The organism is Streptococcus downii (assembly GCF_004353325.1).
GTDB classification, from domain to species: Bacteria; Bacillota; Bacilli; order Lactobacillales; family Streptococcaceae; genus Streptococcus; species Streptococcus downii.
On record NZ_MZNX01000008.1, the window covers coordinates 1,468 to 59,138 of the forward strand.

The 57,671-nt window shown below is 41.6% G+C and carries 55 protein-coding genes, 1 tRNA gene and 1 other RNA gene (1 of these 57 running past the window's edge); 45 read left to right on the forward strand and 12 right to left on the reverse strand.

What is annotated here, in order from left to right:
* From E2R31_RS09970 to E2R31_RS04390, 14 genes are all read left to right on the forward strand, one after another.
* Positions 1-358 (forward strand): SIALI-17 repeat-containing surface protein (locus E2R31_RS09970; RefSeq protein ID WP_243701290.1); only part of this gene is annotated, 358 nt, incomplete at its 5' end.
* A gap of 125 nt (positions 359-483) precedes the next feature.
* Positions 484-1,335 (forward strand): NAD(P)H-hydrate dehydratase, encoded by an 852-nt coding sequence (locus E2R31_RS04330; protein WP_132973003.1) that lies wholly within the window; start codon positions 484-486, stop codon positions 1,333-1,335.
* A 199-nt stretch (positions 1,336-1,534) separates the two neighbouring features.
* Positions 1,535-4,024: a bifunctional DnaQ family exonuclease/ATP-dependent helicase gene (locus E2R31_RS04335; protein ID WP_165941795.1), complete on the forward strand. Its 2,490-nt coding sequence runs from the start codon at positions 1,535-1,537 to the stop codon at positions 4,022-4,024.
* Positions 4,025-4,029: 5 nt separating this feature from the next.
* Positions 4,030-5,253, forward strand: a complete 1,224-nt coding sequence (locus E2R31_RS04340; RefSeq protein WP_084947573.1) for an FtsW/RodA/SpoVE family cell cycle protein — start codon at positions 4,030-4,032, stop codon at positions 5,251-5,253.
* A 10-nt stretch (positions 5,254-5,263) separates the two neighbouring features.
* Positions 5,264-5,818: a DJ-1 family glyoxalase III gene (locus tag E2R31_RS04345; RefSeq protein ID WP_084947576.1), complete on the forward strand. Its 555-nt coding sequence runs from the start codon at positions 5,264-5,266 to the stop codon at positions 5,816-5,818.
* Between the two features lie 83 nt (positions 5,819-5,901).
* Positions 5,902-6,465, forward strand: coding sequence for an HAD-IA family hydrolase (locus E2R31_RS04350; protein WP_162284865.1), 564 nt, complete (start codon positions 5,902-5,904; stop codon positions 6,463-6,465).
* 14 nt (positions 6,466-6,479) lie between these two features.
* On the forward strand, positions 6,480-8,426 hold the full coding sequence (gene gyrB / locus E2R31_RS04355) for a DNA topoisomerase (ATP-hydrolyzing) subunit B (RefSeq protein WP_000134069.1): 1,947 nt from the start codon (positions 6,480-6,482) through the stop codon (positions 8,424-8,426).
* An 80-nt stretch (positions 8,427-8,506) separates the two neighbouring features.
* A complete protein-coding gene (gene ezrA, locus E2R31_RS04360) occupies positions 8,507-10,234 on the forward strand; it encodes a septation ring formation regulator EzrA (protein WP_132973007.1) in 1,728 nt (575 codons plus the stop codon).
* Between the two features lie 105 nt (positions 10,235-10,339).
* Positions 10,340-11,731, forward strand: coding sequence for a peptidoglycan-N-acetylglucosamine deacetylase PgdA (gene pgdA, locus E2R31_RS04365; RefSeq protein ID WP_132973009.1), 1,392 nt, complete (start codon positions 10,340-10,342; stop codon positions 11,729-11,731).
* An 80-nt stretch (positions 11,732-11,811) separates the two neighbouring features.
* On the forward strand, positions 11,812-12,654 hold the full coding sequence (locus E2R31_RS04370) for an aldo/keto reductase (RefSeq protein ID WP_132973011.1): 843 nt from the start codon (positions 11,812-11,814) through the stop codon (positions 12,652-12,654).
* 245 nt (positions 12,655-12,899) lie between these two features.
* Positions 12,900-14,336 carry a P-loop ATPase, Sll1717 family gene (locus tag E2R31_RS04375; RefSeq protein ID WP_132973013.1) on the forward strand — a complete coding sequence of 479 codons (1,437 nt, stop codon included), beginning with the start codon at positions 12,900-12,902 and terminating at the stop codon, positions 14,334-14,336.
* Between the two features lie 352 nt (positions 14,337-14,688).
* Positions 14,689-15,606 carry a glycine--tRNA ligase subunit alpha gene (gene glyQ, locus E2R31_RS04380; RefSeq protein ID WP_000038733.1) on the forward strand — a complete coding sequence of 306 codons (918 nt, stop codon included), beginning with the start codon at positions 14,689-14,691 and terminating at the stop codon, positions 15,604-15,606.
* 263 nt (positions 15,607-15,869) lie between these two features.
* Entirely contained in the window at positions 15,870-17,906 is a 2,037-nt protein-coding gene (gene glyS, locus E2R31_RS04385) for a glycine--tRNA ligase subunit beta (protein ID WP_132973015.1), read from the forward strand.
* A 41-nt stretch (positions 17,907-17,947) separates the two neighbouring features.
* Positions 17,948-18,205 carry a DUF896 family protein gene (locus tag E2R31_RS04390; RefSeq protein WP_000371291.1) on the forward strand — a complete coding sequence of 86 codons (258 nt, stop codon included), beginning with the start codon at positions 17,948-17,950 and terminating at the stop codon, positions 18,203-18,205.
* A gap of 84 nt (positions 18,206-18,289) precedes the next feature.
* Here E2R31_RS04390 and E2R31_RS04395 read toward each other — a convergent pair whose 3' ends face one another.
* From E2R31_RS04395 to E2R31_RS04405, 3 genes are read right to left on the reverse strand one after another with little or no spacing between them, the layout of a single operon-like run.
* Entirely contained in the window at positions 18,290-19,534 is a 1,245-nt protein-coding gene (locus E2R31_RS04395) for an NAD(P)H-dependent oxidoreductase (protein ID WP_132973017.1), read from the reverse strand.
* Positions 19,535-19,551: 17 nt separating this feature from the next.
* A complete protein-coding gene (locus E2R31_RS04400; protein WP_000915929.1) occupies positions 19,552-20,157 on the reverse strand; it encodes an NADPH-dependent FMN reductase in 606 nt (201 codons plus the stop codon).
* 18 nt (positions 20,158-20,175) lie between these two features.
* Positions 20,176-21,105: an FAD:protein FMN transferase gene (locus tag E2R31_RS04405; protein WP_132973019.1), complete on the reverse strand. Its 930-nt coding sequence runs from the start codon at positions 21,103-21,105 to the stop codon at positions 20,176-20,178.
* Positions 21,106-21,412: 307 nt separating this feature from the next.
* Here E2R31_RS04405 and nox point away from each other — a divergent pair, with 307 nt between their 5' ends.
* From nox to pdxT, 3 genes are all read left to right on the forward strand, one after another.
* On the forward strand, positions 21,413-22,792 hold the full coding sequence (gene nox, locus E2R31_RS04410) for a H2O-forming NADH oxidase (RefSeq protein ID WP_132973021.1): 1,380 nt from the start codon (positions 21,413-21,415) through the stop codon (positions 22,790-22,792).
* A 151-nt stretch (positions 22,793-22,943) separates the two neighbouring features.
* Positions 22,944-23,819, forward strand: a complete 876-nt coding sequence (gene pdxS / locus E2R31_RS04415) for a pyridoxal 5'-phosphate synthase lyase subunit PdxS (protein WP_000138514.1) — start codon at positions 22,944-22,946, stop codon at positions 23,817-23,819.
* Positions 23,820-24,401, forward strand: coding sequence for a pyridoxal 5'-phosphate synthase glutaminase subunit PdxT (gene pdxT, locus E2R31_RS04420; RefSeq protein WP_132973023.1), 582 nt, complete (start codon positions 23,820-23,822; stop codon positions 24,399-24,401). It abuts the gene before it with no gap.
* Positions 24,402-24,420: 19 nt separating this feature from the next.
* On the opposite strand, the gene trhA is transcribed toward pdxT, so the two are convergent.
* Complete coding sequence (gene trhA, locus E2R31_RS04425) at positions 24,421-25,068, reverse strand: PAQR family membrane homeostasis protein TrhA (protein WP_001097971.1); 648 nt, start codon at positions 25,066-25,068, stop codon at positions 24,421-24,423.
* On the reverse strand, positions 25,065-25,511 hold the full coding sequence (locus E2R31_RS04430; protein ID WP_132973025.1) for a DUF1836 domain-containing protein: 447 nt from the start codon (positions 25,509-25,511) through the stop codon (positions 25,065-25,067). The genes trhA and E2R31_RS04430 overlap by 4 nt, the downstream gene beginning before the upstream one ends.
* 134 nt (positions 25,512-25,645) lie before the next feature.
* Between E2R31_RS04430 and E2R31_RS04435 the strand changes: the two genes are divergently transcribed.
* From E2R31_RS04435 to trxB, 7 genes are all read left to right on the forward strand, one after another.
* On the forward strand, positions 25,646-26,140 hold the full coding sequence (locus E2R31_RS04435; RefSeq protein ID WP_132973027.1) for a GNAT family N-acetyltransferase: 495 nt from the start codon (positions 25,646-25,648) through the stop codon (positions 26,138-26,140).
* Positions 26,137-26,649 carry a methylated-DNA--[protein]-cysteine S-methyltransferase gene (locus E2R31_RS04440; RefSeq protein ID WP_132973029.1) on the forward strand — a complete coding sequence of 171 codons (513 nt, stop codon included), beginning with the start codon at positions 26,137-26,139 and terminating at the stop codon, positions 26,647-26,649. The genes E2R31_RS04435 and E2R31_RS04440 overlap by 4 nt, the downstream gene beginning before the upstream one ends.
* A 12-nt stretch (positions 26,650-26,661) precedes the next feature.
* Entirely contained in the window at positions 26,662-27,018 is a 357-nt protein-coding gene (locus E2R31_RS04445) for an arsenate reductase family protein (protein ID WP_132973031.1), read from the forward strand.
* Between the two features lie 156 nt (positions 27,019-27,174).
* Positions 27,175-27,975: an amino acid ABC transporter permease gene (locus E2R31_RS04450; protein ID WP_132973033.1), complete on the forward strand. Its 801-nt coding sequence runs from the start codon at positions 27,175-27,177 to the stop codon at positions 27,973-27,975.
* The gene (locus E2R31_RS04455; protein WP_132973035.1) at positions 27,975-28,718 is read left to right on the forward strand and encodes an amino acid ABC transporter ATP-binding protein; all 744 of its coding nucleotides are present in this window, start codon (positions 27,975-27,977) and stop codon (positions 28,716-28,718) included. Before E2R31_RS04450 ends, E2R31_RS04455 begins: the two co-directional genes overlap by 1 nt.
* A 77-nt stretch (positions 28,719-28,795) precedes the next feature.
* Complete coding sequence (locus tag E2R31_RS04460) at positions 28,796-29,020, forward strand: DUF4059 family protein (protein WP_007521457.1); 225 nt, start codon at positions 28,796-28,798, stop codon at positions 29,018-29,020.
* 65 nt (positions 29,021-29,085) lie between these two features.
* Positions 29,086-29,997: a thioredoxin-disulfide reductase gene (gene trxB, locus E2R31_RS04465; protein ID WP_132973037.1), complete on the forward strand. Its 912-nt coding sequence runs from the start codon at positions 29,086-29,088 to the stop codon at positions 29,995-29,997.
* A gap of 36 nt (positions 29,998-30,033) precedes the next feature.
* On the opposite strand, the gene rlmB is transcribed toward trxB, so the two are convergent.
* Positions 30,034-30,762, reverse strand: coding sequence for a 23S rRNA (guanosine(2251)-2'-O)-methyltransferase RlmB (gene rlmB / locus E2R31_RS04470; protein WP_132973039.1), 729 nt, complete (start codon positions 30,760-30,762; stop codon positions 30,034-30,036).
* Between the two features lie 44 nt (positions 30,763-30,806).
* On the reverse strand, positions 30,807-31,418 hold the full coding sequence (gene def, locus E2R31_RS04475; protein ID WP_132973041.1) for a peptide deformylase: 612 nt from the start codon (positions 31,416-31,418) through the stop codon (positions 30,807-30,809).
* A gap of 155 nt (positions 31,419-31,573) precedes the next feature.
* Here def and E2R31_RS04480 point away from each other — a divergent pair, with 155 nt between their 5' ends.
* The 5 genes from E2R31_RS04480 to E2R31_RS04500 all read left to right on the forward strand — a co-directional run bounded on the left by E2R31_RS04480 (position 31,574) and on the right by E2R31_RS04500 (position 36,544).
* Complete coding sequence (locus E2R31_RS04480; RefSeq protein ID WP_132973043.1) at positions 31,574-32,893, forward strand: CapA family protein; 1,320 nt, start codon at positions 31,574-31,576, stop codon at positions 32,891-32,893.
* Between the two features lie 23 nt (positions 32,894-32,916).
* The gene (locus E2R31_RS04485; RefSeq protein ID WP_132973045.1) at positions 32,917-33,744 is read left to right on the forward strand and encodes a Cof-type HAD-IIB family hydrolase; all 828 of its coding nucleotides are present in this window, start codon (positions 32,917-32,919) and stop codon (positions 33,742-33,744) included.
* Between the two features lies 1 nt (position 33,745).
* The gene (locus E2R31_RS04490) at positions 33,746-34,381 is read left to right on the forward strand and encodes an SGNH/GDSL hydrolase family protein (protein ID WP_132973047.1); all 636 of its coding nucleotides are present in this window, start codon (positions 33,746-33,748) and stop codon (positions 34,379-34,381) included.
* A 60-nt stretch (positions 34,382-34,441) separates the two neighbouring features.
* Positions 34,442-34,789, forward strand: a transfer-messenger RNA (tmRNA) gene (gene ssrA, locus E2R31_RS04495).
* A gap of 420 nt (positions 34,790-35,209) precedes the next feature.
* Complete coding sequence (locus E2R31_RS04500) at positions 35,210-36,544, forward strand: Nramp family divalent metal transporter (protein WP_115904757.1); 1,335 nt, start codon at positions 35,210-35,212, stop codon at positions 36,542-36,544.
* A gap of 78 nt (positions 36,545-36,622) precedes the next feature.
* Here E2R31_RS04500 and E2R31_RS04505 read toward each other — a convergent pair.
* Positions 36,623-36,710 (reverse strand) — tRNA-Ser (locus E2R31_RS04505).
* Between the two features lie 161 nt (positions 36,711-36,871).
* On the opposite strand from E2R31_RS04505, the gene E2R31_RS04510 reads away from it, so the two are divergent.
* The 4 genes from E2R31_RS04510 to E2R31_RS04525 all read left to right on the forward strand — a co-directional run bounded on the left by E2R31_RS04510 (position 36,872) and on the right by E2R31_RS04525 (position 42,862).
* On the forward strand, positions 36,872-37,612 hold the full coding sequence (locus E2R31_RS04510; RefSeq protein WP_132973049.1) for a DeoR/GlpR family DNA-binding transcription regulator: 741 nt from the start codon (positions 36,872-36,874) through the stop codon (positions 37,610-37,612).
* On the forward strand, positions 37,609-38,520 hold the full coding sequence (pfkB, locus tag E2R31_RS04515) for a 1-phosphofructokinase (protein ID WP_132973051.1): 912 nt from the start codon (positions 37,609-37,611) through the stop codon (positions 38,518-38,520). The genes E2R31_RS04510 and pfkB overlap by 4 nt, the downstream gene beginning before the upstream one ends.
* Positions 38,517-40,469, forward strand: coding sequence for a PTS fructose transporter subunit IIABC (locus tag E2R31_RS04520; RefSeq protein ID WP_132973053.1), 1,953 nt, complete (start codon positions 38,517-38,519; stop codon positions 40,467-40,469). Before pfkB ends, E2R31_RS04520 begins: the two co-directional genes overlap by 4 nt.
* An 86-nt stretch (positions 40,470-40,555) precedes the next feature.
* Positions 40,556-42,862, forward strand: a complete 2,307-nt coding sequence (locus E2R31_RS04525; protein ID WP_132973055.1) for a DNA translocase FtsK — start codon at positions 40,556-40,558, stop codon at positions 42,860-42,862.
* Positions 42,863-42,902: 40 nt separating this feature from the next.
* Here the strand turns inward: E2R31_RS04525 and E2R31_RS04530 are convergent, their stop codons facing one another.
* Positions 42,903-43,337, reverse strand: coding sequence for a DUF6556 family protein (locus E2R31_RS04530; RefSeq protein WP_132973057.1), 435 nt, complete (start codon positions 43,335-43,337; stop codon positions 42,903-42,905).
* 137 nt (positions 43,338-43,474) lie between these two features.
* Between E2R31_RS04530 and E2R31_RS04535 the strand changes: the two genes are divergently transcribed.
* The 10 genes from E2R31_RS04535 (at position 43,475) to E2R31_RS04580 (ending at position 53,370) form a co-directional block, all read left to right on the forward strand.
* Entirely contained in the window at positions 43,475-44,617 is a 1,143-nt protein-coding gene (locus tag E2R31_RS04535) for a cysteine desulfurase family protein (protein WP_132973059.1), read from the forward strand.
* A gap of 8 nt (positions 44,618-44,625) precedes the next feature.
* Positions 44,626-45,840 carry a tRNA uracil 4-sulfurtransferase ThiI gene (gene thiI / locus E2R31_RS04540; protein ID WP_132973061.1) on the forward strand — a complete coding sequence of 405 codons (1,215 nt, stop codon included), beginning with the start codon at positions 44,626-44,628 and terminating at the stop codon, positions 45,838-45,840.
* 136 nt (positions 45,841-45,976) lie between these two features.
* Positions 45,977-46,801 carry an alpha/beta hydrolase gene (locus E2R31_RS04545; RefSeq protein ID WP_132973063.1) on the forward strand — a complete coding sequence of 275 codons (825 nt, stop codon included), beginning with the start codon at positions 45,977-45,979 and terminating at the stop codon, positions 46,799-46,801.
* A 20-nt stretch (positions 46,802-46,821) separates the two neighbouring features.
* Entirely contained in the window at positions 46,822-47,562 is a 741-nt protein-coding gene (locus tag E2R31_RS04550) for an esterase family protein (RefSeq protein ID WP_132973065.1), read from the forward strand.
* Between the two features lie 12 nt (positions 47,563-47,574).
* Entirely contained in the window at positions 47,575-48,741 is a 1,167-nt protein-coding gene (locus E2R31_RS04555; protein ID WP_132973067.1) for an ATP-grasp domain-containing protein, read from the forward strand.
* 156 nt (positions 48,742-48,897) lie between these two features.
* A complete protein-coding gene (gla, locus tag E2R31_RS04560) occupies positions 48,898-49,767 on the forward strand; it encodes an aquaglyceroporin Gla (RefSeq protein WP_132973069.1) in 870 nt (289 codons plus the stop codon).
* 122 nt (positions 49,768-49,889) lie between these two features.
* Complete coding sequence (locus E2R31_RS04565) at positions 49,890-50,615, forward strand: CppA N-terminal domain-containing protein (RefSeq protein WP_132973071.1); 726 nt, start codon at positions 49,890-49,892, stop codon at positions 50,613-50,615.
* Positions 50,612-51,547, forward strand: coding sequence for a serine hydrolase domain-containing protein (locus tag E2R31_RS04570; RefSeq protein WP_132973073.1), 936 nt, complete (start codon positions 50,612-50,614; stop codon positions 51,545-51,547). Before E2R31_RS04565 ends, E2R31_RS04570 begins: the two co-directional genes overlap by 4 nt.
* Positions 51,548-51,555: 8 nt before the next feature.
* Positions 51,556-52,467 (forward strand): DMT family transporter, encoded by a 912-nt coding sequence (locus E2R31_RS04575; protein ID WP_132973075.1) that lies wholly within the window; start codon positions 51,556-51,558, stop codon positions 52,465-52,467.
* Between the two features lie 144 nt (positions 52,468-52,611).
* A complete protein-coding gene (locus E2R31_RS04580; protein WP_132973077.1) occupies positions 52,612-53,370 on the forward strand; it encodes a CPBP family intramembrane glutamic endopeptidase in 759 nt (252 codons plus the stop codon).
* A gap of 48 nt (positions 53,371-53,418) precedes the next feature.
* Here E2R31_RS04580 and E2R31_RS04585 read toward each other — a convergent pair whose 3' ends face one another.
* Together E2R31_RS04585 and rsmG are read right to left on the reverse strand one after the other, a co-directional pair.
* The gene (locus tag E2R31_RS04585) at positions 53,419-54,702 is read right to left on the reverse strand and encodes a uracil-xanthine permease family protein (RefSeq protein ID WP_165941791.1); all 1,284 of its coding nucleotides are present in this window, start codon (positions 54,700-54,702) and stop codon (positions 53,419-53,421) included.
* Between the two features lie 383 nt (positions 54,703-55,085).
* Positions 55,086-55,799 (reverse strand): 16S rRNA (guanine(527)-N(7))-methyltransferase RsmG, encoded by a 714-nt coding sequence (gene rsmG / locus E2R31_RS04590; RefSeq protein ID WP_132973079.1) that lies wholly within the window; start codon positions 55,797-55,799, stop codon positions 55,086-55,088.
* 93 nt (positions 55,800-55,892) lie between these two features.
* On the opposite strand from rsmG, the gene E2R31_RS04595 reads away from it, so the two are divergent.
* The gene (locus E2R31_RS04595; RefSeq protein WP_000219838.1) at positions 55,893-56,453 is read left to right on the forward strand and encodes a LemA family protein; all 561 of its coding nucleotides are present in this window, start codon (positions 55,893-55,895) and stop codon (positions 56,451-56,453) included.
* 1 nt (position 56,454) lies between these two features.
* The gene (gene htpX, locus E2R31_RS04600; RefSeq protein ID WP_132973081.1) at positions 56,455-57,354 is read left to right on the forward strand and encodes a zinc metalloprotease HtpX; all 900 of its coding nucleotides are present in this window, start codon (positions 56,455-56,457) and stop codon (positions 57,352-57,354) included.
* Positions 57,355-57,399: 45 nt separating this feature from the next.
* On the opposite strand, the gene E2R31_RS04605 is transcribed toward htpX, so the two are convergent.
* Positions 57,400-57,671: the 3' end of an ATP-binding cassette domain-containing protein gene (locus tag E2R31_RS04605; protein WP_132973083.1), read on the reverse strand. The gene runs 1,288 nt beyond the window's last position; the window shows 272 of its 1,560 coding nt (coding positions 1,289-1,560); its start codon lies beyond the right edge, outside the window; the stop codon is at positions 57,400-57,402.

The following is a 57,671-nucleotide window of genomic DNA, read 5'->3' on the forward strand; positions in this document are numbered from 1 at the left end:
ACCAGAGTACACAGGTCCACTTGGTACAGCAGGAGACCAACCAGCACCGACAGTTGAAAAACTAGAGTTCCAGGGCGGAGTCAACTCCGTTATGGCCTTGAAACATGAGCTCCCAGCTTACACAGGTCCCTTATCAACAGTAGGCGACCAGGCAGCACCGACAGTAGAGAAACCAGAGTTCAAGCTAAGTTCGTTAGAAAAAACTCAGACTTCAGGAGCACCAGTTCAAATTGCCAAAGAAGACAAGAGATTGCCAGAAACTGGTGAGAAACAGTCAGAAACAGCTATTTTCTTGGCAAGTGTTGGACTAGCTCTATCTGCTATCTTTGTCGCAAAAAGTAAAAAAGAAATTAATTGACTTTGAAAAAAGAGATATTTCGTAGAGGGGCTTTGTCCCCTCTTTTTCTATATGAAGGAAGAGATTTATGTTTAAGATGCAAGGTCAATAAACTTTATAGTATAATGAATAGAGAGGAAAAAACGATGAAAGTGATTGATCAAGCCTTACTAGAAAAAGTCATTATTGAACGTTCTCGTACCAGTCATAAAGGAGACTATGGCCATCTGCTCTTGCTTGGTGGGACCTATCCTTATGGTGGAGCCATCATCATGGCTGCCTTGGCAGCTGTAAAAAGTGGTGCAGGATTGGTGACCGTTGGAACAGATAGGGAAAATATCCTTGCTCTACACAGTCATTTACCTGAGGCTATGGCTTTCTCTCTTCAAGATCAGCAATTGTTAAAAGAGCAATTGGAGAGGGCAGAAGTTGTCTTATTGGGACCTGGTTTACGAGACGATACTTTTGGAGAAGAACTAGTCAAACAGGTCTTTGCTAGCTTAAGACAGAATCAGATTTTGATTGTAGATGGCGGTGCTTTGGGCATCTTAGCAAAAGGTCATTTGCCATTCCCATCTAGTCAGCTCATCCTAACTCCCCACCAAAAGGAATGGGAAAGACTATCTGGTATAGCTCTTGACCATCAAAATACAGAGACGACTGCTAGGGCTCTGTCATCTTTTCCTCAAGGAACGATTCTAGTTGAGAAAGGTCCAGCAACTCGTATCTGGCAAGCTGGTCAGTCTGAATACTATCAACTGGAGGTTGGAGGCCCCTATCAAGCAACCGGTGGCATGGGAGATACTCTGACTGGGATGATTGCAGGTTTTGCAGGCCAGTTTCACCAAGTAAGCCTCTATGAGAGAGTGGTGGTAGCGACCTACCTTCATTCAGCTATTGCCCAAGAACTTGCTCAAGAACATTATGTGGTTTTACCAAGTCAGATTAGCTGTGAAATTCCGAAAACAATGAAAAAAATATCTCAAAAAGGCAGCTAATACCTTAGCTGTCTTTTTATGTCGATGTAGCTATGTTGTTAAGTTTTTCAAATATCTCAGAACTGGCAAGCAACAGCTGAACTTACGAAAAATTCTCACTTTTAAAGTATGGATGTTTACTCAAACTCACAAATAAAGCGAGATTGTTATCAAAGTTGAGGGGTGTCAAATCATGCTTTTTTTGATATAATTTTTAATGATGAATGCGAGAAATGATCGGTATGTGGTCGTTGATTTAGAGGCGACCAGCACCGGAAGCAAGGCAAAAATTATTCAAGTAGGCATTGTGGTGATTGAGAATGGCGAAATCGTCGATCAGTATGCGACTGATGTCAATCCGCATGAACCCTTGGATTCTCATATCAAAGAATTAACAGGTCTGACCGATCAGCGTTTGGCTGCGGCTCCAGAGTTTTCTCAGGTGGCTGGAAAAATTTTTGAATTGGTTAAGGACGGTATTTTTGTTGCGCACAATGTACAGTTTGATGCTAACCTTCTTGCAGAATTTCTCTTTTTTGAAGGATATGAATTGCGTACACCGCGGGTGGATACAGTTGAGCTTGCCCAAGTTTTGTATCCTCAGTTTGAAAAGTATAACTTAGGTATCCTTTGTCAAGAGTTGGGCATTGAACTGGAACAGGCTCATACTGCTCTGTCTGATGCTCAGGCAACAGCAGAACTCTTGCTTTACATGCGTCAAAAACTCTTCGAGTTACCTAAAGGGCTCTTAGAAAGCTTGTTAGACCTTGCAGATAACCTTCTCTATGAAAGTTATCTGGTGATTGAGGAGGTCTATCAGCAACAATCTCTCTTATCTTCGCCAGACTTGATGGAGCTTCATGGGCTTTTCCTGAGAAAGGAAAGCAAAGCCTTAGTCCCACGCAAATTATCCAAAGATTTTGCTAAAAACATTTCCTTATTGGGGCTGGAGGAGCGTCCGCAACAGTTGGAATTTGCGGAGAAGATTGAGCAATTATTGGAAGAACACCAGACTTCCTTTATCCAAGCTCAAACGGGACTGGGCAAGACTTACGGCTATCTCCTTCCAGCTTTGAACTTGGAGAGTCAAGCAGGTATCCTAGTGAGCGTTCCGACCAAAATTCTTCAAAATCAAATCATGCAAGAAGAAGGTCAACGCCTAAAAGAGGTCTTCCATCTGGAGATTCATAGTCTCAAGGGGCCTCAAAATTACTTGAAACTGGATACCTTTCACCAAGTCCTCCATCGATCTGAGTCCAATCGCCTTTTCACACGTTTTAAAATGCAACTGCTCATCTGGCTAACAGAGACAGAGACTGGTGACTTGGACGAAATCGGGCAACTTTATCGCTATCAGCACTTTCTGTCTGAGCTGGTCCACGATGGCAAGCTTTCAAAGAAAAGTTTATTTGCCACAGAGGATTTTTGGAAACGAGGGCAGGACAAGGCCAAGACAAGTCGTGTTCTCTTGACCAATCATGCTTATCTGGTTACTCGTTTGGAAGACAATCCCGAGTTTGTCGACAACCGTTTGGTGATATTGGATGAAGCTCAAAAAATGCTGCTAGCTCTTGAAAATCTAGCCCAGCAGGCTTATCGCCTTGAGGAACTTGTAATCCAAATTGAAAAGTCCTTGGAGACAGAGGAAGATTTGCTTCAGAAACGCTTGCTTGAGAGTATTGGCTTTGAATGTCGTTACTTGATGGAGCAGTATCAGTCAGGTCTGAAGAATGAGAAGTGGTTGGTTTCTCTCGAACACTTGCGCCAACATTTTTCGGAGCTAGTTCTCCCAGAGTATAGAGAGTTTGCAAACGTTTTCACGTCGGACCGTGAATTTTGGCTTGCTGCAACTGAGAAGTCTAGCAAGGATGTCTTGATTTGTTCAAGCAAAAAAGGCCGCTTTATACTAGCGGATTTATTGCCAGAAGATTGTAGGCTCCTAGGAGTATCGGCCACTCTTGAAATCAGCAATCGGGTTTTCCTAGCAGATTTATTGGGATTTCCTGATGCTCCACTTGTTAGGCTTGATGTATCAAAGCAGGAGCAACAAGAAGTCTTTCTAGTCAATGACTTTCCTCTTGTGACAGAAGTTCCACCTGTTGACTATGCTAGTGAAGTGGCTTCTGTCATTCGAAGCTTACAGGCCTTTCAAGAATCCTTATTGGTTTTGTTTACTTCAAAAGAAATGCTGCTGGCAGTTTCGGACCTGCTCGACCAACCGCATCTAGCTCAGTATAAAAATGGGGAACCAAGCCAACTGAAAAAACGTTTTGAAAAAGGCGAACGCCAAATCTTGCTTGGAACAGGTAGTTTCTGGGAAGGAGTTGACTTTTCAACCCATCCATTTGTAATCCAAGTGATTCCGAGATTGCCTTTCCAAAATCCCCAAGAACCTTTAACCAAAAAATTAAATCAGGAACTGCGCCAAGAAGGGAAAAATCCTTTCTATGATTATCAGTTGCCGATGGCTATCATTCGGCTAAAACAAGCCTTGGGCCGTACTGTCAGAAGACCCGACCAAGGTTCGGTTGCTGTGCTTTTAGACAGCCGTGTCGTCAGCAAGCGTTATGGCAAACAAATCGCCCAAACCTTGTCAAAAGAAAGGGATGTTCGGGTCCTTGCTAGAGAACAGCTAGAGCCTGCTGTAGCTGATTTTCTCCAAACTTGTCGCAATAGAATGAAAGAAAAATCCAAGAAAGAGAAAAGGTAAAAAATATGAAACGTTCCTTCGACTCTCGAGTCGATTATAGCCTCCTCCTACCAGTGTTTTGTCTACTGGTGATTGGAGTAGTGGCCATTTATATAGCAGTTAGCCATGACTATCCCAATAATGTACTTCCGATTCTAGGTCAGCAAATCGCTTGGATTGCCCTAGGGCTTGTTATTGGGTTTGTCGTCATGTTCTTCAATACCGAGTTTTTATGGAAGGTGACTCCCTACCTTTATGGCTTAGGTCTAGTCTTGATGATTCTACCTCTTGTTTTTTACAATCCGAGTTTGGTAGCTTCTACGGGTGCCAAGAACTGGGTGTCAATCGGGGGAACCACGCTCTTTCAACCATCTGAGTTCATGAAGATTTCCTATATCTTGATATTGGCTCGAGTCATTGTACAATTCACTCAAAAACACAAGGAATGGCGACGGACTATTCCCTTGGATTTCCTATTGATTGGTTGGATGATTGCCTTTACCATCCCAGTCTTGATCCTTCTAGCCCTACAAAGTGACTTGGGGACTGCCTTGGTCTTCGTAGCTATTTTTGCAGGCATGGTTCTCCTTTCAGGTGTTTCGTGGAAGATTATCATTCCAGTTTTTGTAACAGGAGTGACTGCAGTTGCAGGCTTCATGGTCATCTTTATAAGCAAGGATGGGCGTGCCTTCTTGCACCAGATTGGGATGCCGACATACCAGATAAATCGAATCTTGGCCTGGCTCAATCCCTTTGACTTTGCGCAAACAACGACTTATCAACAGGCACAGGGACAAATTGCTATTGGAAGTGGTGGCTTGTTTGGACAAGGTTTCAATGTGTCCAATCTCCTTATTCCAGTACGTGAAAGTGATATGATTTTCACAGTGATTGCTGAAGACTTTGGCTTCATTGGTTCAGTCTTTGTCATCGCTTTATACTTACTTCTCATCTATCGAATGTTGAAGATTACTCTCAGGTCAAATAACCAGTTCTACACCTACATTTCGACTGGCTTTATCATGATGTTACTCTTCCATATTTTTGAAAATATCGGCGCAGTGACAGGCTTACTTCCTTTGACAGGGATTCCTCTGCCTTTCATTTCTCAAGGGGGCTCCGCTATTATTAGTAACCTCATCGGTGTCGGTCTCCTCTTGTCTATGAGTTACCAGACCAACCTAGCAGAAGAGAAAAGTGGAAAAGTTCCATTCAAACGAAAAAAAGTCGTCTTAAAACAAATCAAATAAGGAGGCCACTATGGCAAAAGTTGCAGTTATCTTAGCAAATGGCTTTGAAGAAATTGAAGCCTTGACAGTAGTCGATGTCTTGCGTCGAGCAAACATTTCCTGTGATATGGTAGGGTTTGAAGAGCAGGTGACAGGATCGCATGACATTCAGGTAAAAGCTGATCGTGTTTTTGATGGCGATTTGTCCGACTATGACTTGGTAGTTCTTCCAGGTGGCATGCCTGGATCAGCAAATCTACGCGATAATCAAGCCCTCATTTCTGAAATTCAAGCCTTTAACCAAGAAGGAAAGAAGATTTCGGCCATCTGCGCAGCTCCAATCGCCCTCCATCAAGCAGGTGTTTTGAAAGACAAGTGCTTCACCTGTTATGACGGTGTTCAGGAGAACATTACTGACGGAACTTATCAAAAGCAAACAGTGGTTGTAGATGGTAATCTAACAACCAGCCGAGGACCGTCAACTGCCCTTGCCTTTGCCTATGAATTGGTGGAGCAGTTGGGAGGAGATGCTGAAAGTTTACGAGTCGGCATGCTCTATCGGGATGTCTTTGAAAATCAACAGTAAAACGAGGGTTAAACTCTCGTTTTTGCTTGGAAAAATCTAGGAAATCATCGCTTTTTTCATAAAAAAATGGTATAATGAGGGGTATGAAATATCACGACTACATATGGGATTTAGGTGGTACCCTATTGGATAATTATGAGACTTCTACTGCAGCCTTTGTAGAAACCTTAGCCCAATACGGAATAGAGCAAGAACACGACTGTGTTTACGAAGCCTTGAAGGTTTCGACAGCTTTTGCCATCGAGAAGTTTGCCCCAAACATCGAGGATTTTTTAGAAAACTACAAAGAAAATGAAGCGCGTGAGCTAGAGCACCCAGTCTTGTTTGAGGGAATTCCTGAGTTACTCAAAGACATTTCTGACAAGCGCGGTCGTCATTTCTTAGTTTCTCATCGAAATGACCAAGTGCTAGAACTTCTTGCTAAGACCCAGATAGCGAACTACTTCACCGAGGTGGTGACTGCCAGTTCTGGCTTTAAACGGAAACCAGATCCTGAGTCCATGATTTATTTACGTGATAAATATCATATTACATCAGGTTTGGTCATTGGTGACAGAAATATTGATGTAGAAGCAGGTAAAGCTGCTGGCTTAGATGCCTATCTTTTTAAAAACGTTGCGACATTGAGACAAGCAATAGACATGTAAGAAAAAGGAAAAAAATGACAGAAGAAATCAAAAATCAACAGGCACAGGATTACGATGCCAGTCAAATTCAAGTTTTGGAGGGGCTGGAAGCCGTCCGTATGCGTCCAGGTATGTATATTGGATCGACTTCAAAAGAAGGTCTTCACCACCTAGTATGGGAAATTGTTGATAACTCAATTGACGAAGCCCTGGCTGGATTTGCCAGTCATATCCAAGTCTTTATTGAGCCAGATAATTCCATCACTGTTGTGGATGATGGTCGTGGAATTCCTGTTGATATTCAGGAAAAGACAGGACGTCCTGCTGTTGAGACCGTCTTTACAGTCCTTCACGCTGGAGGAAAATTCGGGGGTGGCGGATATAAGGTATCAGGTGGTCTCCATGGGGTGGGTTCATCCGTAGTAAACGCCCTTTCTACTCAACTAGATGTTCATGTCCACAAAAACGGTAAGATTCATTACCAAGAATACCGTCGTGGTCATGTTGTTGCTGATCTTGAGGTGGTTGGAGATACGGATAAAACTGGAACAACAGTTCATTTCACACCGGATCCAGAGATTTTTACTGAAACAACGACCTTTGATTTTGACAAATTAAATAAACGTATTCAAGAACTAGCCTTTTTGAACCGAGGTCTTCGAATCTCCATAACAGATAAGCGCGAAGGTCTAGAACAAAGCAAACATTACCACTATGAGGGTGGGATTGCTAGCTACGTTGAATATATCAACGAGAACAAGGATGTGATCTTTGATACACCAATCTACACAGACGGTGAGATGGATGATATCACAGTTGAAGTAGCCATGCAGTACACCACTGGTTACCACGAAAACGTCATGAGTTTCGCCAATAACATTCACACCCATGAAGGTGGAACGCATGAACAAGGTTTCCGTACGGCTCTGACTCGTGTTATCAACGATTATGCCCGCAAGAATAAACTGCTAAAAGACAATGAAGACAACCTGACAGGAGAAGATGTTCGTGAAGGTTTGACTGCTGTTATCTCTGTCAAACATCCAAATCCACAGTTTGAAGGACAAACCAAGACCAAGCTGGGCAATAGTGAAGTGGTTAAGATCACCAATCGCCTCTTCAGCGATGCCTTCTCTGATTTTCTCATGGAGAATCCACAGATTGCCAAGCGCATCGTGGAAAAAGGAATTTTGGCTGCCAAGGCTCGTGTAGCTGCTAAGCGAGCGCGTGAAGTCACTCGTAAGAAATCCGGCTTGGAAATTTCCAATCTGCCAGGAAAACTAGCGGATTGTTCTTCAAATAACCCTGCGGAAACAGAACTCTTCATCGTCGAAGGAGACTCAGCTGGTGGCTCAGCCAAATCTGGTCGTAACCGTGAATTTCAGGCAATTCTTCCAATTCGCGGTAAGATTTTGAACGTTGAAAAAGCTAGCATGGATAAAATTCTGGCCAACGAAGAAATTCGAAGTCTTTTCACGGCTATGGGAACAGGATTTGGTGCAGAATTCGATGTCACTAAGGCTCGTTACCAAAAACTTGTTTTGATGACCGATGCCGATGTTGATGGTGCTCATATTCGAACCCTCCTTTTGACCCTGATTTACCGCTACATGAAACCAATTCTAGAAGCTGGATATGTCTACATTGCTCAACCACCAATCTACGGGGTTAAAGTTGGAAGCGAAATAAAAGAATACATCCAGCCTGGTGCAGATCAAGAAATTAAACTCCAAGAAGCCTTAGCACGTCACAGTGAAGGGCGTTCAAAACCAACCATCCAACGTTATAAAGGTTTGGGAGAAATGGATGACCACCAATTGTGGGAAACAACCATGGATCCAGAACATCGCTTGATGGCGCGTGTTTCGGTAGATGATGCTGCCGAAGCAGATAAGATCTTTGATATGTTGATGGGGGACCGAGTTGAACCTCGCCGTGAATTTATCGAAGAAAATGCCGTTTACAGTACCCTTGACGTCTAAAAAATGTGGGAAATAGTTCCCATGACCTAAAAAATATGATATAATCAATACGATTGTTTCTAGTATAAAAGGAGTTTGATATGTCTAATGGACAACTAATTTATCTAATGGTTGCGATTGCAGTCATTTTGATTCTGGCTTATGTAGCGGCAATCTTCCTACGTAAGCGTAATGTAAGTAGATTGACGGCCCTCGAAGAAAGAAAAGAAGAACTCTACAACCTTCCTGTAAATGATGAGGTTGAAGCGGTTAAAAACATGCATTTGATTGGTCAAAGTCAGGTAACCTTCCGTGAATGGAATCAAAAATGGGTTGATTTATCCCTTAACTCATTTGCTGATATTGAAAATAACCTGTTTGAGGCTGAAGGCTATAATAATTCTTTTCGCTTTTTCAAAGCGACTCACCAAATCGATCAAATCGAAAGTCAAATTGATTTAATTGAAGAAGACATTGCGGCGATTCGCAATGCGCTTTCAGAGCTTGAAAAACAAGAGTCTAAGAATAGCGGACGTGTTCTGCATGCTTTGGACTTATTTGAAAATCTGCAACATACCGTAGCAGAAAATTCGGAACAGTATGGTAAAGCCCTTCCTGAAATTGAGAAACAATTGGAAAATATCCAGTCAGAGTTTTCTCAATTTGTAACCTTGAACTCTTCAGGTGACCCAGTTGAAGCTGCAGCGATTCTTGATTCAACTGAAAATCATATTCTCGCTTTGACACATATCGTTGATCGTGTTCCATCTCTCGTGAAGACTTTGTCAACAGAACTTCCAGAACAATTGGAAGATTTGGAGGAAGGCTACCGTAAACTTTTGGATGCTAATTATCACTTCACTGAAACGGACATCGAGTCACGCTTCCAACTTTTACATGAATCCTTGAAAAATAATCAAGAAAACATCCGCCAGTTGGAATTGGATAATGCAGAGTATGAAAATACACAAATCCAAGAAGAGATTAATGCGCTCTACGATATCTTCACGCGTGAAATAGCTGCCCAAAAAGTCGTTGAAAGTCTCCTTTCAACGCTTCCAACCTACCTCAATCACTTGAAAGAAAATAATCAGGTTTTGGTTCAAGACCTTGAACGCTTAAATAAGACCTATCTTCTCCCAGAAAGTGATGGGAACCATGTCCGCCGTCTTCAAGCTGAATTGTCAGGGCTTGATACAGCGATCACAGAGGCAACTGAAGATCAGACAGAACCTACTCAAGCCTACTCTGTTTTAGAGGAGCAGTTTAGTTCACTTCAAAGTAATCTAAAAGACATTGAAGACGAACAAGTTTCTGTTAGTGAACGCCTAGCTCAAATCGAAAAAGATGACATCAATGCTCGTCAAAAAGCAAATGTCTATGTGAACCGTTTGCATACTATCAAACGTTACATGGAGAAGAGAAACTTGCCGGGTATTCCTCAAAGTTTCTTGAAACTTTTCTTCACTGCAAGCCATAACACAGAAGATCTGATGGCAGAGTTAGAACAAGCACAAGTTAATATTGAATCGGTTAAACGAATTCTTGAAATTGCGACCCATGACATGGAGGCTCTTGAAACAGAAACCTACAATATTGTTCAATATGCGACCTTGACGGAGCAACTCTTGCAGTATTCAAACCGTTACCGCTCATTTGATGAGCGTATCCAGCAAGCTTTCAATGAAGCACTTGAAATTTTTGAAAAAGAGTTTGACTACAAGGCATCATTTGAGAAGATTTCTCAGGCCTTGGAAGTTGCAGAACCAGGAGTCACAAATCGCTTTGTTTCTTCTTATGAAAAAACACGTGAAGCGATTCGCTTCTAATACCTGAAAAGCTTAGATCATCTAGGCTTTTTATTATTTCTTTCAAAAATAGAAGAATATCGATTTATCATTGAAATTATAGTTCTGATTTGATATGATAAGAATATGAAAAAAAATAGAGCAAAACGTGTGTCTCACGATAAAAAGAAAAGTATTTTACTTGTTTTAATAGGTGTTCTGAGTCTTGCCATGATTTGCCTAGGTGGTTTGATTGGTCACAAGATTTTGCAGAAACAATCCTATGAACAGAAAATTGAAGCCTTAAAAAACGAAAAAGACCAACAATTCAACTCAGGTAGTCAGAGAGACCATTTCCGAAAGGGTCAAGCTGAGGTGATTGCCTACTACCCTCTTCAAGGGGAGGAAGTCATTGCGCCTGTTAGAGAAAAAATCAACCAGGATATTAAAGAAAAGCTGGAAGATAAAGAGGATTTGGTCTTTTATTATACCGAGCAATTGGATTCTGTTTTAAAGGGAGTTGTGGCTCGTAATATTAGTAAGCAAGTTTACGATTTGTCTGCAGCAAAGGTTGAAGAAAAAGAAAAGACGTCTTTAGGAAAAATTTTCTTGACAGAAGATGGAAAAATTTTTACTCTTAGTCAACTTTTCAAAGATGCGACCAAGGCTAAGGAACTCTTACTGACTCAAATCAAATCAACTATAGAAGATAAGAAACTTGACCAGACAAAAATGGATCAGGTCCTAAAAAACTTTACAGACCAAGATTTGTCGTCATGGAGCTTTGATTATAAAGATAGTCAAATCATCCTTTATCCTGCTGACCCAGGGGAGACTCTGGAGGAAATTGCTTTACCAATATCCAGTTTCTTTGATGTGTTGGAGTCCTCTTATCTATTAGAAAAGGATGCTGAACTTTACCAAGCTTACTTTGCTCAGAAAAATAAAAAAGTTGTAGCTTTGACCTTTGATGATGGCCCAAATCCATCTACAACTACACAAGCTTTGGATACATTAGCTAAGTATAATGTAAAGGCGACTTTCTTTGTACTTGGTAAAAACATTGCTGGCAATGAAGATCTTCTGAAACGAATGAAATCAGAAGGACATGTTGTGGGAAACCATAGCTGGGATCATCCCGTTCTTTCCAAATTGTCTCTGGAAGATGCTAAAAAACAAATCACGGATACGGAAGATGCCTTGACCAAAGTTTTAGGTTCGAGTTCTAAACTTATGCGACCTCCTTACGGAGCGATTACAGATGATATTCGTAATAGTCTGGATTTGAGTTTTATCATGTGGAATGTAGATAGTTTGGACTGGAAGAGCAAGAATGAATCTGCTATTTTAACAGAGATTCAGCATCAGGTTCGTAATGGATCGATTGTTCTTATGCATGATATTCACGGCGCTACAGTTAATGCTCTTCCAAAGATTATAGAATATCTGAAAGAGCAAGGTTATACATTTGTGACTATTCCGGAAATGCTTAATTCTCGCTTGAAAGCTCACGAAATGTATTACGATCGTGATCAATGATTTTAAAATCTAAAGGAGCAAGTGTGCTGATAATCAGGACTTTGTTTCTTTAGATTTTCTTCACATAGAAAGGAAAAAATATGAAATCATATACGCTAAATAATGGAGTTTCAATTCCTGTACTAGGATTTGGAACATGGAAGGCTGAAAATGGAGAGGTGGCCTACCAAGCCGTTTTAGAAGCCTTAAAGGCTGGTTATCGACATATCGATACTGCAGCTATCTATAAAAATGAGGAAAGTGTTGGTCGTGCTATTCGAGATAGCGGTATTCCACGTCAAGAAATCTTTGTAACGACCAAACTCTGGAATACCAATCACAGCTATGATGAAGCTCGCCAAGCATTTGAAGAATCAATGGAAAAACTGGGATTGGATTATCTAGATTTGTACCTTATCCATTGGCCAAATCCAAAACCACTAAGAGAAAATGACGAATGGAAAACTCGTAATGCTGAAGTCTGGAGAGCGATGGAGGACCTTTACAAAGAGGGCAAAATCCGTGCCATCGGTGTTAGTAATTTCCTTCCCCATCATTTGGATGCCTTGCTTGAGACAGCAAGAGTCATTCCAGCGGTTAATCAGGTGCGCTTAGCGCCAGGGGTTTATCAAGAGGAAGTGGTTGACTACTGTAAAGAGAAAGGAATTCTCTTAGAGGCTTGGGGACCATTTGGGCAAGGAGAGTTGTTTGATAAGAAGGAAGTCCAAGAAATTGCTGCTAAGCATGGGAAATCAGTTGCTCAAATTGCCTTGGCTTGGAGTTTGGCAGAAGAGTTTTTACCGTTACCCAAGTCAGTAACAGCCTCTCGCATCCAGAGTAATCTTGATTGTTTTGGGATTGAACTCAGCAAAGAAGAGCGAGAGGTCCTAAAGACGATTTCAGTGATTTCGAGCGCACCTCGTGTGGATGAGATGGATTTTTAGAAAGTAAGAAAAAGAATTGTAAATTTTCTCTCTTTCTGATATAATAATCAACAAGAAAGAAAGTCTTATGGCGTTCTTCAAGCGAGCTTGGGATAGTGGGAGCCAAGTAGGACAAGGTAAGAAACTGGCGCTTTCTGTCGTATTTTTAAAAACAATGAAGTAATAAATTAGGGTGGAACCGCGTTTCTGACGCCCCTAGGTCACTTGACTTAGGGCGTAGAGACACGGTTTTTTTGGAGGAAATAGTGAATAAACAAGTTGGTTTTTTGAGAAAGCTTGATTCTGAGTGGAAAATTGAAGCAAAAGATGAAGATGTAAAATATTTTTATCATACTGAAGAAACGACACAAGTTTTGAATGGTGAAAAAAGTATGATTATCGGAAGGAAGGGTGAAGGAAAAACAGCAATCGCAACTTTTATTCATAAGAATGTAGGAGCTGGGTCACATGCTGAGAAACTATCATTTAAAAACTTTCCGTTTAATTTCATTTATAGTTATACTGATAATAGATTTTCTAAACCCAGTCAATATACAACATTTTGGAAATACTTAATATATGCTTCTATATGTAAACAAATGATTGGTGATTCTAAAGTTGATTCAAAATTTAGAAACAATCTGGAGAAATTATTCCCCCAAAAGAATAATAGAAATAGATTAAAGAATTTAATTTCAAGGATAACAGTGAAAGAATTTGGATTGCAAGTTTGTAGTACAGGATTCAATATTGGTTTAGAGAAAAGTAAAGATGAATTAGAATGGATAGATGTAGTAGAAATTCTGGAAGATTTAGTCATTAATAATCTTCCAGAGGAATCAAAATATTATGTTGTTTTTGATGAGTTAGATGAAGATTATAAAGATTTTGCAAGCACTGATGAAGCTCAAAATTATTTTGATCTTATTACAGGACTGTTTAAGGCAGTGAACGAGACTAGAAATATTTTCCAAGATGAACAACTACCAGTCTATCCTGTTGTTTTTCTGAGATCAGATATTTTTCAAAGAATAAATTATTCTGATAAAAATAAGTGGAGTGATTATTTAGTCAATCTAGAGTGGACTTCTGAAAAATTGCATAGATTAATTCAATCTCGTATTAATGTATTGACAGAAAATCAAAGTAAAACATTCCATGAAGCATGGGAAAAAATAGTGATGAATAAAGAAGTCAAAATGGGAAACCAACAAAATTCTAAGATGAGTTCTATTGACTATATTCTAAGGAGTACTCATAATAGGCCCAGAGATGTTATAAAATATTTGAAAGAAGCTTCTAAAATCGCCCTAAGGAATAATTGTAGTGTAATAGGACCTAGGCATATTAAGGAGGCAGATGCTTCATTTTCGGAATATATGAGGCAGGAAATTAGCGATGAAATTTATTCTGTTTTACCAGAATATAATGAAATATTCTCTATTCTTTCTACTATAAGAAAACAAACTTTTAACCCAAAGGACTTTGTCGAGATTTATCAAGAAAAAGTTAAACATGAGAAATTAATAGATAGAGGAGCAGAGAATGTTTTAAAAATTTTATTTGACTTCAGTGTTATTGGTAATAAACCTTCAATAAAGAGTAAACAAATTTTTAAGTATGAGAATGAATCTTCAAGATTTAATTTTAGAGAAAATATTATTGTGCATAGAGGTTTCTATAAAGCACTTCAAATTTTTTAACAAAGTATAGATAGTATAAACAAGAAATGAATATCTCTGTTAAAAACCATTTTATTGACCAAGGTTAATAAAACAGTTTTTATGTGGAGTTGATACGTACTTTATTAGCTTTTCAGAATAGAATTCCTTTTTTCTTTTGAAATGCATACAAAATTTATAATTAATAAGAGGAATAACAATGTCTAAGAAATTAACATTTCACTGCGTCAGTGGCAGAGACCTCCTTACAGTCGGGCTGCCCCACGCTCAGCACTAGAGTGCCTGAGCTAGACGCAGTACTAACTCGTCTTGCCTCGTATAATTGACGAGGCAGACTCGTGTCGCAAGTAATTTATAAAAAAAGGAGTAAATAATGTCTAAAAAATTGACTTTCCAGGAAATCATCCTTACTTTGCAACAATTTTGGAATGACCAAGGTTGTATGCTTATGCAGGCTTATGATAATGAAAAAGGTGCGGGGACAATGAGTCCTTACACTTTCCTTCGTGCTATTGGGCCTGAGCCATGGAATGCGGCTTATGTAGAGCCATCACGTCGTCCTGCTGACGGTCGTTACGGGGAAAACCCTAACCGTCTCTACCAACACCACCAATTCCAAGTGGTTATGAAGCCTTCTCCATCAAATATCCAGGAACTTTACCTTGAGTCTTTGGAAAAATTGGGTATCAATCCTTTGGAACACGATATTCGTTTCGTTGAAGATAACTGGGAAAACCCATCAACTGGATCAGCTGGTCTTGGTTGGGAAGTTTGGCTTGATGGGATGGAAATCACTCAGTTCACTTATTTCCAACAAGTTGGTGGATTGGCAACTGGCCCTGTGACTGCTGAAGTTACCTATGGTTTGGAACGCTTGGCTTCTTATATTCAAGAGGTTGATTCTGTCTATGATATCGAGTGGGCTGATGGTGTAAAATATGGAGAAATCTTTATCCAGCCTGAGTACGAGCACTCAAAATATTCATTTGAAATTTCGGATCAAGAAATGTTGCTTGAAAACTTTGATAAGTTTGAAAAGGAAGCTGGTCGTGCCTTGGAAGAGGGCTTGGTTCACCCTGCCTATGACTATGTTCTCAAATGTTCACACACCTTTAACCTGCTTGACGCGCGTGGTGCCGTATCCGTAACTGAACGTGCAGGCTATATCGCTCGTATCCGTAACTTGGCTCGTGTCGTAGCCAAAACCTTTGTCGCAGAACGCAAACGCCTAGGCTACCCACTTTTAGATGAAGCAACACGAGCTAAACTCTTAGCAGAAGACGCAGAATAGTAAGTAATACTGTGCTCTAAAATCGTTAAAGGCAAGTCGAAGACTTGCTAGAGGGATATGCACCGCCGTACTGTTGTGTGGGGATTTTTGAAACCTTGGATTCAAAAATCAGTCAGCTAAATCCACTTTGATGAGACTGTTGGAAATCTTAGTTTATTTGGTATAAGATTTCCTTACAGACACACAAAAGTTAGTTAGCGACGTCCCCAGTACCTAAGGTGCATATCAAAAGAAAAGATTGAAGAAGATGTAAAGGAAAAAACATGACAAAAAACTTATTAGTAGAACTCGGTCTTGAAGAGTTACCAGCCTATGTAGTAACTCCAAGTGAAAAACAACTAGGTGAAAAAATGGCGACCTTCCTCAAGGAAAATCGTCTTTCCTTTGAAGCCGTTCAAACCTTCTCAACACCACGTCGTTTGTCTGTTCGTGTGACTGGTCTTGCAGACAAACAGTCTGATTTGACAGAAGATTTCAAGGGTCCAGCAAAGAAAATTGCCTTGGATAGTGATGGAAACTTCACCAAAGCGGCTCAAGGATTTGTCCGTGGGAAAGGCTTAACGGTTGAAGATATTGAATTCCGTGAAATCAAGGGTGAAGAATATGTCTATGTTACCAAGGAAGAAGTGGGGCAACCAGTTGAAGCCATTGTTCCAGGTGTAGTAGATGTCTTGAAGTCATTGACATTCCCTGTCAGCATGCACTGGGCTAACAACACTTTTGAATATATCCGCCCTGTTCACACTTTAACTGTTCTTTTAGATGAAGAAGAATTTGACTTGGATTTCCTTGATATCAAGGGCGGTCGTGTAAGCCGTGGCCATCGTTTCCTGGGACAAGAAACCAAGATTCAGTCAGCATTGAGCTACGAAGAAGATCTTCGTAAGCAGTTTGTAATCGCGGATCCACGTGAACGTGAGCAAATGATTGTTGACCAAATCAAAGCCATCGAAGCTGAACATGGTGTACGTATCGAAATTGATGCTGATTTGCTGAACGAAGTCTTGAACTTGGTTGAATACCCAACTGCCTTTATGGGAAGTTTTGATGCCAAATACCTTGAAGTTCCAGAAGAAGTTTTGGTGACTTCGATGAAAGAACACCAACGTTACTTCGTTGTTCGTGATCAAGATGGCAAGCTCTTGCCAAACTTCATTTCAGTCCGTAACGGAAATGCAGAGCATTTGGAAAATGTCATCAAGGGGAATGAAAAAGTCCTAGTTGCCCGCTTGGAAGACGGAGAATTCTTCTGGCGTGAAGACCAAAAATTGGTCATTTCAGATCTTGTTGAAAAATTGAACCATGTGACCTTCCACGAAAAGATTGGTTCTCTTCGTGAACACATGATTCGTACGGGGCAGATTGCCATTCTCTTGGCAGAAAAAGCTGGTTTGTCAGTGGATGAAACAGTTGACCTAGCGCGTGCAGCAGCCATTTACAAGTTTGACTTGTTGACAGGTATGGTTGGTGAGTTTGATGAACTCCAAGGAATTATGGGTGAGAAATATGCTCTTCTTGCTGGAGAAACTCCAGCAGTTGCGGCTGCTATTCGTGAACACTACATGCCTACATCAGCTGACGGAGAACTTCCAGAGAGCAAGGTTGGAGCCATTCTAGCCATTGCAGACAAATTGGATACGATTTTGAGTTTCTTCTCAGTAGGTTTGATTCCATCAGGTTCTAATGACCCTTATGCCCTTCGTCGTGCGACGCAAGGTGTGGTTCGTATCTTGGATGCCTTTGGTTGGCACATTGCTATGGATGAGCTGATTGATAGCCTTTATAGTTTGAAATTTGACAGCTTGAGTTATGAAAATAAAGCAGAAGTCATGGACTTTATCAAGGCTCGTGTTGATAAGATGATGGGTTTAACTCCAAAAGACATTAAGGAAGCGGTTCTTGCAAGCTCGAACTTTGTAGTGGCGGATATGTTGGAAGCAGCAAGTGCTCTCGTCGAAGCAAGCAAGGAAGAAAACTTCAAACCGTCTGTCGAATCTCTTTCACGTGCTTTCAACTTGGCTGAGAAAGCAGAAAGCTCTGATACTGTTGATCCTGCCCTCTTTGAGAATGAAGAAGAAAAAGCCTTGGCAGAAGCAGTAGAATCATTAGTTTTATCAGGAACTGCAAGTCAGCAATTAGAACAACTCTTTGCACTTAGCCCAATTATTGATGCTTTCTTTGAAAATACCATGGTAATGGCTGAAGATCAGGATGTCCGTCAAAATCGCTTGGCTATCTTGTCGCAACTAACCAAGAAAGCAGCTAAGCTCGCACGTTTTAACCAAATCAATACTAAATAAACTCAGTCAAACGGACTGTATCTTATCACAAAGGAGAAGAAATGGATCCGAAAAAAATCGCTCGCATCAACGAGCTTGCCAAAAAGAAAAAAACAGAAGGCTTAACTTCTGCTGAAAAAGTGGAACAAGCTAAACTTCGTGAGGAGTATATCGAAGGCTATCGTCGTTCTGTTCGTCACCACATTGAAGGAATTAAAATTGTGGACGAGGAAGGAAATGACGTCACACCAGAAAAACTTCGTCAGGTACAACGTGAAAAAGGTTTGCATGGCCGTAGTTTAGATGATCCTAACTCATAAAATGAAAGGGTTTTGTAGATGATTTACAAAACCCTTTTCTTTTGCAATAAAAAAGAAGGAGCCACTTGGCTCCTTTTTGGTTTCTTAGTTACTTGCGCCAGAAGTAGCGTCTGCGTCACCACCGTGGCCTCCAGCATCACCTGAATCAGAAGCGCCAGAAGTAGCATCGGCGTCTCCATGACCTCCAGCTGCAGGAGCAAATGGTCCGCTACCACCCACCAAACGTTGACCAGTCTCTTTTAGGTACCAGTCAAGCCATGGTTGGAAGTTAAAGACAATTTCATTGATACCAGCGTATGATCCGTCAGGATAGTACATCGCTTGGTAGTTGTGGGTGTTGATGACACCTGCAGGAGAACCTGGAACGATCGTACGGACGTATTCTTGGTTTCCGTTGCGAAGTGTTCCGATAACCCACTCCACGTTCTTCATACGTGCTGGTGGAAGAGAATTATGAACAGTCGACATACGGCTACCTGATTGAGGTGGCACACGTTTGGCAAACATGGTGTCTGGATCTTGGTGAGCATTGTTGTAGTAGAGGAATTGGTTGTTGTCGTCAGCGTATGTCAATTCAAATGGCATCGCTTTCAAGAACATATCAATTTGGTTAACTGTCAGGATACCGTGGTCCAATTTGACATAGGTATCACCAGAAACAGCACCAGTGATTGCTGCAACTTTTTCTACCCATTCAGGATCGTCAGGATCAACTTCTGTAATGGTTGTAGCAATTGGTTTTCCACAATCCAAGTCTTCTGGTTCGATTGGTTTTGGTTTTTTCAATTTCGAAACGACTCCTACGTATTTTACAAAGTTATCTAAGCAAGTTTCAAGGAATTTAACAGTGCCTTCGTTGGTGATATTTCCGTCGTTATCAAAAGCTTCCTTAGCTTTACCAAGAAGGAATTCGTTACCTGGAAGCGTGTAGGCATTGACACCTGGAGCATCAAGGATTTTACGAAGGTGAACTTGGGCACGTGATGTTCCTTGGTCGTAGTATGATGCTCCCACAATCATGACAGGCTTGTTTTCAAATGGATGAACTTCGTATGAAAGCCATTCGAGTACAGATTTGAGTGAAGCTGAGATAGTGTGGTTGTGCTCAGGAGTGGCGATAATAACACCATCAGCACGTGTAATTTTGTTATACAAGAAGCGTAATTGGAAACTTTCGTCCCATTTTTCGTCTTGGTTAAACATTGGAACTTCGTCGATTTCAAGGACTTCTAATTCAAATTTGAATTTGAAATTGCGACGAATAAATTCCAAGAGTTTGCGGTTATATGATTGATCGTAGTTTGATCCAACAAGTCCAACAAATTTCATTCTTTCGGTCTCCTATCTTACAAATTTTCCCAGTCAAATTCTTCAGCATCTTTGCGAAGCAATTCTTGTGCATTGCGCAATTTCTCAGTAATCTTCACAAAGATACGGAAGTCATCAAAGATGGCATCCAATTTCTTGATGACATCAAGGTCAACCAAGTCGCCACTTGGGTTAAATGCTTGAAGAGAGTGAGAAAGCAAGAATTCATCTGGTAGAACATTTGCCTTAATTTCAGGAGCGTTCAAGATTTGACGAAGTTGCAATTGGGCACGAGATGAACCAAGTGTACCATATGAAGCACCAGTGATCATGATTGGTTTGTTCAAAAGTGGGTAGATTCCATAAGATAGCCAAGCAAGAGCGCTCATCAAAACTGCAGGGATAGAGTGATCGTACTCAGGAGTACCGATAATGACACCATCAGATGCTTCAATTTTAGCAGCAATTTCAAGAATTTCAGCAGGAAGAAGTTTATCTGCTGGTTTGTTGAAAACAGGGATGTCCTTGATTTCAACGAGTTCAATTTCAGCTTTATCCGCAAAGTGTTTTTGCATGTATTGGAGCAATTGGCGGTTTGTAGAACGTTTAGAGTTCGTTCCAACAATGGCAATAAGTTTTAGCATGAGATTTCCTTTCTCTTTTTACATAATACAATTTTGAAGGCCTGAAGAACAAGCAAGGCGTCCCTCTTTGTCGATGAGGATGGCCTCGATACCATCTAAACTTTCGACTTGCCAGAGGATAGAAGCGCTACGTTCTCCGAAAAGGCGGGTTGTCCATATCTCACCATCAACGGATTTATCAGAGACAATCGTTAGGCTAGCAAGATCGGTTTCGACAGGAAATCCTGTCTTACTATCAAAGATATGGTGGTAGTCTTTTCCATCTACTGTCAGGTGGCGTTCATAGATACCTGAAGTGACGACGGATTTGTTAGAAGCAGGAATGGTTAGGAGATGATTGCCACGAGGATTTCGCGGATCTTGAATACCAATCTGCCAGGCTTTCCCTGCTTTTGCTTGATTATTCCCGATGGTGAGGATATTTCCTCCGAGATTGATCAAGGCAGAGGTGACTCCGTGTGCTTTTAAATACTGAGCAACCTTATCTGCACTATAGCCTTTAGCTAAGCAACCTAGATCAAGCTTCATTCCTTTCTTCTCTAAAAAGACAGTATAAGTAGTGGAATCTAACTTGATAAAATGCGGGTCAACTAGGGGCAAGACAGCTTCGATTTCATTTAGCTCTGGGAGTCGGGCATCTGAAAAGCCGATTCGCCAGGTTTGAATCAAGGGACCAATACTGATATTGAGGTGGCTAGATGGAGCTAGGCTGTGTTCTAATCCAAGAGCAATCAGTTCAAATAGATCAGGATGAACCTTAACGGGCGCGATTCCAGCTTGGTAGTTGATTTCCATCAGTTCGGATTCTTGACTATTGGCGTTGAAGCGGTACTCGAGCTCTTTGAGCAAGTCAAAGGCTCCTTGAAGCAGGCAGTCTGCCCGTTCATCTACTAATGAAATGGTGATAGTTGTTCCCATTAGCCGTTCAGAACGTGAACGAAGAGGCAAGCTACCAACTCCTTTCTACTTCATAGGAAATCTTCTAAGTTATGTTAAATTCTATGATGATTTAACCCCTTACATTTTCTTTCCATGTTTCTAGCATAACATAAAGTCAGCGTTTTCACAAATTATTTTTAACAAAAGTCAAGAAATATGCTTAAAATTAGTATGAAAACGATGGAAAAATTAGATTTATCAATGTTAAGTGTATTTTTTTCTGAAAATAAGAGAATTCTAAGCAAATACCTTGTAAACGCTAACAGTAAATGATATACTAGGAGGGTAAATTAAATTTTAAAGGTGGAATTATTCTATGAGTAAAATCGTTGTAGTTGGTGCTAACCACGCTGGTACAGCATGTATCAATACTATGTTGGACAACTTCGGACATGAAAATGAAATTGTGGTATTTGACCAAAACTCAAATATTTCATTCCTTGGTTGTGGAATGGCGCTCTGGATCGGGGAACAAATCGATGGTCCAGAAGGTCTCTTCTATTCTGATAAAGAAAAATTGGAAGCTAAAGGCGCTAAAGTTTACATGAATTCACCAGTACTTTCAATTGACTATGATAATAAAGTTGTGACTGCAGAAGTGGAAGGCAAAGAACACAAAGAATCTTACGATAAACTGATCTTTGCAACTGGTTCAACTCCAATCTTGCCTCCAATCGAAGGTGTTGAAATCGTTAAGGGAAATCGCGAATTCAAAGCAACTCTTGAAAATGTACAATTTGTTAAATTGTACCAAAACGCTGAAGAAGTTATTGAAAAACTTGAAGACAAGAGCAAACACCTTGAGCGCATTGCCGTTGTTGGTGGTGGTTACATCGGTGTAGAACTTGCTGAAGCCTTTGAGCGTCTTGGAAAAGAAGTGGTGCTTGTGGATATCGTGGACACTGTATTGAACGGCTACTATGACAAAGACTTCACTCAAATGATGGCGAAGAACTTGGAAGACCACAACATCCGCTTGGCGCTTGGTCAAACAGTTAAAGCAATCCAAGGTGATGGTAAAGTTGAACGCTTGGTAACAGACAAAGAAACATTTGATGTGGACATGGTTGTTCTTGCAGTTGGTTTCCGTCCAAACACAGCCCTTGCTGATGATAAGATTGAACTTTTCCGCAACGGTGCTTTCCTTGTAGATAAGAAACAAGAAACATCTATTCCAGGTGTATACGCTGTTGGTGACTGTGCAACTGTTTATGACAACGCTCGTAAAGACACTAGCTACATCGCGCTTGCTTCAAATGCTGTACGCACTGGTATCGTTGGTGCTTACAACGCTTGTGGACATGAATTGGAAGGAATCGGTGTACAAGGATCAAACGGTATCTCTATCTACGGTCTTCACATGGTTTCAACTGGTTTGACTCTTGAGAAAGCAAAAGCTGCTGGTTATAACGCAACTGAAACTGGCTTTAACGATCTTCAAAAACCTGAATTTATCAAACATGACAACCACGAAGTTGCTATCAAGATTGTCTTTGACAAAGACAGCCGTGAAATTCTTGGTGCACAGATGGTTTCACATGATGCTGCTATCAGTATGGGAATTCACATGTTCTCACTTGCTATCCAAGAGCATGTGACAATTGATAAATTGGCATTGACAGACCTATTCTTCTTGCCACACTTTAACAAACCATACAACTACATCACAATGGCTGCACTTACAGCTGAAAAATAAAAATTGACGAGCTATCTGGCCTTAACTGAAGGTCAGATAGTTTTTTTGTCAATCTGTACCCAGACAAATATTATTTTTCTATCTTGTACTTCACTCTGTTCTGGCTTAAAATGAAATGGTAGCTACCAATACAAATGATGAGGATTAAGAAATGACTGAAAATCGTTATGAACTAAATAAAAACTTGGCACAGATGCTCAAAGGTGGGGTTATCATGGACGTTCAGAACCCTGAACAGGCTCGTATCGCAGAGGCTGCTGGTGCGGCAGCTGTTATGGCCTTGGAGCGGATTCCAGCTGATATTCGTGCGGCTGGCGGAGTTTCTCGTATGAGTGATCCAAAGATGATTAAGGAAATCCAAGAAGCGGTCAGTATTCCAGTGATGGCCAAGGTCAGAATCGGGCATTTTGTAGAGGCTCAAATTTTGGAGGCCATTGAGATTGACTATATCGATGAGAGTGAAGTTTTATCTCCAGCTGACGACCGTTTCCATGTGGACAAAAAAGAATTTCAAGTACCTTTTGTCTGTGGGGCTAAGGACTTGGGGGAAGCCTTGCGTCGTATCGCTGAAGGAGCTTCCATGATTCGTACAAAAGGAGAACCAGGTACAGGAGACATCGTTCAAGCCGTTCGTCATATGCGCATGATGAATCAAGAAATTCGCCGCATTCAAAACCTACGTGAGGACGAGCTCTATGTGGCTGCCAAGGACTTGCAAGTCCCTATTGAATTGGTTCAATATGTCCATGAACATGGAAAATTGCCAGTTGTTAACTTTGCAGCTGGAGGTGTTGCAACACCAGCAGATGCTGCGCTGATGATGCAATTGGGGGCAGAAGGTGTTTTTGTTGGATCAGGTATTTTCAAGTCAGGAGATCCTGTTAAACGAGCAAGTGCCATTGTCAAAGCTGTAACCAACTACCAAAATCCTCAAATTTTGGCTCAAATCTCTGAAGATCTAGGGGAAGCCATGGTTGGTATCAATGAGAATGAAATCCAAATTCTCATGGCTGAGCGAGGAAAATAGATGAAAATTGGAATATTAGCCTTGCAAGGCGCCTTTGCAGAGCATGCAAAAGTGTTAGATAAATTAGGAGTCACTAGTGTCGAAATCAGAAATTTAGATGATTTTCAACAACATCAGAGTGACTTATCTGGTTTGATTTTACCTGGAGGTGAGTCTACGACAATGGGCAAACTCTTGCGTGACCAGCAGATGATTGTTCCAATCCGAGAAGCTATTTTATCTGGCCTTCCAGTTTTTGGTACTTGCGCGGGCTTGATTTTGCTGGCTAAGGAAATCACTTCTCAGGAAGAAAGTCATCTTGGAACTATGGATATAGTGGTTGAGCGTAATGCCTATGGCCGCCAACTGGGAAGTTTCTATACTGAGGCCGAATGTAAGAGAGTTGGCAAGATTCCCATGACCTTTATTCGCGGTCCGATTATCAGTAGTCTTGGAGAGGATGTGGAAATCCTAGCAACAGTTGATGATCAAATCGTTGCAGCTCAAGAAAAAAATATGCTGGTAACCTCTTTTCATCCAGAATTGACAGATGATGTTCGCTTGCACCAGTATTTTATTAATATGTGTAAAGAAAAAAGTTGAGAAAAGATTCTCAACTTTTTTACATGAAATAAACAATAGCGATATATTGGAGAGCAGACGCAGCTAAGATAAAGAGATGCCAGATCATGTGGAAATAAGGTTTTTTCTTGGCATAAAATCCAGCTCCAACTGTATAACAGAGTCCGCCCGTTACCATGAGACTCCAAAAGATTGGCGTTGTTTGACTGATAATGGCAGGAATGATAGCCAGAACCAACCAGCCCATAATCAGGTAAAGGGCAAGGCTGAATTTCTCATTGACCTTTTTAGCAAAGATTTTATAGAGGATGCCAAAGATGGTCGTTCCCCACTGAATGGCAATAATCAGATAGCCAAACCAGTTATTCATCAAAGTCAATACGACCGGCGTATAAGAGCCTGCGATAGCCACGTAAATCATAGAATGGTCGATGATTCGCAAGACGTATTTGTGGGTCGAACCATAGGCCATAGAGTGGTAAATGGTTGACGAGAGGAACATGAGAAATAGACTGATAACAAAGATAGAAACGCCAAAAGACGATAAAAATCCATGTGCTTCATAACTATAGGTGGATGAAATGGGGAGTAAGATGAGCATGATAACGGCACCCACAGCATGGGTCACACTATTAGCAATTTCCTCTCCAAAACTGAGTTTTTTACTGAGTTTTAGACTGGTATTCATTGGATTTCCTCCTCTTCTTTGATAAGGATTAAGTCTAGAGTTTGATGATAGAGTTTAACCGTTTGACAGCTGGTTTGGATAATAGGATTTTCTGGATCAATCCCATGGTTCATGTAGTCCACAAAAGCATCGTAGAGCTGGTCTGAGCTCGCTTGAGTTTGCAGAGTATTGAGGGTCTGAGCGATTTCTTGGATCGAAAAGACAGACTTGAGAGTGGTGATGGCAATCAAACGAGCAATCTGTTTGCGTTGGTATTTTTTCTTGTCTGGCTTTGTCAAGTAACCATGTTTGACATAGTTATTGACCATGGATGCTGTTAGTCCCTTTTCTTTATCTGGAGAGACAGGGGCGCAGACTTGATTGACATAAAGCAAAACCTGATCCAAATAGAGGTCAATGTTTGGAATGTCTTCCCATTTTGGGTAGGAAAAGTTAGAATTCATTTCCAACTCCTTTTTATCTAGTTTTAATAACTAGATTATAAAATAATAAAAAACAAAAGTCAAGTTTCAACTGCTTGTAGAAAGCTTTAAATTATGCTATGATGAGAGAAAATAGTTAGAAATGAGGGGAAAAGATGGAGATTCGTTTAGCTTTTCCAAACGAAGTAGATGCGATTATGCAGGTGATGGAGGATGCCAAAAAGTGCTTAGCTGAGTCTGGTAGTGACCAGTGGCAAAATGGCTATCCAAATGCAGATATCATTATTGATGATATCATCTCAGGCCAAGCCTATGTGGCCTTGGAAGAAGGAGAACTACTAGCCTATGCTGCTGTGACCAAGAGCCCAGAGGAAACCTATGAAGCCATTTATGAAGGAAGTTGGCAGGGGGGAGAGTCAGAATATCTGGTCTTTCACCGTATCGCTGTGGCAGCAGATGTCCAAGGGCAAGGTGTTGCTCAGACTTTCCTAGAAGGCTTGATTGAAGGTTTTGATTATCTAGATTTTCGTTCAGATACACATGCAGAAAACAAGGCCATGCAGCATATCTTTGAAAAGCTGGGCTTCCAACAGGTTGGTAAGGTTCCAGTTGATGGGGAACGTTTGGCCTATCAGAAATTAAAAAAATGAAGCAGAAAAAGTACGCAAAAATGCTCTACCCGTCGCCAATTGGAACCTTATCCTTAGTTGCTGACGAGCAATATCTGTATGGAATTTGGGTGCAGGACCAAACTCATTTTGAGAGAGGGATAGATGCTGACATGGAAGTAGTTACAGAACATCCTGTCCTTGATCAAGTTATTTCCTATTTAGATACTTACTTTGATGGATGTGCTCAAGATTTGTCTTCCTTGCCTTTGGCTCTTATTGGAACAGATTTTGAAAAGCGAGTATGGACATACTTACAGAGCATTCCTTATGGTCAAACAGTAACTTACGGACAAATAGCTCAAGACCTGCAAGTGGGTTCTGCCCAAGCGATTGGCGGAGCAGTGGGGCGCAATCCTTGGTCCATCCTCGTACCCTGTCATCGTGTGCTGGGGTCAGACAATCGTCTGACAGGCTATGCATCGGGAGTCGAAAAGAAAGCCTGGCTCTTGCAACATGAAGGTGTAGTATTTCAAGAAAATAAAAAATAGAAAGAAAAGAAGATGTTAGAATTTATCGAATACCCAAAATGTTCAACTTGTAAGAAAGCAAAAAATGAATTGGATAAACTTGGACTGGAATACCAAGATGTCCACATCGTAGAAGAAACACCAAGTGAAGACGTGATTTTGAACTGGTTAGAAACTTCCGGTTTTGAAGTGAAACAATTTTTCAATACTAGCGGGATCAAATATCGTGAACTGGGCTTGAAAGATAAGGTGGGAAGTTTGTCAAAAAAAGAAGCAGCCAAGCTTCTAGCGAGTGATGGTATGTTATTGAAACGTCCAATTCTGGTGGAGAATGGTGCTGTTAAACAAATCGGCTATAGAAAACCCTATGAGAACTTAGGTTTGAGATAGTTTTTATTTATCTCCTTGATAGGTAAAATATATAGCCTCCCTGTTTTAAAGTGTGATAAACTAGAAGATAGACAAAGTCTGAGTAGCCCGTAGCAAATAATTTGCTTGCGAGCAGAAGTATGATAGAATGAATCATTATCAGGAGAGGATGTTTTTATGACTGTTACAACATTTTTAGCATCAGATTGGTACCAAAGTTTGATGCAACTCATTCCGGATGGTAAGCTCTTTAGTTTGCGTTCGGTCTTTGATGGAATTCCAAGGATTGTCCAACAACTGCCTACAACCTTGATGTTGACACTTGGAGGTGCACTCTTTGGTTTGCTACTTGCCCTAATTTTTGCCATTGTTAAGATCAATCGTGTTAAAATTCTATATCCCTTGCAGGCCTTTTTCGTTAGCTTCTTAAAAGGTACCCCAATCCTAGTTCAACTTATGTTGACCTACTATGGAATTCCTTTGTTACTGAAAGCTATCAACCAACAATGGGGAACTGGTCTCAATATCAATGCGATTCCAGCAGCGCTTTTTGCGATTGTGGCCTTTGCTTTTAATGAGGCGGCTTATGCAAGTGAAACGATTCGTGCGGCCATACTTTCTGTTAATCCAGGTGAAATTGAGGCGGCACGCAGTTTGGGTATGACGCGAGCGCAAGTTTATCGTCGCGTGATTATTCCAAATGCGGCGGTAGTTGCGACACCGACTTTGATTAACTCCCTTATCGGTTTGACCAAGGGAACTTCCCTAGCCTTTAGCGCAGGTGTTGTGGAGGTCTTTGCCCAAGCTCAGATTTTAGGTGGAGCTGATTATCGCTATTTTGAACGTTTCATCTCCGTAGCCCTTGTTTATTGGGTAGTCAATATCGGAATTGAAAGCCTCGGCCGTTTCATCGAGAGAAAAATGGCTATTTCAGCGCCGGATACAGTACAAACAGATGTGAAAGGAGACCTTCGTTAATGATTAAGATTTCGAATTTAAGCAAATCCTTTTCAGGACAGACAGTCTTGAATCATCTGAACTTGGATATCCAAAAAGGTGAGGTAGTGGCTTTGATTGGTTCATCTGGAGCTGGGAAATCAACCTTTCTTCGTAGTTTGAACTACCTTGAAACTCCAGATAGTGGAACGATTCAGATTGACAATTTTAAAGTTGATTTTTCTCAGATTAGCCAAGAAGAAATCCTAGCCCTTCGTCGCAAGTTGTCTATGGTTTTCCAACAGTTTAATTTGTTTGAACGCCGAACAGCCCTTGACAATGTCAAGGAAGGTTTGGTTGTCGTTAAGAAATTATCGGACGAGGAAGCAACAAAAATCGCCAAGAAAGAGTTGGCTAAGGTTGGTCTTTCTGACCGTGAAAACCATTATCCTCGCCACTTATCAGGTGGACAAAAGCAACGGGTTGCCCTCGCGCGTGCGCTTGCTATGAAACCAGATGTCTTGCTCTTGGACGAGCCCACTTCAGCCCTTGACCCAGAGTTGGTCGGTGAAGTAGAGAAGTCTATTGCAGATGCTGCCAAGTCAGGTCAGACCATGATTTTGGTCAGTCACGATATGTCTTTTGTAGCCCAAGTGGCAGACAAGGTTTTATTCCTAGATAAAGGGAAAATCATCGAGTCTGGCACACCGGATGAAATCATCAATCATCCGAAAGAAGAACGAACAAAAGAATTCTTCGCTAGTTACAAACGGACTTATATTTGATATAATAGTAAAAGGAAAACTCAGTTAGTTGGACTAGCTGAGTTTACTCTTTAAAAAAGATAGAAACGAGAGAGATCATGCTGCTGCAACTGTTTTCTTTATATTTCGAGAGTTTGATCTTAACGACCATTCTCGTCGTGATTTTTTTAGGGATTTGGATTGGATTGCGAGCTATGTCTGGTGTGGACAAGACAGCCAAGGCTCGCCAAGCCCATCTTTATGATATGATTATGATTGGAGTTTTGGTCGTTCCGGTGTTATCCTTTGCCGTCATGAGTCTCATTTTAGTTTTCAGAGCATAATGCTTGCTAAATAAACTTTAAACAGTTAGAATAAAGATAGTTACAACAAGAAAGAAGGAATCGAAATGTACGATACGATTATTGTCGGTGCTGGACCTGCGGGAATGACCGCTGCCTTGTATGCCGCTCGAAGCAATCTGAAAGTGGCTTTGATAGAAGGTGGCCTGCCAGGCGGGCAAATGAATAACACATCTGACATTGAAAACTATCCAGGTTATGCCAACATAAGTGGACCTGAATTGGCTGAAAAGATGTTTGAACCACTTGAAAACCTTGGAGTGGAGCATCTTTATGGCTATGTTGAAAATATTGAAGACCAGGGTGACTATAAGAAGGTAATCACTGATGATCAAGTTTACGAAACCCGTACTGTCATTGTAGCAACTGGTTCTAAACACCGTCTTTTGGGAGTTCCCGGAGAAGTGGAACTGAACAGTCGAGGAGTTTCTTACTGTGCAGTCTGTGACGGAGCTTTCTTCCGTGACCAAGACTTGCTCGTAGTCGGTGGTGGAGATTCAGCGGTAGAAGAAGCTCTGTTCTTAACTCGCTTTGCCAAGACTGTTACCATTGTTCACCGTCGAGATGAACTTCGTGCCCAAAAGGTTTTGCAAGACCGTGCTTTTGCAAATGAGAAAGTCAACTTTATCTGGGATTCTGTTGTCAAGGAAATCAAAGGTGAAAACCGAGTAGAATCTGTCGTATTTGAAAATGTGAAAACAGGTCAAGTAACAGAACAAGCCTTCGGTGGTGTCTTTATCTATGTTGGTTTGGATCCTGTTAGCGATTTTGTTAAAGAATTGAATATCCAAGACCAGGCAGGCTGGATTGTGACAGATAATCACATGAAAACTGCCGTTGACGGTATCTTTGCGGTTGGGGATGTTCGCCAAAAAGATCTTCGCCAAGTAACAACAGCAGTTGGAGATGGGGCTATCGCTGGTCAAGAAGCATACAAATTTATTACAGAACATAGTTAAGCAAAAAAGTTTCCAATCACTTGATTGGAAACTTTTTTATAGTCGGTTTCGAAAAACTTCGTACATGAGAATGGCTGCAGCAACACTGGCATTGAGGCTTTGAACATGTCCATTCATGGGAATGGTAATCATCTCATCAACCTGTTTTTTAATGTTGCTAGAGATTCCTTTTCCTTCATTTCCGATGATGAGGGCGATTTTCCCTTTTGTATTCCACTTGTGGTAAGGGGTACCGTTCATATCCGTTCCAAAGGTCCAGAAGCCTTCATCCTTGAGTTTGTCTAGGGTTTGACTGAGGTTGGTCACTCGGGCAATCGGTACATGCTCAATAGCACCTGTGGCCGTTTTGGCAACGACAGGAGTCACTCCGACAGCACGGTGCTTGGGAATGATGACACCTGAAACATTGGTCGCATCGGCTGTTCGCAAGATAGAACCTAGATTATGGGGATCAGTTAACCCGTCCAGAATCAATAGCAAAGGATTTTCTTCTTGGCGTGTTTTGGCAAGAATATGATCTAGCTCGCTATAGGCAAATTCGGACACTCGTAGAACAAAACCTTGGTGGACAGCGCCTTCGGTCATTTCAGAGAGGGATTTTTTTGAAGTCCAAGAGATGGAGACCTTTTTCTCAGCAGCCAGTTCCTTGACTTTCTCAACATTCTTACCTCGGAGATCATCTTGGAGGTAGAGTTTATTCCCTGTGTTTGCAAGGAGGGCTTCTGTAACGGCGTGGACGCCATAGACAATATCATTTGTTTTCATGCCTCTATTATAACACAAAACCCCGTCTTGCAACGGGATTTTCTTTATTCGAGGATGAGGAGTCCATCTTTAACAGCAAATGGGTCTTTTTCATTGATACGATCGTAAAACATGATTCCGTTTAGGTGATCAATTTCATGTTGGACAACGATAGAGTTGTAACCTTTGAGCTTGATACGGTGTTTTTCGCCGTCCTTGTCAAAGTAATCAACAGTGACACGGGCATGACGAACTACATAGCCTGGCACGTTACGGTCGACAGATAGGCAACCTTCTCCTTCGCCAAGAGCAGCGTCCTGAACAGAGTGGGATATGATTTTCGGATTGTACATAATAGCTTGCAAGTCGTAGGCTTCCTGTGGAGTTTCACCTTCTTCAACAATATTTGGGACCAAAACAGCGATAATGCGTTTTGAGATATCGAGCTGGGGAGCAGCCAATCCAACACCACCGCGGAGCCCCATTTTCTCAGCCATAACAGGATCCTGAGAATGTTTGAGAAATTGCATCATCTTTTCGCCAAGGATGATTTCCTGGTCAGACAGTGGGAAAGTGACCTCCTCAGCAACTGCGCGAAGCGTCGGATTCCCCTCGCGGATAATATCGTTCATATCAATTAAGTGAGCAGCTTTTGTAATACGTTCTATAGCAGACATTTTCTCTCCTTTCATTACCTCTACATGATAACACAAAATAGGCGAGAAAGAAAGTCGCAGAAGTTCCTAAAAAATAATATAATAAACGGTATTCCTCTTTTGTCTGTGGTATAATAAAAGAAAAGACTTGCAGTAAAAGCAAGGGGGGAATAAAGATGGAAAAGCGACAAGATAGACGGTCTCATGGTCCTATTTTTGGATTGTTGAAGAGTAGTATTGGTTTCTTTAGGAATTATAAATCTTGGACAAATGCCCAGTTTATTACGGTGTTGTTGCTTGCAGTTGCCTTATCCATGGGGGGGAACTTATTAGTTCGAGCAGTACAAGGTAGTAAGGGAACGAGTCCTAGTAGTCAAACTCTTGATTCTGCTAGTACATCTGGTCAATCCAAGGAAGATCAGTCTGGTGAAAAGACAGCCCGTATCATGGCAAATGGTGACCTTCTCTACCATATTCCCATCTACCGAACAGCTCTGAAAGAAGATGGTAGCTACGATTTCCACGAAAATTTTGAATATGTAAAACCATGGCTCAAGCAAGCAGATTTAGTGCTTGGTGACTTTGAAGGAACGGTGAACAAAGACCACTACTTGGCAGGCTATCCTCTCTTTAATGCACCAGGGGAAGTCATGGATGCGATCAAGGATGCAGGCTACCAAGTTCTAGACTTGGCTCATAATCATATTTTGGATTCTCAAATTGAGGGAGTGGTTTCGACAGCAGAAGCTATTGAAAAGGCAGGAATGACACCCATAGGAGTCTACACACATGAATCCCGTGACCAAGCTCCGCTAGTTATCAAGGAAGTCAATGGTATCAAGGTAGCTCTCCTAGCCTATTCTTACGGTTTTAATGGCATTGAGCAGTATATCTCTCAAGAGGATTATAATCGCTATCTTTCTGATCTGAATGAAGATAAGATGAAGGCAGAAATTGAACGAGCTGAGAAGGAAGCGGATATTACTGTTATTATGCCTCAGATGGGAATTGAGTACCAACTAGAACCAACGGAAGAACAGAAAACACTGTACCACAAGATGATTGACTGGGGAGCCGATATTATCTTTGGAGGGCATCCTCACGTCGTTGAACCTGCTGAAACAGTTGAAAAAGATGGTGATAAAAAACTGATCATCTACTCCATGGGGAATTTCCTCTCAAATCAACGCATTGAAACCATGCAAGACGAGGAAAATGCCAAGTGGACGGAGCGCGGTGTTCTCATGGATGTGACCATTAAGAAAAAAGATGGAAAGACAAGGATTGAAACTGCCAAAGCGCATCCGACTTGGGTCAATCGAACACCCAAAGGAACTTACTCTCCAGAAGGCTATCCGCTCTTCCTCTATCAGACCTATATCCTAGAGGACTTCATCGAGGGGGGCAGTCACCGTGACAAGTTGGACGAGGCGACTAAGGAACGAATTGACACGGCCTATAAAGAAATGAATGAACATGTAGGGTTGAAGTGGTAGGTACTCGCCCTAAAGGAGACGAGATGACGATTAAATTGATTGCAACGGATATGGATGGAACTTTGCTGGATCCAAGAGGGCAACTGGACTTGCCACGTTTAGAAAAGATTTTAGACCAATTAGATGAACGAGGTATCCGTTTTGTCATTGCGACAGGAAATGAGGTCCATCGAATGAGGCAATTATTAGAACACTTGGCGAGTCGAGTGATCTTGGTTGTTGCTAACGGCGCTCGTATATTTGAGTATGATACGCTACTTCAGGCCCAGACTTGGGATGATGCTATGGTTGACAAGGCTCTCCTTCATTTTAAAGGGAGGGAGTGTCGAGATCAGTTCGTCGTTACCAGTATGAATGGGAGTTTTGTCAAGGAAGGAACGGTTTTTACAGACCTGGAAAAATTTATGACTCCAGAGATGATTGAAAAACTTTACCAAAGGACAAATTTTGTGGATGAGCTAAACTCAGACCTCTTCGGTGGAGTGTTAAAGATGAGCATGGTTGTTGGTGAAGAACGTTCTAGTTCAGTTTTGCAGGAAATCAATGACCTCTTTGATGGTCGTGTAAGGGCTGTTTCTAGCGGTTATGGCTGTATCGATATCCTGCAGGCTGGGGTTCACAAGGCTTGGGGATTGGAAGAATTACTCAAGCGCTGGGATTTGACATCAGAACAAATCATGGCTTTTGGTGATAGCGAAAACGATATCGAAATGTTAGAGCTGGCTGGAATTGCCTATGCTATGGAAAATGCAGATGATAATGTCAAGGCAGTTGCGACTGCCCTGGCACCAGCCAACAGCCAGGCGGGTGTGTATCAGATTCTAGAAAAGTGGTTAGAGAAAGAGGGATAAGGTGGCAGTACAGTTATTAGAAAATTGGCTTTTAAAAGAGCAGGCAAAGATTCAAACCAAGTATCGCGAACTTAATCAGATTTCTCTTTTAGAACCAGATATGATTTTTATCGGCGATTCGATTGTAGAATACTACCCTTTGCAAGAGTTACTTGGGACTACCAAGACGATTGTTAATCGAGGCATCCGAGGTTACCAGACGGGGCTTCTACTAGACAATCTTGATGCCCATCTTTATGGTGATGCTGTCGATCAAATTGTTCTCTTGATTGGGACAAACGATATCGGAAAAGATGTTTCCATGAATGAAACCTTGGATAATCTTGAGCGTGTGATCCAATCGATTGCCCGAGAATATCCGCTGTCACAAATAAGGCTCCTTTCTATTCTGCCAGTCAATGAAGGAGAAGAATACAAGCAGACAGTATATATTCGTACCAATGAAAAGATCAGAGAATGGAATCAAGCCTATGAGGCTCTAGCTTCCGCCTATATGCAAGTAGATTTTCTACCAATTTATGATAGTTTGACAGATTCAGAAGGGCAACTTCAATCAGCCTATACAACGGATGGCCTCCATCTAAGTGTAGCCGGTTATCAAGCCTTATCAGAAGCCTTGAAAACATATCTTTTCTAAAGAATCGACTTAATTTTGCATTTTTGCCATAGATAAGGTATAATAGTTCTATTATCTTTTGGGGTCGTTACGGATTCGACAGGCATTATGAGGCATATTTTGCAACCCGTGTGGCGACGTAAACGCTCAGTTAAATATAACTGCAAAAAATAATACTTCTTACGCTCTAGCTGCCTAAAAACCAGCAGGCGTGACCCGATTCAGATTGCTCGTGTCTGATGATAGGTCTTATTATTAGCGAGATACGATCAAACTTTGTCTAGCAGTTTGGTAAGAGATTTATAGGCTCGCAGTTCCTAGGCTTGAGTTATGTGTCGAGGAGCTGTTAAAACAATACATAACCTATGGTTGTAGACAAATATGTTAGCAGATGTTTGGACGTGGGTTCGACTCCCACCGGCTCCATTGATAATTTACATTGTTTTGTAAATCTTTCTAAAACGTTGTTTTTACAACGTTTTTTATTTTATTCTTTGGTATTCTTTTGCAAAAAAAGAATACAACATTTTGTTGTATCCTAAATATTAAATCAAGTCCTGAATTTTCTTAAGTTTTTATCATATTTTCTGTTATAATTAAGGTGCCTTAAGAAAAATAATGAAAAAACTAAATGTTTTTCATATAGTTTTCATTTTTTGTGTTATAATTAAGGTGCCTTAAGAAAAATATTAAGGTGCATTAAGAAAAATATTAAGGTGCCTTAAGAAAAATAATGAAAAAACTAAATGTTTTTCATATAGTTTTCATTGTTTTAATAGTTTAAAGTCAATCTTATTTTTCTCTAATAGAAAATAATGAAAAAGTAGGTTTAGAAAGAGGTAAGTATCTATGTCTTCTCATAAAAAAGTGTCACTCTCTGAGATTAATCAATCTATCGATACTCCAAATAACAATCATTTCTGGCAAAATTTAAAGGCCTTCTTGGGTCCAGGTGCCCTTGTCGCAGTTGGTTATATGGATCCAGGAAACTGGATAACCAGTGTGGTTGGAGGTGCATCCTATAAGTACAGTCTCTTATTTGTCATCTTGATTTCATCACTCATTGCTATGCAGCTTCAGCAGATGGCAGGAAAGCTTGGAATTGTAACTCAAATGGACTTGGCTCAAGCAACGGGTCATCATTCACCCAAATGGCTTCGTTATAGCTTATGGGTGATTTTAGAATTAGCCTTGATGGCGACAGATCTGGCAGAAGTTCTAGGTTCAGCGATTGCTCTCAATCTTCTCTTTAAGATTCCGATTATGATAGCAATTCTCTTGACCGTGTTGGATGTTTTTCTCTTATTGCTTCTGATGAAATTTGGCTTTAAGAAGATTGAAGCTATTGTGACAACACTGATTTTAACCATTCTAGCAATTTTTACCTATCTGGTAGCTTTGTCACATCCAAGCTTCCAAGGAATCGTTGAGGGTTATCTACCGAATGCAACCTTATTTGAAAGTCCCTTGCCAGGGCATGAAAGTCAATTAACCTTGGCACTAGGGATCGTGGGAGCAACGGTTATGCCCCATAACCTCTATTTGCATTCTTCCTTGTCTCAAACTCGGAAAATCAATCACAAGGACAAGAATGATGTTCGAAAAGCCGTGCGCTTTATGACCTGGGATTCAAATCTCCAATTATCCTTGGCCTTTGTGGTTAACTCCCTTCTATTAATTCTCGGGGCGGCTCTCTTTTTCGGCCATGCATCTGAGATTTCTGCCTTCTCTCAAATGTATAATGCCTTGCAGGATTCTACTATTGCAGGAGCTATAGCTAGCTCGACCTTATCAACCTTGTTTGCCTTGGCTTTATTAGCCAGTGGTCAAAATTCGACGATTACGGGTACCTTGACTGGACAAATCGTTATGGAAGGTTTCTTGCATATGAGATTACCTCAATGGTTCATTCGTTTGGCAACTCGTCTCTTTGCCTTGTTGCCTGTCATGATTGTAGCGGTTCTGTTTGGTCATCAGGAAAAAACATTGGATCAGTTATTGGTTTATTCACAAGTCTTTCTTTCGATTGCTCTTCCATTTTCAATCTTCCCACTGATTTATCTAACTTCTAAGAAATCACTGATGGGAGAATTTACCAATGCCAAATGGAATACCATCCTTGGCTATATCGTTTCCATTATCTTAACAATTCTCAATGTGAAATTGTTATTTGATATTTTCTAAGAAATTCACCCGAGTTATAAAACAAGCATATAAGAAAAAAGATACCCAAGATTTCTTGGGTATCTTTTTTAAAATAAACGGAAGACATGGGATTCGAACCCACGCACGCTGTTACACGCCTACCGCGTTTCCAACACGGCCTCTTAAGCCTCTTGAGTAATCTTCCAATACTTACTCAAATAGTCTACCATAAAGCCACTTATCTTGCAATAAAAATGTTGAAATTGAGAAAAATGATAGAATTTGAAAGAAAATGATAAAAAATGCTTGACTTTGCTAGAAAATGTGTTAGAATGAATAGTGTAAACGATAACAGGAGGTGATTTGGTGTTAAAAACTGAGCGGAAGCAACTGATTTTAGAGGAGTTGAATCAACATCATGTAGTTTCTCTAGAAAAATTAGTTAGTTTGCTAGAAACGTCAGAATCAACGGTTCGAAGAGATTTGGATGAGTTGGAGGCGGAAAACAAGCTTCGCCGTGTGCATGGTGGAGCAGAATTGCCACACTCCTTGCAGGAAGAAGAAACCATCCAAGAAAAATCTGTCAAAAACCTTCAAGAGAAGAAGTTACTGGCTCAGAAAGCAGCCTCTCTTATTAAGGAACAAGATGTTATCTTTGTTGATGCTGGAACGACAACTGCTTTTTTAATCAAGGAATTGGTTAATAAGAATATTACAGTTGTGACCAACTCCATTCACCATGCGGTTCAGTTGGTTGAAAAACAGATTCCAACTGTCATGGTTGGAGGAAGTGTCAAGATGGCAACAGATGCTTGTATCGGTGGAGTTGCTCTTAATCAAATCAATCAATTGCACTTTGACCGTGCCTTTATCGGGATGAATGGTGTAGATGATGGTTATTATACGACTCCTGATATGGAGGAGGGAGCCGTTAAGCGTGCTATTTTAGAGAATGCCAAACAGACCTATGTCTTGGTCGATTCGTCAAAGATTGGTCAAACTTGCTTTGCCAAGGTAGCACCACTTAAACGAGCAATTGTTATCACAAGTCAAGGGCATGAGCTCTTGCAGGCTATTAAGGAGAAAACGGAGGTAATAGAAGTATGATTTATACAGTCACACTCAATCCATCCATAGACTATATCGTTCGCTTGGACCAAGTTCAAGTCGGCAGTGTCAATCGTATGGACAGTGATGATAAGTTTGCTGGTGGGAAAGGAATAAATGTTAGCCGTGTCTTAAAACGCTTGGATATTCCAAATACAGCGACTGGATTTATCGGAGGTTTTACTGGTAAATTTATCACAGATACTCTGGTAGAGGAAGAAATCGAAACTCGTTTTGTCCAAGTAGCAGAAGATACTCGTATCAATGTCAAGATTAAAGCAGACCAAGAAACAGAAATCAATGGGACTGGTCCAAATGTGGAACCGGCTCAGCTAGAAGACTTGAAAGCTATTCTTTCAAGTCTGACAGCAGATGATACGGTTGTGTTTGCGGGTTCGAGTGCTAAGAACCTGGGCAATATTATCTATAAGGATTTGATTGCCTTGACACGTCAGACTGGTGCGCAAGTGGTTTGTGACTTTGAAGGACAGACCTTGATTGATAGTTTAAACTACCAGCCACTTTTGGTTAAACCAAACAATCACGAGCTTGGAGCTATCTTTGGAGTGAAACTTGAAAGTTTAGATGAAATCGAGAACTATGCTCGTCAGTTACTGGCCAAAGGAGCTCAAAACGTTATCATCTCTATGGCTGGGGACGGTGCCCTCCTTGTCACATCTGAAGGAGCTTACTTCGCAAAACCTATCAAGGGAACAGTCAAGAATTCAGTGGGAGCTGGTGACTCTATGGTTGCTGGGTTTACAGGTGAATTTGTCAAATCTAAAGATGCAGTAGAAGCCTTCAAATGGGGAGTAGCTTGTGGAACAGCAACGACCTTCTCGGATGACTTGGCAACAGCGGAATTTATTAAAGAAACATATGAAAAAGTTGAGGTAGAAAAACGATGAAAATTCAAGACCTATTGAGAAAAGATGTCATGTTGCTGGATTTGCAGGCGACTGAAAAAACAGCAGCTATCGAAGAAATGATTCATAGCTTGGTAGATCACGGTTATGTGACGGATTTTGAAACCTTTAAAGAAGGAATCTTAGCGCGTGAAGCTCTCACTTCCACTGGTTTGGGTGACGGAATTGCTATGCCCCACAGCAAAAACTCTGCTGTCAAAGAAGCAACGGTTCTCTTTGCTAAGTCAAACAAGGGTGTTGACTATGAGAGTTTGGATGGGCAACCAACAGACCTCTTCTTCATGATTGCTGCTCCAGAAGGTGCCAATGACACCCACTTAGCAGCCTTGGCAGAATTATCTCAATACTTGATGAAAGACGGTTTTGCAGACAAACTTCGTCAAGTAACATCAGCTGACCAAGTCATCGAACTTTTTGACCAAGCTTCAGAAAAAGCTGAGGAACCTGTTCAAGCACCTGCCAATGAATCTGGTGACTTTATCGTAGCTGTTACAGCTTGTACGACAGGTATTGCCCACACATACATGGCTCAAGAGGCCCTTCAAAAAGTGGCTGCTGAAATGGGTGTTGGGATCAAGGTTGAGACTAATGGTGCCAGCGGTGTTGGAAATCAACTGACAGCAGAGGACATCCGCAAGGCTAAAGCTGTTATCATCGCAGCGGATAAGGCAGTGGAAATGGATCGTTTTGATGGTAAACCTTTGGTTAACCGTCCAGTTGCAGACGGTATCCGTAAGACAGAAGAATTGATCAACTTGGCTCTTTCTGGGGATGCTGAAGTTTATCGTGCTGCTAATGGAGCAAAAACTGCAACAGCATCTAATGAAAAACAAAGCCTTGGTGGTGCCTTCTACAAACACTTGATGAGTGGTGTATCTCAAATGTTGCCATTCGTTATCGGTGGTGGTATCATGATTGCCCTCGCCTTCTTGATTGACGGTGCTTTGGGTGTGCCCCAAGATAGTCTTGGCAATCTCGGATCTTACCATGAGCTAGCTTCTATGTTCATGAAAATCGGTGGTGCAGCCTTTGGCTTGATGCTTCCAGTCTTTGCTGGTTATGTAGCCTACTCTATTGCTGAAAAACCTGGTTTGGTCGCTGGTTTTGTGGCTGGTGCAATTGCCAAAGAAGGTTTTGCCTTTGGTAAAATCCCTTATGCAGCAGGTGGTGAAGCAACTTCAACTCTTGCAGGTGTCTCATCCGGTTTCCTAGGTGCCCTTGTTGGTGGATTTATCGCAGGTGCTTTAGTTCTTGCTATCAAGAAATACGTTAAAGTTCCTCGTTCACTTGAAGGTGCTAAATCAATCCTTCTCTTGCCACTTCTTGGAACAATCTTAACAGGATTTGTCATGCTAGCTGTTAACATCCCGATGGCAGCAATCAACACTGCAATGAATGACTTCCTAGGCGGTCTTGGAGGCGGTTCAGCTGTCCTTCTTGGTATCGTTCTTGGTGGAATGATGGCTGTTGATATGGGTGGTCCAGTTAATAAAGCGGCCTATGTCTTTGGTACAGGTACGCTTGCAGCAACTGTTTCTTCAGGTGGTTCTGTAGCCATGGCAGCAGTTATGGCTGGAGGAATGGTTCCACCACTTGCTATCTTTGTCGCAACCCTTCTTTTCAAAGATAAATTTACCAAAGAAGAACGTAACTCTGGTTTGACAAACATCATCATGGGCTTGTCATTTATCACTGAGGGAGCAATTCCGTTTGGTGCAGCTGACCCAGCTCGTGCTATCCCAAGCTTCATCCTTGGTTCTGCGGTGGCAGGCGGACTCGTTGGTCTTGCTGGTATCAAACTCATGGCGCCACACGGAGGAATCTTCGTCATCGCCCTTACTTCAAATGCCCTTCTTTATCTAGTCTTTGTCTTGATTGGTGCAATCGTAAGTGGTGTGGTTTATGGTTACTTACGCAAACCACAAGCATAAAAAAGTATCAAAATAGAAAGATTGTACCATTTGGTGCAATCTTTTTCTCTATTCGAAATGGCTGTGAAATATGGTATAATAAAAGAATGGCAAACAAGAATACTACAAAAACAAGACGGAGACCGTCTAAAGCAGAACTTGAAAGAAAACAGGCTATCCAGAGGATGTTGATCTCTTTAGGAATTGCCTTGTTATTGATTATTGCAGCCCTCAAACTCGGCGCGGCAGGTGTCACACTTTACAATCTCATTCGACTGGTGGTCGGAAGTTTGGCCTATGTGGCCATTGGTGCCCTCCTCATTTATCTCTTTCTATTTAAATGGATACGTAAGCAAGAAGGACTTCTGTCAGGATTTCTCTGTATCTTCGCTGGCTTACTCTTGATTTTTGAGGCCTACTTGGTTTGGAAATATGGTTTGGAGCAATCAGTTCTAAAAGGGACCCTATCTCAAGTTATGACGGACTTGACTGGTATGCGAGTAACTAGCTTCGCCGGTGGAGGCTTGCTTGGTGTTGGACTCTATATCCCCATATCCTTTCTTTTCTCCAATATCGGATCGTACTTTATTGGAGTTCTCTTGATTCTAGTTGGGGCACTTTTGGTTAGTCCCTGGTCTATTTATGATGTCGCAGCCTTTATTGGAGCTCAGTTTAGATCCTTCATGGAAAAACAGGAACAGAGAAAACAGGAACGCTTCATCAAGAGAGAAGAAGAGAAGGCTCGTCAAGAAGCTGAAGAAGCAGCCAGAATTCAGAGAGAACTAGAAGAGCAGGATGCGCTGCCGCTTCCTCCTGTAGATCCTGAAACGGGAGAAATCTTATCAGAGGTACCAGACTACGATTTCCACCCAATTCCTGAGGAAGAATGGATCGAACCGGAGATTATCCTCCCTCAAGCTGATTTTGACGTTCCAGATGTGGAAGAAGACTTTGAGGATGAAGAGGTGCAGGTTGATTTTTCTGCCAAGGAAGCCCTCGAATACAAACTGCCAAGCTTGCAACTCTTTGCGCCAGATAAACCCAAAGATCAGTCCAAGGAAAAGAAGATTGTTCGAGAAAATATCAAAATCTTAGAGGAAACCTTTGCCAGCTTTGGTATTAAGGTAACGGTTGAACGGGCTGAAATCGGCCCATCAGTTACCAAGTATGAAGTCAAGCCAGCAGTCGGTGTACGGGTTAACCGCATTTCCAATCTGGCAGACGACTTAGCGCTGGCTCTAGCAGCCAAGGATGTTCGGATTGAGGCTCCGATCCCTGGTAAATCCCTAGTCGGAATCGAAGTACCCAACTCTGAGATTGCAACCGTCTCCTTCCGTGAACTCTGGGAACAGTCTCAAACTAAGCCAGAAAATCTCCTCGAAATTCCTCTAGGGAAGGCGGTCAATGGAACTGCTCGCACCTTTGACCTTTCCAAGATGCCCCACCTACTTGTTGCAGGTTCGACGGGATCAGGGAAGTCAGTCGCAGTTAACGGTATTATCGCTAGCATTCTCATGAAAGCAAGACCCGACCAGGTCAAGTTTATGATGGTGGATCCTAAGATGGTTGAGTTGTCGGTTTACAATGACATTCCTCACCTTTTGATTCCAGTTGTGACCAATCCACGCAAGGCCAGCAAGGCCCTGCAAAAGGTTGTGGATGAGATGGAAAACCGTTATGAACTCTTTGCTAAGGTTGGAGTACGAAATATCGCTGGTTACAATGCCAAGGTCGAGGAGTTTAATAGTCAATCTGAGTACAAACAAGTACCGCTTCCTTTGATTGTTGTCATTGTGGATGAGTTGGCTGACCTCATGATGGTGGCTAGCAAGGAAGTAGAAGATGCCATCATTCGTCTCGGACAGAAGGCGCGTGCCGCAGGGATTCACATGATTCTCGCAACGCAACGTCCATCAGTAGATGTTATCTCTGGTCTTATCAAGGCCAATGTCCCCTCTCGTGTGGCTTTTGCAGTTTCATCAGGTACAGATTCACGAACCATCTTGGATGAAAATGGAGCAGAAAAATTGCTTGGTAGAGGAGACATGCTCTTTAAACCAATCGATGAAAATCACCCAGTCCGTCTACAAGGATCCTTCATCTCAGATGACGATGTCGAACGCATCGTAAACTTCATCAAGGCTCAGGCGGATGCGGACTACGATGACAGCTTTGACCCAGGAGATGTTCCTGAAAATGAAGGAGATTTTTCTGATGGTGAAGCTGCTGGCGATCCGCTTTTTGAAGAAGCCAAGGCTTTGGTTATCGAAACCCAGAAAGCTAGTGCTTCGATGATTCAGCGTCGTTTGTCAGTTGGATTTAATCGTGCGACCCGCCTGATGGAAGAGCTCGAAATGGCTGGTGTCATCGGTCCAGCTGAGGGAACCAAACCACGAAAAGTATTGCAACAATAAAAAAATAACTTCTTTCCAAATTTGGAAAGAAGTTATTTTTTTATTGTTGATTCGTTTTAGTTTCAGAACTCGTCGTATTTGACTGTGTTCCGTTATCGCTTGTTTCTTTATTTGTAGCAGGTGTAGAAGAGTCCTGAGTTGTTGTTTTCTGTTCTTCTTTTTTCTCCTCTTTTTTATTGGATTGAGAAGTTTCTTCTTGCGTGGTATTTTCTTTAGTAGAAGTGTTGTCCTTGTTGGGACTAGTATTTTCCTGAGGGGATTCCTTTTGAATTTCCTTGACAACAGTTGTTTGGGTTGTTGTAGGCTCTTTTTTGTTGTTTTTATTATTATTATTATCCATGGCGTTCATGATGGTGATAGTAGCAGTGATCAGACCAAGGATACTACCGATGGTAGCAATCGTTTTTTGAAAGACAGTAAAGCCCTTTTTGATGTGTTCTGTTTTTGGTTTTGAAGTTCTACGATAGTTAGACATGATACTCTCCTTTAATTATGATTTATTATACCTCATTTCTTTAAAAAAATCTTAAAAAAAGAGAAACCTCCCTTTCTTGTCGCAGGTCTCTTTTCGTGATACAATAGAGGGAGTGATTTTAGAAAGCGTGAGAAAACATGATCTACTTTGATAATTCGGCGACAACCAAACCTTATCCTGAAGCTCTAGAGACCTATATGCAGGTCGCTTCGAAAATTGTAGGAAATCCTTCTAGTCTCCATCGTTTGGGAGACCAGGCAACAAGAATTTTAGATGCTTCCCGGCAGCAAATTGCAGATTTGATTGGTAAGAAAAGTGATGAAATCTTCTTTACATCTGGTGGAACAGAAGGGGATAACTGGGTCATCAAGGGTGTAGCTTTTGAAAAAGCCCAGTTTGGCAAGCACATCATCGTATCAGCTATTGAGCATCCAGCAGTCAAGGAGTCAGCACTCTGGCTGAAAAGTCAAGGTTTTGAGGTGGATATTGCCCCAGTTGATGAGAAAGGATTTGTAGATGTCAAGGCTCTAGCAAGTTTGATTCGACCTGATACGACCCTCGTTTCGGTCATGGCAGTTAACAATGAAATCGGCTCTATCCAACCTATCAAGGCTATTTCAGAACTCCTAGCAGACAAACCGTCTATTTCCTTTCATGTAGATGCGGTTCAGGCACTTGCTAAGATTCCGACTGAAAAGTATCTGACTGATCGAGTGGACTTTGCGACTTTCTCTAGTCACAAGTTTCACGGAGTTCGAGGTGTTGGCTTTGTCTATATCAAGTCTGGTAAGAAAATTACGCCTCTGTTGACTGGTGGTGGTCAGGAGCGAGGCTATCGTTCGACAACTGAAAATGTGGCAGGGATTGCAGCGACAGCCAAGGCCCTCCGTTTGTCTATGGAAAAGTTAGATATCTTTACTAATAAGACAGGGCAGATGAAATCAGTCATTCGTCAAGCCCTTCTGGATTATCCAGATATTTTTGTCTTTTCAGCTGAGGATGACTTTGCCCCTCATATCCTGATTTTTGGGATTAAAGGCGTTCGTGGAGAAGTCATCGTCCACGCTTTTGAAGACTATGATATTTTCATTTCAACGACCTCTGCTTGTTCGTCCAAGGCTGGAAAACCTGCAGGCACCTTGATTGCAATGGGAGTAGATAAAGATAAGGCCCAGTCAGCTGTGCGCCTAAGTCTAGATCTGGAAAATGATATGAGTCAGGTTGAGCAGTTTTTGACCAAGCTAAAATTAATTTACAATCAAACTAGAAAAGTAAGATAGGAGCATTTATGCAGTATTCAGAAATTATGATTCGCTACGGAGAGTTGTCAACCAAGGGCAAAAATCGTATGCGGTTCATCAATAAACTTCGCAATAACATTTCAGACGTTTTGTCCATCTATCCCCAAGTTAAGGTAACTGCTGATCGCGACCGTGCCCATGCTTACCTGAATGGATCCGACTACACAGCAGTTGCAGAATCACTCAAACAAGTATTTGGGATTCAAAATTTTTCCCCTGTATACAAGGTTGAAAAATCTGTAGAAGTTCTGAAGTCTGCTGTCCAAGAGATTATGCAGGACATCTACAAGGAAGGCATGACCTTTAAAATCTCTAGTAGACGTAGCGACCATAGCTTTGAATTGGACAGTCGTGAACTCAATCAAACCCTTGGTGGTGCTGTTTTTGACGTAATTCCAACTATTCAAGCCCAAATGAAAAAACCTGATATCACTCTTCAAGTGGAGATTCGTGAGGAAGCAGCCTATCTTTCCTATGAAACCATTCGTGGAGCAGGTGGTTTGCCAGTGGGAACTTCTGGTAAGGGGATGCTCATGTTGTCAGGTGGAATTGACTCACCTGTAGCAGGTTATCTAGCTCTTAAGCGTGGGGTAGATATCGAGGCAGTTCACTTTGCTAGCCCACCATACACTAGCCCTGGCGCTCTCAAAAAAGCCCAAGATTTGACCCGTAAATTGACCAAGTTTGGTGGTAATATCCAGTTTATCGAAGTGCCTTTCACAGAGATTCAAGAGGAAATCAAGGCAAAGGCGCCAGAAGCCTACCTCATGACCTTGACCCGTCGTTTTATGATGCGAATTACCGACCGTATCCGTGAGGTACGAAATGGTTTAGTTATCATCAATGGGGAAAGTCTTGGTCAGGTGGCAAGCCAAACTCTGGAGAGTATGCAGGCTATCAACGCTGTGACCAACACTCCCATCATCCGTCCTGTGGTTACTATGGACAAGTTGGAAATCATTGACATCGCGCAGGAAATCGATACCTTTGAAATTTCTATCCAGCCTTTTGAGGACTGCTGTACTATTTTTGCACCTGACCGTCCTAAGACCAATCCTAAGATAGAGAATGCAGAGCAGTATGAAAAACGCATGGATGTTGAAGGCTTGGTTGAGCGAGCAGTGGCTGGTATCATGATCACTGAGATTACACCTCAGGCTGAAAAAGATGCTGTCGATGAGTTAATTGACAATCTCCTCTAATCAGAAAACCCAGAAGAATTCAGAAAAATAAATGAAAAAAGTTAGTTATTTATCCTTAAAATGGACATTTACTGACTTTTTTTCTATTTTTATGGTATAATAAGATAAAATTTTGAATATAGAGAGTTTTCTGACAATGAATCATTCCTACTTTTATTTAAAAATGAAAGAACATAAACTCAAGGTTCCTTATACAGGAAAAGAGCGTCGTGTGCGTGTTCTTTTGCCTAAGGACTACGAGAAAGACACAGACCGCTTTTATCCTGTTGTTTACTTTCATGACGGGCAAAATGTCTTTTACAGCAAGGAGTCTTATATCGGACACTCTTGGAAGATTATTCCAGCCATTAAACGAAATCCTGATATCAGTCGCATGATTGTTGTTGCTATTGACAATGATGGCATGGGACGGATGAATGAGTATGCGGCTTGGAAGTTTCAAGAATCTCCTATTCCAGAGCAACAGTTCGGCGGTAAGGGTGTGGAGTATTCCGAGTTTGTCATGGAGGTGGTTAAGCCCTTTATCGATGAGACCTACCGTACCAAAGCTGATCGTCAGCACACGGCTATGATTGGTTCGTCTCTAGGAGGCAATATTACCCAGTTTATCGGACTGGAATACCAAGACCGAATTGGTTGTCTAGGAGTCTTTTCATCTGCCAACTGGCTCCACCAAGAAGCCTTTAACCGCTACATCGAGCGTAAGAAACTGTCGCCTGATCAGCGCATTTTCATTTATGTAGGAACAGAAGAAGCAGACGATACGGACAAGACCTTGATGGCTGGCAATATCAAGCAAGCCTATATCGACTCATCGCTTCGCTATTACCATGATTTGATTGCAGGTGGAGTAGACTTGGATAATCTGGTCTTGAAAGTTCAGTCTGGTGCCATCCATAGTGAGATTCCATGGTCGGAAAATTTACCAGACTGTCTTCGTTTTTTTGCAGAAAAATGGTAAGTTAGGAAAGGAGAAAGCCAATGCATATTGAAAACCTTAGCCACTGGAGTGGCAATCTTAATCGTGAAATGTATCTAAACCGTTATGGGCATGCTGGGATTCCAGTTGTGGTTTTTGCTTCATCTGGTGGCAGTCACAATGAATACTATGATTTTGGCATGATTGATGCCTGTGCTTCCTTTATCGAGGAGGGGCGTGTTCAGTTCTTTACGCTATCCAGTGTTGACAGTGAGAGCTGGTTGGCTACTTGGAAAAATAGTCATGACCAGGCGGAGATGCATCGCGCCTACGAACGCTATGTGATTGAGGAAGCCATTCCTTTTATCAAGCACAAGACAAGTTGGTTTGATGGCATGATGACGACAGGTTGCTCAATGGGGGCCTACCATGCACTCAATTTCTTCCTCCAGCATCCAGATGTCTTTACCAAGGTGATTGCTCTCAGCGGTGTTTACGACGCGCGTTTCTTTGTCGGCGATTACTACAATGACGATGCCATTTACCAAAACTCGCCAGTAGATTATATCTGGAATCAGAATGACGGCTGGTTTATCGATCGTTACCGTCAGGCGGAGATTGTCGTTTGTACGGGCCTCGGTGCCTGGGAACAAGATGGTCTACCATCTTTCTACAAGCTTAAAGAAGCCTTTGACCAGAAACAAATTCCAGCCTGGTTTGCTGAATGGGGACACGATGTCGCCCACGACTGGGAATGGTGGCGTAAACAAATGCCCTATTTTCTTGGACACCTGTATCTATAAAAGGAGTTGCCTATGAATTACCTTGTTATTTCTCCCTACTATCCGCAAAACTTTCAACAGTTTACAATCGAGTTAGCTAATAAAGGTATCACAGTCTTGGGAATTGGTCAGGAGCCTTACGAACAACTAGATGAGCCTTTGCGCAATAGCCTAACTGAGTATTTCCGTGTGGACAATCTTGAGAATATAGACGAAGTCAAGCGTGCTGTTGCCTTTCTTTTCTACAAGCATGGTCCTATCGAACGCATCGAGTCACACAATGAATACTGGCTTGAGCTAGACGCAGCACTTAGAGAACAATTCAATGTCTTTGGTGCCAAACCCGAGGATCTCAAAAAGACGAAATATAAGTCTGAGATGAAGAAACTTTTCAAAAAAGCAGGTGTCCCTGTGGTACCTGGAGCTGTTATCCAGACGGAAGCAGATGTGGATAAAGCAGTGAAAGAAATCGGTCTACCAATGATTGCCAAACCTGATAACGGAGTGGGAGCGGCAGCAACCTTTAAGCTTGAGACAGAAGAAGATGTAAATCACTTCAAGGCTGAATGGGACCATTCAACCGTTTATTTCTTTGAAAAATTTGTCACTTCTAGCGAAATCTGTACCTTTGACGGACTTGTAGACAAGGATGGCAACATCGTCTTTTCAACGACTTTCGATTATGCCCATACACCACTTGATCTCATGATTTATAAGATGGACAATTCCTACTATGTGCTCAAGGATATGGATCCCAAACTGCGCAAGTATGGTGAGGCCATAGTCAAAGAATTTGGCATGAAGGAGCGTTTTTTCCATATCGAATTCTTCCGTGATGGGGACGACTACATTGCGATTGAGTACAATAACCGTCCTGCAGGTGGTTTTACTATTGATGTTTATAACTTCGCTCACTCCTTGGATCTCTATCGTGGCTATGCAGCTATCGTCGCAGGTGAGGGGTTTCCAACATCAGAGTTTGAACCTCAATACTGTCTAGCTACATCACGTCGTGCTAATGCTAACTATGTTTATTCAGAAGAGGACCTTCTTGCCAAATACAGCCAGCAATTCAAGGTCAAAAAAATCATGCCAGCAGCCTTTGCAGAGCTACAAGGGGACTACCTTTATATGCTGACTACTCCGAGTCGCCAAGAGATGGAGCAGATGATTGCAGACTTTGGTCAACGTCAAGAGTAAGGAATAGGATGAAAGGAGTTTGACTTCTTTTGTCCTTTTCTTAAAGATAGGTTAAATAAAGCGTTTTCCAGATATTCTTTTAGAAAATCGGTTGCTAAAAGACCTAAAAATTGATAGAATAAGGATTGTCTAAAAAAATTAAGGAGAATCTATCAAATGGATTTTACATGGGCTATTAAATATGCCACTGAATTTTTGGGAACTGCTATTTTGATCATTCTTGGAAATGGTGCAGTTGCCAACGTTGAACTTAAAGGTACGAAAGGTCACCAAAGTGGCTGGCTCGTTATCGCGGTTGGTTATGGTATGGGGGTTATGATCCCAGCCTTGATGTTCGGTAACGTATCAGGAAACCACATCAACCCAGCTTTCACTCTTGGACTTGCTGTTAGTGGTCTTTTCTCTTGGGAGCAAGTACCATTTTACATCCTAGCACAAGTTTTGGGAGCAATTTTCGGTCAAGCTTTGGTTGTAGCGACTCACCGCCCTTACTACTTGAAAACAGAAAACCCAAACAATATCTTGGGTACCTTCTCAACGATTTCAAGCATCGACCACGGTACAAAAGAATCACGTTTTGCAGCTACTGTTAACGGCTTCCTCAATGAGTTTGTGGGTTCATTCGTTCTTTTCTTTGCAGCCCTAGGAATGACTAAAAACTTTTTTGGTGCGGAAGTAATGCAATACATGAAGCAAATGGCAACGCAGGCTAATCAAACAGTTGACTTTTCTGAATTAGCTATTAAGGCTCAAGTAGCACCACACACAGCAGCAGGTCTTTCAGTTGCTCATTTAGGACTTGGTTTCCTAGTAATGGCCTTGGTAACTTCACTCGGTGGACCTACTGGACCTGGTTTGAACCCAGCTCGTGACTTTGGACCACGTCTTCTTCACGAACTCCTTCCAAAATCAGTTCTTGGTCAACACAAGGGTGATTCAAAATGGTGGTATGCTTGGGTTCCGGTTGTAGCTCCAATTGCAGCGGGTATTGCAGCAGTAGCACTATTCAAACTACTTTACCTATAAGAAATGAAACTGGGGAATCCCAGTTTTTTTATCGGAAATTTTTGTAAAAAATTCTAGAATTTAAGTGGAATAGCTTGTAAAAAATCCTAAAATCCTTTAAAATAAAAGAGTTGGAGGAAGCTATGAATGCAAATCAAATGATACAAATTATTCCGACTTTGAAGGTCAATAACCGAAAATTAAATGAAAAATTTTACATTGAAACTCTTGGGATGAAGCCCTTATTAGAAGAATCTGCTTTCCTTTCACTTGGTGACCAATCAGGTGTTGAGAAATTGATTCTCGAAGAGGCTCCCAGTATGCGAACTCGGAGAGTTGAAGGGCTTAAGAAACTAGCTAGACTCTTGATCAAAGTAGAAAATCCTTCAGAAATAGAGGCTCTTCTCTATCAGATGGAGTCTCTTCCTCGCCTGCTTAAAGGAAGCCGTGGTTATGCTTTTGAGATTGTCTCTCCTGAAGAGGATGTGATCCTTGTTCATGCGGAAAATGATATAAGAGATTTGGTTCCACTGGAAACTGTTCCTGAATTTTCTTCAAATAAAAGTATGAAATACTTGAGTCAATTTGAGATTTCTATGGAGTTGCGTCTGCCTGAGGGGACGGAGAGTTTGCTTGATCCAGAAGTGGTAGCTAGGGCAATTAGCTTTACCAAAGGGGAAGGTCCAGATTTGACTGTTGAAAACAATGTTACCTGGGACTTATCTATGCTGAAATTTTTGGTAAAGGATTTAGATTTAACTAGTCTTCGTCAGAAATTTGAAAAGACAGGCTATTTTGTTCCCAAGTCTGAAAAATTCTTCCTTGGTAAAGACACCAATAATATCGAATTGTGGTTTGAAGAAGCATGAAGTGGACAAAAATTCTAAGAAAAATAGAAGAACAAATCGAGGCAGGGGTCTATCCCGGGGCCTCTTTTGCGTATTTTAAGGACGGAGAATGGAGAGAATCTTACCTAGGATTGAGTGATCCTGAGAGAGGTTTACAGACAGAGTCAGGGCTAGTCTATGACCTAGCCAGTGTGAGTAAGGTTGTGGGAGTAGGGACAGTCTTCACCTTCTTGTGGCAACAAGGCAAATTAGATATTGATCGACCAGTGACGGATTTTTTAGCTGAATGTGATTATCCAGATATCACTATCCGTCAACTTTTGACCCACGCAACAGACCTGGACCCCTTTATTCCAAATCGGGATCTCTTGACAGCTACTGAATTAAAAGAAGCCATGTTTCACCTCAACAGACGAAGTCAGCCTGCTTTTCTATACTCAGATGTTCACTTTTTACTCTTGGGCTTTCTTTTGGAAAAAATCTTTGAACAAGATTTGGATCAGATCATACAGAAGCAAGTTTTGGAACCATGGGGGATGACGGAAACCAAGTTCGGCCCCGTTGAGTTTGCTGTACCGACAGTGAGGGGAGTAGCGGCAGGTAGTATCCATGATCCCAAAGCTCGTCTTTTGGGCAAACATGCTGGAAGTGCGGGTTTATTTTCAACTGTTAAGGATTCGGAAATCTTTCTGGAACATTACTTGAAAGATGATTTTGCTGCAGATTTGATCCGCAATTTTTCACCCTTAGATGATAAGGAGCGGTCCCTAGCCTGGAATTTGGAGGGGACCTGGCTCGACCATACGGGTTATACAGGTACCTTTATTATGTGGAATCGGGAGAAGCAGGAAGCTGCCATCTTTCTGTCCAATCGAACGTATGAAAAGGATGAGCGTGCCCAGTGGATAGTTGACCGAAATCAAGTGATGGAAATGATTCGTCAAGAGGAGTAGGAAGAGGCATGTCAAAAAACGTAAAAGGAACTCTATATGTAGTAGTGGCAGGGATTGCTTGGGGCTTGTCTGGAACAAGTGGTCAATACCTGATGGCACACGGAATTTTTGCTCTAGTCTTGACCAATTTGCGACTTATCATTGCAGGCCTGGCACTGGTGTTCTTATCCTATGCGACTGCAAAGGATAAACTTCTTTCTTTTTTAAAAGACAAAAAAAGTCTACTATCTCTGTTGCTATTTGCAGTTTTCGGACTTTTCTTAAACCAGTTTGCCTATCTTTCTGCCATTCAGGAAACCAATGCTGGAACGGCGACAGTTCTCCAGTATGTATGTCCCGTTGGGATCTTGGTTTATACCTGTATGAAGGATAGGGTAGCTCCGACACTGGCTGAGCTTATTTCGATTGGATTGGCTATAGGAGGAACTTTTCTGATTGCGACTCATGGGGAACTTGACCAGTTGTCTGTCACACCTGCTGGTCTTTTCTGGGGTCTCTTTTCAGCCTTGACCTATGCCCTTTATATCATTCTTCCTATCACTTTGATTAAGAAATGGGGAAGCATGTTGGTGATTGGTGTGGGCATGGTTATTTCTGGAGTGGTGGCTATTCCCTTCACAGGGGTTTTGCAGGCCAGTATACCGACCAGCTTGGATTTTCTTTTTGCATTTGCTGGCATTATCATCATTGGCACGGTCTTTGCCTATACAGCTTTCCTAAAAGGAGCTAGTATGATAGGCCCAGTTAAGTCCAGTTTATTGGCTTCCATAGAGCCCATATCTGCTGTTTTCTTTGCCTTTCTGATTATGAAAGAGCAATTCTATGCGATTGATTTTGTCGGTATGGCTATGATTTTACTTGCGGTAGCCATCATTTCTTTGAAAGATTTGTTGATAGAAAACAAACGGAAGGTTGAATGAGAAACTAGTTACTCGTAAAAAGTGGTTGGTTTGAATATCCTATCGAAATATTGATTACGGCTAAGGAATGGGAGTGGAATTTTATAAAATTTTAAGTTTCTTTTCTTACAATAAACCAATCTTTAACTGCTAGAAGGAGGAGATATGAAAATTTTACAAAGCATTCACCCAACTAAGCCCCTGCGCTACTTGAGATGGTTTGACATTCTGATTATTACAGTTTTAATGTTTGGTCAGTTTATCATTCGGTCAACGGAGCTCTTTTTAGCAAGTATGTTTCCGACAGGTCTGTCAACTACAATGGATACGGTAAGTAATACTGTCGGCGAGGGAGTAGGCTATTTGAGCAACTTCACCCTGCAAGTGATACTTCTTACCTTAGCCTTGCTTTACCTTTTGATCCGGAATTATGATTTCAAACAACTTCCTATTCGTTGGACCTGGTCCCTTCTCTTTTGGGTTCCTTTTATATTTGCCATTGTGGGTTTGTTTGGAGACCTGGTGACGACACTAACTGGTGAATACAATTACTTAAATCCAGCTCTTTTTACCCACATAGATCCCATGGAAGTTATACGGAAATTCCTAGCGCTTAGTCCCATGGCAATTGTCTACGCCTTGCTAAATGGCTTCTATGAAGAGTTTTTCTTTCTAGGGTTGTTGACCTCAGTGAAAGAAAAGCACAAGTGGCGGGTTTTGTTTTATTCTACCCTCATTCGGATTTCTTTTCACACTTATCAAGGATTGGTGTGGGCACTGGTTATTGGTGTAGTTTATGGTTTATTCTATTATTTTCTATACAAGTATAAGGTTAAAAATCTTTTGCCATTTTTCCTTATGCATGCTCTGGTAGACATGTTTGGTTCTAGCCTCCTGTATCTCTTGATTGCGTGGGGAAGGTAAGAATCAGAAAAATCCACTCAACTGAGTGGATTTTGTCTATATAGATGACTAGTCTTTATTTTCGTATGGTAAGATCAAGTTTAAGATGATACCTGTCATAGCTGATAGGGCAGTACCTGAAAGCGTAACTGGTCCTACTTTGAGGATGGCTCCACCAAGCCCAAGAACCAACATAGCACTAGCAATGATGAGGTTACGCATTTGACTGAAATCAACGCGCTCCTTGATCAAGACTTTCAAACCGTTGCTGGCGATAACTCCGTAGAGAAGGATGGACATCCCACCAAGTACAGCACTTGGGATTGTTGAGATCAAGGCAGTGAATTTACCAAGGAAACTAAGAGCGATGGCAATAAAGGCTGCGTTACGAATAACGGAGACAGAAGCGATACGAGTCATACCGATAACTCCTGTATTTTCGCCGTAAGTCGTATTGGCTGGTCCACCGAGGAAAGCAGATACAGATGTTGCAATACCGTCACCAAGAAGAGTACGGTGAAGTCCTGGTTCTTTCAGGAACTGACGTCCACAGATTTGGCTTAGGACGGTATGGTCACCGATGTGTTCTGAAATGGTTACGATAGCAATTGGCAAGATGGCGATTGTTTCAGGACCGAAGTAGAGGTTATACTCTTTGAAGGCTCCGCCTGTACTAAATGGTAAGTAGAAACCAGGGATTTCAAACCAGTTAGCTTCTAGGACTGGTGTAAAGTCAACCAAGCCAAGTGTTACTGCGAAGATGTAACCACCGATGATGGCAAAGAGGAAAGGAATGATACGTAGGAAGCCTTTTCCTTTTGTATTGATAAAGGCAGCAATCAAGAAAGTTACGACAGCTACAAGTGCATTTTTCCAGTTTCCATCTGCTACAAGTCCAGCGTTCGTAACAGCTGAATTTGCCAGTCCAAGACCGATAACGATGATCATGGGTCCGATAATGATTGGTGGTAAGAGTTTATCGATCCATTTTGTACCTGCAAAACGAACACTTGCAGCCACAAGGACATAAACCAAACCAGTCAGGATAACCCCAGTTTGAGCGGCCGATACATCGCCACCCATCTCTTTCATAGCTAGAGACATGGCTGTGATAAAGGCGAAGGATGATCCGAGATAGACTGGAACTTTAAAACCAGTTGATATCATGTAGATGAGTGTCCCAACGCCTGATGCAAAAAGGGCAACAGATACAGGCATTCCCAAAATTAAGGGAACGAGAATGGTTGCACCAAACATGGCAAAAACGTGCTGGAAGCTGAGGAGAATGCCTTTACCAGCTGAAGGACGTTGGTCAACGTCTAGTAACAAATCAATAGTTGATTCTTGTTTCATATAAACCTCACTTTTGGGCATCAAAAAAGAGCCCATTATTTTACAGCAATAGGCTCTCAGAGTAAGACTTCTTTAAAAAAGATTATTCCATTCTTAAAGAACTTCATATATTTCTGCGTCTTCGTCACCTCACGGGATGACATTAAAAACCTTTGCTTAGGATAGTATAGCAGAAAAAATTCGTTTTGTAAACGAATTTTTCCCGAGTCTAGAAATAAAAGAGCGAGGCAGATTTTGTAAATCATTTTTTCCCGAGCCTAAAAATGTAAGAGCGATGAATGATTTTGTAAATCATTTTTTCCCGAGCCCAGAAATGCAAGAGCGAGGTTGATTTTGTAAATCATTTTTACTCAACTTTAAACAAGGGCGCGCTATTGATAGGATTAAAGCGGGCGTTTGTTGGGCATGCCAGCCTTACGTGGATATTTGTTTGGGGTTTCCTTTTTCTTTTCGACGACAGTGATATAGCGCGAATCTCCATTTGGTAGGGCATAGCTGAGGTTGTCCTCTACCTTACTAAAGAGGAGGTTGAGGGCATTCTTGGCTTCTAGCAATTCCTCGGGGGCATTGCTGGCCTTGAGAGCCAGTAGTTTTCCACCAACTTTAAGATAGGGAATGGTCAGTTCAGACAAGACCTGCATTCGAGCAACCGCGCGAGCCGTCACCATATCAAACTGGGCACGGAAGTTCTTGTCTTGGGCAAAGTCTTCAGCGCGTCCATGGTAGAAGTGAACGCCATCCAAATCCAACTCCTGAGCCAAAAGCTGAAGGAAGTTGATGCGCTTATTGAGCGAATCAATGATGGTCACATCTAGCTGAGGATAGAGGATTTTCATAGGAAGACTAGGAAATCCAGCCCCAGCCCCGATATCAAGAAGTTTGATATTTTCATTGGGAATCAAACCCTGCAGGATGGGAGCAATCGAATCATAAAAATGTTTGAGATAAACTTCTTCCTTGTCTGTAATAGCGGTCAAATTAATCTTTTCATTCCACTCGACCAAGAGTTCAAAATAACGTTCAAATTGGTTCTTTTGCTGGTCAGAAAGTGGAAGATTTTGCTCAGCTAGTAGGCTGTAAAATGTTTCTGGTTTCATAGTAGTTTCCTTCTCTAGTATCATCTTATTTTACCATATTCATTAAAATTTTGATATACTGGTAGTAATCTAAAAGCAGAAAGGAATAAGATTATGACTTGGATTATTCTTGGAGTTTTGGCTCTGATTGTTATTTTTGTGATTGTTAGCTATAACGGTTTGGTTAAAAATCGTATGCAGACCAAGGAGGCTTGGAGCCAGATCGATGTTCAGTTGAAGCGTCGTAATGATCTCCTCCCAAACTTGATTGAAACAGTCAAAGGCTATGCGAAATATGAAGGTTCTACCTTGGAAAAAGTAACAGAACTTCGTAGACAAGTAGCCGCAGCAACGTCACCAGCTGAAGCTATGAAGGCCAGTGATGCCCTTACTCGCCAGATTTCTGGTATCTTTGCAGTAGCAGAGAATTACCCAGACTTGAAAGCTAGTGCTAACTTTATCAAATTACAAGAAGAGTTGACCAATACAGAAAATAAAATTTCATATTCTCGCCAACTCTACAACAGTGTTGTCAGCAACTACAATGTAAAACTTGAAAGCTTCCCAAGTAACATCATCGCGGGACTATTTGGCTTTAAAGCTGCAGACTTCCTTCAAACACCTGAAGAGGAAAAGGCAGTTCCTAAAGTTGACTTTAGCGGTTTAGGTGACTAAGATGTTGTTTGATCAAATTGCGAGCAATAAACGAAAAACTTGGATTTTGTTGCTGGTTTTCTTCCTACTCTTGGCCTTGGTTGGTTATGCGGTTGGCTATCTCTTTATGCGTTCAGGTCTTGGAGGCATGATTATTGCCTTGATTATAGGTCTTATCTACGCTCTGACCATGATCTTTCAATCAACAGAGATTGTCATGTCCATGAATGGGGCGCGTGAGGTTGATGAGCAAACGGCACCAGCCCTCTACCATGTAGTAGAAGATATGGCCATGGTCGCTCAGATTCCCATGCCACGTGTTTTCATCATTGAGGATTCTTCTTTAAATGCCTTTGCAACAGGTTCCAACCCGCAGAATGCAGCAGTCGCAGCCACTTCGGGTCTTCTGGCTATCATGAACCGTGAGGAGCTAGAAGCTGTTATGGGCCATGAGGTCAGTCATATCCGAAACTACGATATCCGCATTTCGACTATTGCTGTTGCCCTTGCCAGTGCTATTACCCTTCTGTCTAGTATGGCAGGACGGATGATGTGGTGGGGTGGTGCAGGTCACAGACGAAGTGACGACGATCGTGATGGAAATGGTTTAGAGATTATCATGCTTGTCATCTCTCTCTTAGCCATTGTTCTGGCACCTCTCGCTGCAACCTTGGTGCAATTAGCCATTTCCCGTCAGAGGGAATTTCTGGCGGATGCATCCAGTGTGGAGCTGACTCGCAATCCTCAAGGGATGATTAATGCCTTGCGTAAATTGGACAATAGCGAGCCGATGCATCACCATGTTGACGATGCTAGCAGCGCTCTTTATATCAATGATCCTAAGAAAGGTGGGGGACTTCAAAAACTTTTTTATACCCACCCACCTATCTCAGAACGAATCGAACGCTTGAAACAAATGTAAACAAAATCCAGAGAGATTTCTCTGGATTTTTGCTATGTTCAACATTTATAAATCTTGTAAAGCGACGACTTCCAAACCATTTTCTGTCAAACGATAGAGACTCGTACAGACCTCTTTTAAGAAGCGTCTGTCATGCGAAACAGTGATCAGACCGCCGGGATAAGAGGCAAAGAGTTTTCTTATTTCGGGTTGAGAAGTGGGAGAAAAATTACGTGTAGGCTCATCTAGAAGAAGAAAGTTTGGTTTGCGCAGGACTAATTCCAAAAGAAGCAGTTTACCTTGTTGCCCGCCAGATAAGGAACAGATTTGGTGCTGCA

What these genes read in the sequence shown, in the direction of transcription:
- E2R31_RS04330 (WP_132973003.1), top strand. Translation starts at nt 484, where the DNA reads ATGAAAGTGATTGATCAAGCCTTACTAGAAAAAGTCATTATTGAACGT.
- E2R31_RS04335 (WP_165941795.1), top strand. Translation starts at nt 1,535, where the DNA reads ATGAATGCGAGAAATGATCGGTATGTGGTCGTTGATTTAGAGGCGACC.
- E2R31_RS04340 (WP_084947573.1), top strand. Translation starts at nt 4,030, where the DNA reads ATGAAACGTTCCTTCGACTCTCGAGTCGATTATAGCCTCCTCCTACCA.
- E2R31_RS04345 (WP_084947576.1), top strand. Translation starts at nt 5,264, where the DNA reads ATGGCAAAAGTTGCAGTTATCTTAGCAAATGGCTTTGAAGAAATTGAA.
- E2R31_RS04350 (WP_162284865.1), top strand. Translation starts at nt 5,902, where the DNA reads ATGAAATATCACGACTACATATGGGATTTAGGTGGTACCCTATTGGAT.
- gyrB (WP_000134069.1), top strand. Translation starts at nt 6,480, where the DNA reads ATGACAGAAGAAATCAAAAATCAACAGGCACAGGATTACGATGCCAGT.
- ezrA (WP_132973007.1), top strand. Translation starts at nt 8,507, where the DNA reads ATGTCTAATGGACAACTAATTTATCTAATGGTTGCGATTGCAGTCATT.
- pgdA (WP_132973009.1), top strand. Translation starts at nt 10,340, where the DNA reads ATGAAAAAAAATAGAGCAAAACGTGTGTCTCACGATAAAAAGAAAAGT.
- E2R31_RS04370 (WP_132973011.1), top strand. Translation starts at nt 11,812, where the DNA reads ATGAAATCATATACGCTAAATAATGGAGTTTCAATTCCTGTACTAGGA.
- glyQ (WP_000038733.1), top strand. Translation starts at nt 14,689, where the DNA reads ATGTCTAAAAAATTGACTTTCCAGGAAATCATCCTTACTTTGCAACAA.
- glyS (WP_132973015.1), top strand. Translation starts at nt 15,870, where the DNA reads ATGACAAAAAACTTATTAGTAGAACTCGGTCTTGAAGAGTTACCAGCC.
- E2R31_RS04390 (WP_000371291.1), top strand. Translation starts at nt 17,948, where the DNA reads ATGGATCCGAAAAAAATCGCTCGCATCAACGAGCTTGCCAAAAAGAAA.
- E2R31_RS04395 (WP_132973017.1), bottom strand. Translation starts at nt 19,534, where the DNA reads ATGAAATTTGTTGGACTTGTTGGATCAAACTACGATCAATCATATAAC.
- E2R31_RS04400 (WP_000915929.1), bottom strand. Translation starts at nt 20,157, where the DNA reads ATGCTAAAACTTATTGCCATTGTTGGAACGAACTCTAAACGTTCTACA.
- nox (WP_132973021.1), top strand. Translation starts at nt 21,413, where the DNA reads ATGAGTAAAATCGTTGTAGTTGGTGCTAACCACGCTGGTACAGCATGT.
- pdxS (WP_000138514.1), top strand. Translation starts at nt 22,944, where the DNA reads ATGACTGAAAATCGTTATGAACTAAATAAAAACTTGGCACAGATGCTC.
- pdxT (WP_132973023.1), top strand. Translation starts at nt 23,820, where the DNA reads ATGAAAATTGGAATATTAGCCTTGCAAGGCGCCTTTGCAGAGCATGCA.
- trhA (WP_001097971.1), bottom strand. Translation starts at nt 25,068, where the DNA reads ATGAATACCAGTCTAAAACTCAGTAAAAAACTCAGTTTTGGAGAGGAA.
- E2R31_RS04430 (WP_132973025.1), bottom strand. Translation starts at nt 25,511, where the DNA reads ATGAATTCTAACTTTTCCTACCCAAAATGGGAAGACATTCCAAACATT.
- E2R31_RS04435 (WP_132973027.1), top strand. Translation starts at nt 25,646, where the DNA reads ATGGAGATTCGTTTAGCTTTTCCAAACGAAGTAGATGCGATTATGCAG.
- E2R31_RS04440 (WP_132973029.1), top strand. Translation starts at nt 26,137, where the DNA reads ATGAAGCAGAAAAAGTACGCAAAAATGCTCTACCCGTCGCCAATTGGA.
- E2R31_RS04445 (WP_132973031.1), top strand. Translation starts at nt 26,662, where the DNA reads ATGTTAGAATTTATCGAATACCCAAAATGTTCAACTTGTAAGAAAGCA.
- E2R31_RS04450 (WP_132973033.1), top strand. Translation starts at nt 27,175, where the DNA reads ATGACTGTTACAACATTTTTAGCATCAGATTGGTACCAAAGTTTGATG.
- E2R31_RS04455 (WP_132973035.1), top strand. Translation starts at nt 27,975, where the DNA reads ATGATTAAGATTTCGAATTTAAGCAAATCCTTTTCAGGACAGACAGTC.
- E2R31_RS04460 (WP_007521457.1), top strand. Translation starts at nt 28,796, where the DNA reads ATGCTGCTGCAACTGTTTTCTTTATATTTCGAGAGTTTGATCTTAACG.
- trxB (WP_132973037.1), top strand. Translation starts at nt 29,086, where the DNA reads ATGTACGATACGATTATTGTCGGTGCTGGACCTGCGGGAATGACCGCT.
- rlmB (WP_132973039.1), bottom strand. Translation starts at nt 30,762, where the DNA reads ATGAAAACAAATGATATTGTCTATGGCGTCCACGCCGTTACAGAAGCC.
- def (WP_132973041.1), bottom strand. Translation starts at nt 31,418, where the DNA reads ATGTCTGCTATAGAACGTATTACAAAAGCTGCTCACTTAATTGATATG.
- E2R31_RS04480 (WP_132973043.1), top strand. Translation starts at nt 31,574, where the DNA reads ATGGAAAAGCGACAAGATAGACGGTCTCATGGTCCTATTTTTGGATTG.
- E2R31_RS04485 (WP_132973045.1), top strand. Translation starts at nt 32,917, where the DNA reads ATGACGATTAAATTGATTGCAACGGATATGGATGGAACTTTGCTGGAT.
- E2R31_RS04500 (WP_115904757.1), top strand. Translation starts at nt 35,210, where the DNA reads ATGTCTTCTCATAAAAAAGTGTCACTCTCTGAGATTAATCAATCTATC.
- pfkB (WP_132973051.1), top strand. Translation starts at nt 37,609, where the DNA reads ATGATTTATACAGTCACACTCAATCCATCCATAGACTATATCGTTCGC.
- E2R31_RS04520 (WP_132973053.1), top strand. Translation starts at nt 38,517, where the DNA reads ATGAAAATTCAAGACCTATTGAGAAAAGATGTCATGTTGCTGGATTTG.
- E2R31_RS04525 (WP_132973055.1), top strand. Translation starts at nt 40,556, where the DNA reads ATGGCAAACAAGAATACTACAAAAACAAGACGGAGACCGTCTAAAGCA.
- E2R31_RS04530 (WP_132973057.1), bottom strand. Translation starts at nt 43,337, where the DNA reads ATGTCTAACTATCGTAGAACTTCAAAACCAAAAACAGAACACATCAAA.
- E2R31_RS04535 (WP_132973059.1), top strand. Translation starts at nt 43,475, where the DNA reads ATGATCTACTTTGATAATTCGGCGACAACCAAACCTTATCCTGAAGCT.
- thiI (WP_132973061.1), top strand. Translation starts at nt 44,626, where the DNA reads ATGCAGTATTCAGAAATTATGATTCGCTACGGAGAGTTGTCAACCAAG.
- E2R31_RS04545 (WP_132973063.1), top strand. Translation starts at nt 45,977, where the DNA reads ATGAATCATTCCTACTTTTATTTAAAAATGAAAGAACATAAACTCAAG.
- E2R31_RS04550 (WP_132973065.1), top strand. Translation starts at nt 46,822, where the DNA reads ATGCATATTGAAAACCTTAGCCACTGGAGTGGCAATCTTAATCGTGAA.
- E2R31_RS04555 (WP_132973067.1), top strand. Translation starts at nt 47,575, where the DNA reads ATGAATTACCTTGTTATTTCTCCCTACTATCCGCAAAACTTTCAACAG.
- gla (WP_132973069.1), top strand. Translation starts at nt 48,898, where the DNA reads ATGGATTTTACATGGGCTATTAAATATGCCACTGAATTTTTGGGAACT.
- E2R31_RS04565 (WP_132973071.1), top strand. Translation starts at nt 49,890, where the DNA reads ATGAATGCAAATCAAATGATACAAATTATTCCGACTTTGAAGGTCAAT.
- E2R31_RS04570 (WP_132973073.1), top strand. Translation starts at nt 50,612, where the DNA reads ATGAAGTGGACAAAAATTCTAAGAAAAATAGAAGAACAAATCGAGGCA.
- E2R31_RS04575 (WP_132973075.1), top strand. Translation starts at nt 51,556, where the DNA reads ATGTCAAAAAACGTAAAAGGAACTCTATATGTAGTAGTGGCAGGGATT.
- E2R31_RS04580 (WP_132973077.1), top strand. Translation starts at nt 52,612, where the DNA reads ATGAAAATTTTACAAAGCATTCACCCAACTAAGCCCCTGCGCTACTTG.
- E2R31_RS04585 (WP_165941791.1), bottom strand. Translation starts at nt 54,702, where the DNA reads ATGAAACAAGAATCAACTATTGATTTGTTACTAGACGTTGACCAACGT.
- rsmG (WP_132973079.1), bottom strand. Translation starts at nt 55,799, where the DNA reads ATGAAACCAGAAACATTTTACAGCCTACTAGCTGAGCAAAATCTTCCA.
- E2R31_RS04595 (WP_000219838.1), top strand. Translation starts at nt 55,893, where the DNA reads ATGACTTGGATTATTCTTGGAGTTTTGGCTCTGATTGTTATTTTTGTG.
- htpX (WP_132973081.1), top strand. Translation starts at nt 56,455, where the DNA reads ATGTTGTTTGATCAAATTGCGAGCAATAAACGAAAAACTTGGATTTTG.